This is a genomic window from Maribacter forsetii DSM 18668 (assembly GCF_000744105.1).
In the GTDB taxonomy this organism is placed as follows: domain Bacteria; phylum Bacteroidota; class Bacteroidia; order Flavobacteriales; family Flavobacteriaceae; genus Maribacter; species Maribacter forsetii.
Genome location: NZ_JQLH01000001.1, coordinates 2,479,722 through 2,537,392, shown reverse-complemented (window position 1 = coordinate 2,537,392; position 57,671 = coordinate 2,479,722). Strand labels below are relative to the sequence as shown.

The following is a 57,671-nucleotide window of genomic DNA, read 5'->3' as shown; positions in this document are numbered from 1 at the left end:
AAGAAAATTTGAGTCCGGTTTTGGGCTTAAACGGTTACTTGACCATATTGGAAGAACTGAAAGCAGAAATACCTGTAATTGCCATAGGTGGCATTGTTATGGACGATGTTACAGAAATAATGAAAACCTGTGTTCATGGTATAGCCGTATCGGGTGAAATAACACGGAATTTCAATACAATATCAGAATTTAAAAAATTGATTAATGGAGGTCCACTTGACGAGCAGCGTTGGATATCCGAAGAAAAAAGAAAATAATATGTTTCAGATAGCGGACAAAAAGTTTAACTCCAGATTGTTTACGGGAACGGGAAAATTCAGTTCATCTATCGTAATGAAAGAAGCTATATTGGCTTCTGAGAGCGAGTTGGTCACCGTTGCCCTTAAACGTGTAGATGTTGAAGATAGTCAAGATGATATTTTACGGCATTTAGATCATTCACATATCAATTTACTACCGAATACATCGGGAGTACGTACAGCAAAAGAAGCGGTATTTGCTGCACAGTTATCTCGTGAGGCTTTAGAGACCAACTGGGTGAAATTAGAAATTCATCCGGATCCAAAATACCTACTCCCCGACCCTATTGAGACACTAAAAGCTGCTGAGGAACTTGTGAAATTAGGATTCGTAGTCATGCCCTACATACATGCAGATCCCGTGTTGTGCAAACGTCTTGAAGAAGTAGGAACACAATGTGTAATGCCATTGGGTGCCCCTATCGGAAGTAACAAGGGCTTAAAAACACAAGAGTTTTTGGAGATCATCATTGACCAAACCAATGTTCCCGTAATTGTAGATGCCGGTATAGGAGCGCCTTCACATGCTGCATATGCGATGGAATTAGGTGCAGATGCAGTGTTGGTCAACACGGCGATAGCTGTTTCCCAGAATCCCGTTGAAATGGGTAAAGCGTTTAAAATGGCGGTAGCTGCCGGCAGAATGGCGTATGAAGCAAAGTTGGCTCCGGTAGTCCACAAAAAAGCGGAAGCCAGTAGTCCGTTAACCAGTTTTTTGAATTAAAGTAATATGGGCAGTTTTAAAGACATTTTCGACACCTATAATTGGGACCAAACCTTAGAGAGTATTTTCTCTAAAACCGAGCACGATGTATTACGGGCTTTGGGCAATACGAAAAGAGACCTTGAGGATTTTAAAGCATTGATTTCACCTGCCGCCAAACCGTATTTGGAGCAAATGGCACAGCTAAGCCGTCAATTGACAAAAAAGAGATTTGGGAATACCATACAAATGTATTCGCCCATGTACTTGAGCAATGAGTGCCAGAATATTTGTACCTATTGCGGCTTTAGTATGACGAACAAAATTCCAAGAAAAACCCTAACGAATTCCGAAATCTTAAAAGAAGTAGCTTATATAAAATCTAAAGGCTATGACCATATTCTATTGGTAACTGGTGAGGCTAATAGAACAGTTGGCGTTGATTATATCGATAATGCCTTACAATTGATTCGTTCGCAGTTTGCTAATATTACCATAGAGGTACAACCATTGTTACAAGATGAATATGAGCAATTGATAGAAAGCGGACTCTATGCGGTTTTAGTATATCAAGAAACCTATCATAGAGATGAATATAAAAAACACCATCCGAAGGGTAAGAAATCCAATTTTGATTTTAGACTGGATACTCCCGATCGCTTAGGCAAAGCAGGTATTCATAAAATTGGATTAGGAGCTTTATTTGGGTTGGAAGATTGGCGAGCCGATAGCTTTTTTACAGCCTTGCACTTAAAGTATTTACAGAAGACCTATTGGAAAACGAAGTACTCCATTTCTTTCCCAAGATTACGACCACATTCAGGCGGATTGGAACCGAAGGTTGAAATGACCGATCCTGATCTGGTGCAACTAATCTGTGCCTTCAGATTATTGGATGAAGATGTTGAATTATCCATTTCTACCCGTGAAAGCGAAATCTTTAGAAATAACATTGTCAATTTAGGTATCACCTCAATAAGTGCAGAATCCAAAACTAATCCTGGTGGGTATGCAGTTGCGCCCGAATCTTTAGAACAGTTTGAAATATCTGATGAAAGACCCACGGAAGAAATCACCGCTATGCTAAAATCGCAAGGACTTGATGTGGTTTGGAAAGATTGGGCTAATAATTGGGAATAACTACTATAGTATTAAGTAAGCGGAACTTGGTGCTATAACTTATTTAAACAAACCTTCTAAGTTTTCCAACACTCCTAGCGCAGCACTTTCGCCCGCTAGCATTGCGGCATTTAAAGAGCCGTTTATCTGTTGATCCCCGGCTAAATAAATTGTTTCGGTCAAGCGTGTTTCAGAAGGCGGTACCTCGTATTGCAGTTGGCTCAAGTTTGGTAAAGACATGGGAATATGGTAATGTTTTATAAATGTACGGGAGGTAATGCCACAGTATTCACTTAATTCTTTTTGAACGCTTTTTACAAGCTCTTTTCCAGTTAACCCTTTATTGTTAACTACCGTTACGGAAAGTAATTCCTTACCGCCGCTTACCATGGTTTCAAGACTTGTGGGGTAAAAAATGTTATTGATTAACGAATTGGTTTCTGGAAGAAGTCCGATTAATTTTTTATTGATTTTTCTGTTTTCGGTTTCAAAATATAAGGTGTCGCAACTATGCCATTCCGTAGCTTGATTCTTTAGATTTCGTATTAGTTGACTAGGTTCAGTAGCAACGATCGTAAAATCACTTTCTAATGTAGTTCCATTAGCAAGCAAAATTTCTTTTTCGCTTATGGAAGCTACTGCGGTATTGTAGTGTATAGAAGTGTTTTGTAGCTGACGGATTAATTGCTTTGGAATTTCTTCCATCCCTCCTTTTGGTACTGCCGCATCACCTTCGCCGAACATTTTATAAACAAACTCGAACATTCTACTAGATGTTTGTAGTTGGTCTTCAAGAAAAATTCCACTGAAGAAAGGTTTAAAAAAGTCATTTATCATATCAGCTGAAAAGCCAAAATTCGTTAAGTAAGAAATGGTGGATTGCTCCTTGGTGGTAAAAATATCTGAAAGGGATTTATTTTTAAGTTTTGTATTTAATCGTAAAATTTTCAATTTATCAGCAACGGTACCAATATTTGCGAATAGTGTTGAGAATACGAGGCTTATATCTCTAAGCGGGTCGCCTATAACGTGTTGTTTTGTATGCTTTAAAATTGCCGCACCAGGTAAAAAGCGTTGTAGCTCCAAAGATTGGAAATTTAGATATTTTTGAGCGGCAGGATAAGCCGTAAGTAGCACTTGAAACCCTTGGTCTAATTGATAACCGTTTATAATATCCGTTTTTACCCTACCTCCTGCTCTTTCTGTTGCTTCAAGAATTATGGGAGAAAATCCGTTTTTTTCTAAAACAGTCGCAGCTATTAATCCGCTAACACCGGCACCAACAATATGTATTTTATAATCCTGTATATTCATAATTACCTTCTACGCTTTAATACTATTCCTAATTACAAAAGGTGAAATTAAGGAAGCATTTCAATTTTTTTCATTATTTCATCAGCTTCAAAAGCTTTTTGATCACTCATTTTTCTGTTTGTCGTAGACAATGTATGAGCTTCTTTCAGCAGCTTTTCATATTGAGATTGTAATTTTTCTTTTTCCGACTTCTTTTTAAATAATCCGAACATAGTTAAGCTTTTTTGATGAATATATCTGTATTATGATACATATCAAAACTACAAAATGTTTAATTAATTTTTAAAATAATTAAACAAAAAAAACATGAAGTCTATATTTTATATAAGAATTGAGTATAAACTAAGTAATAGTAATAGTAAAAAAATACCACTTAAAGCTAGCCGTATAATTTGTACGTCTAAGTTTTTAAGCGGTATTAGATATTCTTATAAGGCAGAACTAGTGCTGCTTATAACTATTCTTGAAATTAGTTTTTAATAAGTCCTTGACCTTCAATCCATGGAGCTCCAGATTTTTTCAATTCACTTTCAAGCGCAGGCAATTCGGTTTCTATTACCGGTTGAAGCTTAGACTTTACTTTCTTAAGTTGACTTTGTACACGACTTAAAAAAGCTTGGTGTTCACCTGTTGGTCCGTAGGTGTTTCCTAAGGCTCTCCAACCAATTGAATTTCCTTCGCTTGCCGTAGGGTTAGAACGTTCACCTATTTCTTCCTTTATCTGATTACCATTTAACTCCTTATCGATAGCTAATAAGGTATTTTTAGTATCGTATAATTTTTTATACAAATCACCAGAAGGGTTTGATGCTTTATTCAAGGCACGTAACATGGCATCAACAGTTTTTTGACTTGTAGATAACGCAATATTTGTAGCCGTTAAGTCTTGTTGAAATGCAAAAGCAGCTTCTCTAAAAGTGTCGATTTCATCATTTGACTTTCTTGGTAAAGCACTTTCAAAAACAGGTGTTACACTAAATGATTCCGGACCTTGTAATACGGTGTTCACTCCATCTACACGCTTCATTAAGGTTACCAAATATTCACCCGGTGTAACCATAATGCCACCTCTACGGCGACCACGTCTTCCTTTTGGAGCTTCTAAGCGCTCTCCGTTTTTATTCGGATAGCTCAAATTCCAGCTAACGCGATTAAAGCCTTCTTTGTTGGTACCCTTTACGCTGTTTATCACATTTCCGCTAGCGTCTTTGATTACCAATACGATTGATGGTCCGTCTTGTAGACTTTCTGCTTCAAGAGCATCCCAACCAGGAAATTTGCCTGTACCTTTTTTCTCCGCAGCTTTACGCATGTCTTTTTTAGACTTTAACTTATCGGACATAAAATACGTGAAAGTTGCACCAAAAGCAGGATTTTTACCTTTCCATTCTGCATCACCTTGACTACCTACTCTACTCGATTGTTTATACCATGGTACGGTTTTAACAGGGAAAAGTTTAGCCGTAGCACTAGCGTCATACTCACGTAATGGTGAAATATCATCTAAAATGTAAATACCTCTGGCAAAGGATCCAGCTACCAAATCATTCTCACGACGTTGAATAGTAATGTCCCTTATCGGAATGGTTGGCATACCAGCTTCAAGCTTTGTCCATTTTCCACCTCCATCAAGCGTTGTGTACACTCCGAATTCTGTTGCGGCAAACAATAAATCTTTTTTTACATGATCTTGTACCAATCTCCAAATCAATAGCTTGTTAGGTAAGTTTCCATTGATAATAGACCAAGATTTTCCTTTGTCGCTACTTTTAAGAATATACGGTTTGTAATCTCCGTATTTATGATTGTCTAATGCTGCATAAACAATGTTAGCATCAAAAAGGTCTGCTCTAACATCATTTACAAAAGGAGTTTCAGGCACACCTTTTATCGTATTTAAACTAAACTTCCTCCATGTTGTTCCGCCATCTTCTGTAACCTGAATCAATCCGTCATCCGTACCAGCATAAATCAATCCCTCTTGTTTAGGAGACTCAGCTAATGACGTAATGGTATTGTAGTTGGACATTGCTTTAATATCCCAAGCGTTATCCCAACTTTGTGAAGTTCCATAATACGGGAATGTCATTCGTTCTTGGTTTAAGGTAAGATCACCAGAAATAGGATCCCAAGCATCTCCCCTGTTTTCTGATTTCCATACACGTTGCGATGCAAAATATAAACGAGTTGGGTTATGAGGACTCACAAGAATTGGAGCATCCCAATTAAAACGCTCAAACGGGTCTCCTTCCCTAGCTTGAGGTTGTATAAAAACACTTTCTAATGTTTTACTATCAATTCGCCATAAAGCCCCTTGTTGAAATTCGCCATAGGTAATATCAGGATTACCAGGTTCTGTTGCCGTTTGTGCACCATCTGCACCTAATGTTTTCCACCAGTCTTCACTAGCAATTCCGTCAGAACTTCTAGTTCTTGAAGGACCACCATGCGAGCCATTATCTTGCGTACCACCGTACACATTGTAAAAAGGTTTGGCATCATCTACGGCAATTTTAAAATATTGGGTAATAGGTAGATTTCGTACATATTTCCAGCTTTCGGTATTATCAAAACTTTCATATAAACCACCGTCTGTACCAATAAGCAAATAATTAGGATCGGATTTTTTAAAAACTAGCGCATGACTATCACTATGTTGGTTAGACCTGCTCATTTGCGTAAATGTCTTTCCGTGATCTTTGGTGACCAAAGCACTATTGTTCATAAAATAAACGGTACCTTCTTCATGTGGGGAAGCAATAATTTCTTGATAATAATGCGGACCGGTACCACCAGAAACAGCGTCGGATTGTTTTACCCAAGACTCACCACCATTGCTAGACATATAAAAACCACCTTTAGTTCTATCAAGCTCTAGCGCTGCATAAATAACTTCAGAATTAAAAGGCGACATGGCTAAGCCCGTTTTACCAAGATTAGATTTTGGTATACCGTTTTTCAAAGGTTTCCAAGTCTCTCCGCCATCTGTACTTTTATGAAGTCCTGATCCAGGACCACCACCAAGATAACCGGCAACCGTACGGTGTCTTTGCCATGTAGCAGCGTATAAAACATCAGGATTTGTTGGGTCTATCAACATATCTGTTGCCCCAACCCATTCGGCATCGCCCAAGGTACGTTTCCAAGTTTTACCGCCATCTGTAGTTTTATAAACACCACGATCACCGCCTTTGCTCCATAATGGACCTTGTGAAGCTACCCATAGGGTATTGGAATCTGTAGGGTGTACAATGATTTTTGATAGGTGTTCAGAATTTTCTAAACCCATATTTTTCCAAGTCTTACCATCGTCATGGCTAACGTAAATTCCGTCACCAAAAGCGGCATGGCGACCACCTACATTTTCACCTGTACCTACCCAAATTGTATGTGGATTACTAGGGTCTATGGTTACACAACCCATGGAGTATACATCTTGTTTCTCAAAAATAGGTTTCCAGGTAGTACCAGAATTCATTGTTTTCCACATACCGCCAGAACCAACGGCAACATACCAGATGTTTTCATTTTCTGGGTGAATGGCAATATCGGCAATACGACCAGAGGTCATTGCCGGACCAATATTCCTGAATTCTAGCCCAGCAAAGGGGTTTTTACTTTTTTCTTGCGCACGCAAAGTGTGGCCTAAACTACTAATGCATAGCAATAGTAGAAAGGACTTGATAATAGTCTTCATAGTTTGATTGGTTTGAGATAATGTTAATTTATAAATAACTATAAAACAATAGATTGGAAGGTAAAATATTAGTGCGATACTAAAGGGTATATCCGATAGATTTATAACCAAAATCCATTCATTTTATATGCTTGAATTTAGTGAAATGAGATAGTTATTTGGCAGTATTTAATATGGTTTTAACGTACAATTACAAATTTGATAATTGCAATGAGAATATTTCATAATTGAACACAAAACAATAATGTTTTTTAATGAAATACAACTAAAAATGTTAAAGGAAAAATTGGTTTTTCATTGGCAATTAAAACTAATCCTCTCTTAACTTGGAAATTACCAGACCTACATTTTTTTCTTCAAACTTGCCTAAAAACTTTAGGGCGTAAGTAACAATTTTAGATTTTGGAGCTTTTATAAATTCGCCAAGTCTTAAAACGGTGTTGTCCATTTGATGAATAGCGGCATCTTGGTGACCATCTCCTAATCCCCAAAGTAGATTTGCATTAACCCATGATAATTCGCGAGCTTTAGCCAAGCTAAAGTTTATAATTTGTTCATCAGTATTCTTTCCGGCGAGGTCTAGTAAAAATAATAGTGGAGATACCCTACTTAATCTGTCTTGCATTTCATTGACAATATTGCCAAGAATGGTATTTACTGCATTAAAATCATTTTCTATATTAATTATTTCTTTGCCTTGCATTACAGCGTTTGCTGCTAAACCCAAATCTAGATTAATGTGGGTATTGATGCCTAACATGATATGTTGTAGAATGGTTAGTGGGTCGTTTTTGGAATCAAATGCAAACTGCCAAGATTTACTGATTGGTTGGTTTGTTATATAACCGTTGTATGCATCTATATAGTAGTTGGCAAAGGCAACATCAAAAGTTTCCATTCGGGCATTATCCTCAAAATTCCCTAATTGTACCTCATTCAGAATTTCAGCAGTAACCCTTCTATATAAAAAAGCAAAATATCCTATGCGGTCATTGTTTACTATAGCATTATCAATGATGTTGTCTAATTGATTTAGAACTTCCTGTATGGTGGTTGGTCGGCTGATGGTAGTAATTGTTTAATTAATTAAAACTTATTTGTTGGTTAGAAATTTCAAGTTAAGCAAATGATTAGAAGTACTTCATTAAAATTTTAAAATCATTTTAAATGGTTGTTTTATAACTAAAACTGGTCTCTTAAATGATTTCAACCACATAAAATTTCAGTAGTCTATCTCCTTCACGCTAATAAAATAATGGTATGAACTAATGATTTAATGCAACTAAAAATATCTTGCGTGCTGTTAATCAGCTTTATATTAGAAATAAATAGGTCTGTATGAGTAGTAATATATATAGACTATAAAATTATCAAAAAGCAAAAAAGTATATAAATGAAAAATGAATTACCAAAATTGGTATTAGCAGGTATTTTAGGAACAGTGGTAATGACCATAATAATGTTGGTAGCACCACATATGGGCATGCCAGAAATGGCACCATGGAAATTATTGGCAGGCGCTATGAACTTACCCATAGCAGTAGGTTGGATTTTACATTTTCTTATGGGAATTCTATTTGCTTTAGGGTATGGTTATGTATTTGCTCCTAAAGTCAACATCTCTAATCTTTTCTTGAAAGGAATTGCCTTTGGTATCGTAGCACTTATTATGGCACAGATTGGTATGAAGGTAATGGGAGTGCTATTTGAAATGCCACCAATGGATGGTTCTATGCCAATGCGATTAGTGGCGATGTTAATTGGTCACATAGTATTTGGTGTGGTTACTGTAAAAACTATAGGAAAATAAGAACAATATGAAAAAGACAGATTTTAGTACGTTAAGAGCAATATTCATCAATTGTACCTTAAAAAAATCACCATCTAAAAGTCACACACGTAATTTAATCGATGTGTCGGCTAAGATTATGAAATCGGAAGGAGTTGATGTAGAGGTTTTAAGACTTGCAGATTTTGACATACCGGTTGGTGTACAGCCAGATATGACCAAAGAAGGATATGATAAAGATGATTGGCCAGAAATTTATAAAAAGGTAATGGCAGCTGATATATTGGTGATAGGTACGCCTATTTGGTTAGGTGAACGTTCATCGGTAGCTACAAAACTTATTGAACGATTATACGCTATGAGCGGATACCAAAATGATAAGGGGCAATACGTGTATTATGGCAAAGCCGGTGGATGTATTATTACCGGAAATGAAGATGGAGTAAAACATTGTTCTATGGGGCTATTATATGCACTTCAACATATAGGCTATAGTATACCACCACAGGCAGATGCTGGTTGGATAGGTAAAGTTGGACCCGGACCCAGTTATGGAGATACGGAATGGGATGGCGAAAAAATTGAGCCACCAGTAGGTTTTGATTCTGAATTTACGAATCGTAACACCACTTTTATGTCATACAATCTAATGCATTTGGCTAAAATGTTGAAGGATAACGAAGGATATCCGTCTTACGGAAATTCAAGAAAAGATTGGGATGACGGTACACGTTGGAATTTCGAAAATCCGGAGTATAGATAACTAACGGATGCTTTTTTCATCCTAATTATAAAATTTAAAGAAAATTATCATGAGTAAAAATGTATCAGAACAACTACTAGATATTTTACAAAGTGTTGGAGTAGACAAAGTATATGGAGTAACGGGTGATGCCTTAAACTTTTTTGTTAAAGCAATAGAAGAACGAGACACTGTTGATTGGATCGGTATGAAACACGAGGGCAATGCTTCTTTTGCCGCCTTTGGGCATAGTCAAACCAGTAACAATTTATCGGTCTGTGCAGGTACCGTTGGTCCTGGAGCTTTACACTTGATTAATGGATTATACAATGCTAAAAAAGAACGCACGCCTGTAATTGCCATTACAGGTCAAATTAATCAGAAACAACAGGGTACCAACTTTTTTCAAGAAGTAGATTTAAAAAAGGTATTTGATGATGTTTGTGATTATCAGGCGGTTATAGAAACACCAGAACAGGCACCCATGGTTATACAACGAGCCATTAAAATTGCCATGGCTAATAATGCTGTTTGTAGAATAGAGTTACCTGCAAACGTTGCAGAAATGAAGGCAAAAAATGAACAGTTTATTCATCCAATTAAAAAATACACATCTCGTTTAGTACCTGATGACACCAGCATTTTAGAAGCTGCTAAATTATTAAATGGAGCGAAAACAGTTGGTATTTTAGCAGGTGACGGTTGTCGTGAGAGTCGTAGTGCAGTATTGGAGTTGGCTAAAAAACTACAAGCACCTATAACCCATAGTTTACGTGCTAGCGATATTTTTGATCATGATACTGATAATGTTGTAGGGCTTACTGGCTTAATAGGAAATCCTTCAGGTTATAATGCCGTTATGAATTGTGATTTATTACTGATGCTAGGTACTGATTTTCCATATATAGACTTTCTTCCACATCAAACAAAAACGATACAGGTAGATATTAGACAAGAAAATATAGGAAATAGAACCTCAGTATCACTAGGTGTATGGAGCGATATATCATCATTTTTAGAATTGTTGAATCCGAAAGTTGATCAGAAAAGCGATACAGCGTTTTTAGATAAATTAAGAGGTAATTTTATAGATTGGAGAGCGAATATGAAAAAACAAGCCTCTCCTACCCGTGATCATGAACCATTGCATCCACAAATATTTGCAGACTTGGTAAACGAGCATGCAGCAAACGATGCCATTTTCACCGTAGAAACTGGTACCTCTGCTATATGGGCGGCACACCATATATCTTTTCATAGTCAAAGAAGAGTTATTGGTTCTTTTAATCATGGTTCTATGGCTGTAGGGTTACCTTCTGCCATTGGCGCTCAATTTGCAAATAAGAATAAAGAAATATGGGCATTTTGTGGAGACGGAGCCTTTAATATGTCTATGCAAGATTTTATAACAGCTGTTAAATATGAACTGCCAATTAAAGTCTTGATATTCAATAATTCAGAACTAAGCTTTGTTAAGTTAGAAATGGAAGAAGCAGGTTTGGCAGCAAGCCTAGACGCTTTACATGAAACCAATGTCAATTTTGCTGAATATGCTAAACTTTGTGGTGGTGATGGTGTTAGGGTCGAGCATGCAGAAGATATCGATGCAGCCATTATACAAGCTAAAGCAAGTAAAAAACCATTTATTATTGATGCTGTAGTTAATAGTGGAGCATTGTCCTTACCGCCTCATATTGGCATTAAAGAAGCTATTGGCTTTGGTACCTCTAAAGTAAAAGAAGTAGGTCAAATAATTAGTGGAGATAAGGGACAATGGGAAAACTTAAAAAAAGAGTTGTATTCTTATTTTGATTAATATTTAGGAAGGTTTGGTATTATGAGTATACCAGCTTTTTAAAGTGATTCTTTATATCTAAAATATGAGATATGGAGAATCACTTATATTTACAGTAACTTTTTTTGCCTTGCATTACACTTGCTATTAAATTCAAATTTATATTTACGGTATTTGTAATAGAAGTTATTATTTATTACAATTCCCTAATTTTTATATTTCGAAACCAAGACTCAAAATACCAATTTTGAAATGCAATTTTACCTTGGGTTGCTTTACCGAAGCCAGGTGCGTTTTTAAATTTTGAGTTGGCAACTTTATTTTTCCAAGCGGCGGAATTTATTTCTTCTTGGGCCGTAAGTACGCCGTTAAGATAAAACTGAATTTTTCCGTTTTGTTGAATAATTCGTGTGGTATTCCATTGCCCAACCGGATTTGCTTCAACGGTATTTAGTTGTGGAGCTAAGCCCCATATAGTACCTGGTCTTTTTAAAGGAGTTTTAGTATCCATATGTTCTGGTTCCAATAACTGGTACTCAACACCAGTATTGTATGTTGCTTTGTATTCAGGAGTTTCTTGCACATTGATAAATGCACCACCGTTTCCTCTAAGTGCCATTTGCCAATCAAATTGCAACTCATAGTTTTCGTAAGCCTTATTGGTTACTAAATCCCCAAATATTTTACTTTCATCCGTAGCATTACAAAAAATCATACCATCTCTTACTTCCCAAGCAGAAAATTTGGTGGAATCTGGTTTATTGAAAAGATGCCAGCCTTCTAATGATTTACCATTAAAAAGTAAGTTCCAACCCTGTTCTTTTTCAATATCCAACAATTCATTGTGAGCCTTGTTTTTAGCTGCTATATCTTTAGAACGTTCAATTGTAAAATCTTTTTTCTTTTCAGTTTTACAAGAGGTGATGATAAATAAGATTAATACTAGAATGCAAAAGGAGGATTTGGTCATTGATGTAATTTATTATAGTAAAATGATGAATTCGGTCAGGTAATATCAGAAATAAAGTGGTGATTTCAAATAGAAATCACCACTTGATCTAGAAAGAAGCAATTTTACTACGTTCTATTTCTTACAAAAGAGAATAAAATATGTATTTACTAAATAAATATGACAAAATCGTAGTAGTAAATCTCGCTTATCTAATATCTTACTCGATAACAATATCGAATTCGATATATTGAAATGCACTTTTTAAGTATGTGAAATTATAATATACAACCCCATAATAGTAAGTACCGCTCTCCCAAGCTATATCTTCTGTAATGGGGGTGGCTTCTGGAAAATTGTTGTCTTCCGAAGCACCAATTTTAAGAGGTACCCCATACATATAATGGTTATTAAAGTTTGTATTATAACTATTGGCAAAAGTTCTAACCTCTTCAAAACCTGAGTGTTCTTTAACCTCTGTAACGATAACTTTAGAAAAATCAATGGCTTCTAAGGTTTCAGGCTTGTGGTTGTGACTTTTCTTGATTAATAGACCATACATAATACCATCTCCCTTTATCTCTCCTATTTGTATGGATGACCATATTGACTCGTTTGTGCTAAAAAATGCTTCATCAGGATTTCTGAATTCGCCATTATTGTAAAAATTGTTAAATCCTCCCGTGCCCTCAACATTTATCTTGTCTACTCCAAATACATCTACATGCGGATTAACTTCTGGAAAATCTGCAGCATCAATCAATTCAATGTTTCTGACTTCTTCTGAAGATGTTCCGTTTTGGTCTGTAACAGTTATTATAAAATCAAAAATTCCTTTAGGTGCTTCTGCAGGTATATCAAAATGCTGATGCATAGTAGCATTTTTTAAACCTTGATATTTATCCCAAACCATTTCAAAAGACCAATCTGTTGAATACGTTTCTCCTTCTCTTTGCTCAATATTTATAGTAACCAGATCTAATAAGTCACCTGCTAAAAACTCTGCATTAAAGTGAAAATCTTCTCCTACCACTCCAAGTTCATTATTAAATAATCCTACCTCAACTTCTGATACCGTAGGGGATATTAAATTAATTTCTTCGTCGTCATTACTGTCACAAGAATGAAGTAAAAGCATTAGGGGAATTATTGGAAGTAGTAAAAATTGTAATGTCTTGTTAATTTTAAAATTCATTCTATAATTAATTTTATGTATCAAAACCATTTGATTATAATGTTAAACACCGCAACCAATAGAGTTAAAAACAAAGTATATTTTTCTATGCTGTTTATTCTACTATTTTAATATCAATAGATGTTCTACTTTGCCAGCCGGTGGCATCTGTAACCGAATAGGCACAGTGGTAATCGCCCGTATCAATATCAGTTGGGATGGTTACGGGAATATTAATTTCATAGCTGGTCAAGGATCCTTCAATTGTAAAGTTTTCTACATAAATCAAAGGATTAACAGGGCTTTGAATTTCGCCTAATTCGCATTCCGTTACTTGGTCATCATGGGTATGATGGTCAAAATTATGATGGATATCAATGCTGTATGCAGCAAGTTCGCTGTTGTCGGTCACCATAGCCCTAAAATTATAAGTTTCTCCTCTGGAAAGTAAAGCACAGCCTTGAGGAAAACCAGCAGTATAATTAACACTGATAGTTGGTTTATCTTCGTCTATTTCAGTGCTGTCATCACTGGAACACGCCGCAGCTAGCAGTATGATGAATAAAAAATAAAAATGTTTGAATGTAGATTTCATAAGATTAGTTTTAAAACCGCACAGCACGCTTTTGTGCTATGCGGTTTTGTTTTATTAATTAAGCAGTAACATCTATATGCGTTTCATATTCAATAGTGTCACCATCTTCATCTTCAACAGTAAATATGATATGATATTCTCCTGCAGGAGCAGTAGCAGGTACATCTATATGCTCATGGAATTCTGCTTCGGTTTCTTCGTGATAACCTTCTAAAAATTCTTCTTCATAATCCCATTCTACTTCTCCTTCACCAGGTGTAACACCGTCTGCATGTATATCTACAGCAATACTATGTATGCCATGTGCAGCAAGTATCATAAACTCAATATGAAAGTCATCTCCTCTTGCAACCGTTTCATCCATTTCAAAGCCACTAATAGTAATGGTGTCCATGATTTCAAGGTGACCATCTACTTCTGTGCTATTCCCCAATTCGTCGGTTACCAAAAGTTCAATATGGTACTCCCCTGAAGGAATATTGCTAGGAACATCTACATGCTCATGAAATTCAGGATTAATTACCAAGTATTTAGCATCTGTAAATACTTGTTCAAACTCCCAATCTACTTCGCCTTCTCCAGCAGTTACCTCGTCTGAATGAATAGAAAGCGTTATGCTGCTAACTGTAGCTTCTGCGTTGATTTCTGCAGCTAAATGAATGTCTGCACCTTTGAAGGCATATGCTTCTTCTGATTCATGGTCATGGTCATGATCGTCATCCCCATCTTCGTCATGGTGCCCTTCACCATATTCAAAACTGATAATTTCGGGAGCGCTTAACTCAATACTGTCATCATCATCGCTACTACATGATTGTAAAAAGAGTCCTGGAGCCGCAATGAGTGCTAAAAATTTTAAATTCTGTTTCATAATGGTTGTTTTCATTGTACTAATTTTTAATTTGATTACTGATTACTGATTACTGATTACTGATTATTGAAAGGGTACCGTTAGTGATAATGAGATATTTCTACCGGCTTCTGGCACATCTATGAGCCTATAAAAACTAGTATGATTAAAATATTTGGTGTCGAATACGTTATTCAGTTTTACGCGCATTTCTAGTGGTAAGCTGTTTTTAAACACATCCAATTCTGATAAGAAAGACATGTTCAATACTTGATAGCCGTCTGTTTTTTCTTCTGGTGGCACAATTTCTTCTTGTGCTGCGGTAATTCTATAATCCGCAATCAATTGTGGTTTGTTAAAAATCAAAAGCTTTTCAAATTGATATCGGGCAGATAACAATCCAGATAAAGGCGGAGAAAACGGTAATGTAAATCCTTTTTTAGGACCACTGGTTTGCTCTGAATACACATACTCTACAGATGCATCTAACTGCAAGTTTTTAGTAATAGTAGCACTTGCGTTGAATTCACCACCTATTCTAAATACTTCAGCCTGCGTGTACTCGTAAATTTGTATGGTTTCGTAATAACTTGAAGTTGGATTCAGGTAAATATAATTTTGAAAAATATTTACGAACGGACTAACGCCAACACTGAAAGAGTTTTCAGTATGTTCTACGGATAAGTCTAGCTGATACGAAACTTCGGGGTCTAAATCTAGATTACCTCTTTCGTAGCGATACATGTGATAGTTAACTCCGTCAGACGCCAATTCGTTAGCCAATGGCATTCTAAAACTTCTACCTACATTTATTTTGTAACTGGTTTTATCTTGAATATAACTTAACCCTAAAGAAGCACTAAGACTCCCAAAATCTAAGGTTTTGTCTTTAGACCTTTGTTGGTGAATATATGATGTGGAACCATCGGCATTATTTACAGTTGAAGGATACCAATCATAATATGCCTTGGTATCTACCCTACCGACATCATAACGCAATCCGCCTAAGACATGAAAATTAGAATTAATCTCAAACTGATCATACGCAAAAACACCCGCTGTAAAACGGTTGTATTCTGGTATTAGAAATCCCCAACCACCAATATTATTATTTTGATATTCCGTGTTTAGACCAACCACCATATCATGTTTATCGGTAGGGTTAAAGTCGTCTCTAAAATTTAAGGAGTAGGTGTTTTTAATGAACAACCTTTCTTTAGTGTCCGGTGGTGTAGGCATATACCCGTGCGGTACAGGTTCTGAATGTTCTTCTCTATTATTGTTTTGATAACCAAGATCTATATGTAATAAATGTTCCCCGGCACTGATTGAAGTATTGTTCGTTATTTTAAAGTGATTTACTTTGTGATATGGAAGGTCAACATCTCTGTTAGAGCTATCATAATCTATACTAGAAGTTCGTACTTCCAAGCCATGTGCATTGGCAAAGAATCCATTTTTTGCATTTACATTACTAAAAACGGTTTCAGATTTGAATCCCTCAGTTACATAACCAATACCTAAACTGGCATCTGCTTCGTTACCTGCAGTGTTCCTTAAATTATTATCATCTAGTTCAAAAACATAGTTTTCATAATTGATTCTATCTGCGGGAACTTTATAATCTGCATAATCCCTATAGGTTAATCTACCTCTATAGAACCATTTATCTTTTCTAGATGTTATACCAGCTGAAACACCCAACAGATCATTATTACTTTCTCCAAGGATATTGACTTCACCACCAAAAGAATTGGGTAACGGAGTTTGGTTAGGTTGAATATCTACCACACCGGCAATAGCATCAGAACCATATAATAAAGAAGCCGGACCTTTAATGATTTGAATGTTTTCAATACCGTGTTGGTCAATTTCTAGACCGTGGTCATTGCCCCATTGCTGTGCTTCGTGTTTAATACCATTTTGTACCACGGCAACCCTATTAAAACCCAAACCTCTAATAACCGGTTTTGACTGCCCAGAACCAATATTGATCGTACTCACTCCGGCAATTTTACTCAAAGTTTGCATTAAGGTGTTTTCTCTATTCTGTTCAAGAAATTCTTTGGAAACCGTTTGGGTAACAATAGGAACTTCTTTTGCTTCCCTTCTTTTAGTTTTTCCGTTGACTTTGACCTCTTCAAGAACCGTTGCGGATTCAACCAAATAAACCTTTAATTCGTCCATATTTTGCTGTACGTCAACACTTAGGGTTGTAGGTTCGCAACCAATATGAGATAAGGTAAAAGTGTAGGTGCCTTTAGTCACATTGTTGATGGTAAAAGCACCATTTTCTGATGAAACTGCATAAATTTTTTTACCTATAATTGTTGCACCTTGGGCAGGTGTAAAGTCTTTTGCGTGTTGCACAACCCCTTTTATTTGAAAAGAATCTTGTGCAAACGCTGTTGAGCAAAGACTAAAAATTAGCCAAATACCCAGTATTTTCTGAAACATAATAGTGTACTATAAGAATTGAATAGTTGTCCTTCAAAAAGGACCAAGGCAAAATCAAGACATATAGCTTATTGAAAATAATAGAGTTGTAAATAACGGTTACCCATTGTAGGAACGTTGTAAACTCAATTTCTAAGCGAATATGTAAAGAATACTTATAGTTTTATTGGTGGTGGTCTTGAAAAAAGAGCTCTTGTAATAAGGCTGCTAGTGGTAGAGTAACTATAGTTGTTAGTTACTTCAATCGGTATTAAAAATATAATATGTTCTAATTGGATATCATTGGAATCTGGAGCAATACTTGGGGTCAGATTATGAGTAATGGCATGGTCACATATGGCACATGTATCATCAGCATCATCAATATGAGACATCGCATGAAGACCTGTCAATTTCATGGCTAGAAAAAGAACGAGGAGCAAGCTGGTGATATTTATTTTATATCGACTAAGTTTCATTAAAATGAAAACAGTTTTGAGCGATGGTGTAACAATGTGTTAAAAAATATCTGACAAATATATCAATTTTTATTGTAACGCAACTAAGTTGCATTAGTAATTTTAATTGGAAGTATATAATTTTAATTACGCAATTTCTATTTCAATTTGTAACCAGAACAGTCGGTTAGTATATAATTAAAATGTTCTATATCATCTTTGTTAAGTTTTAAAGTGCCTGTAATTACAACGAGATCATCGGTTTTAAAGCTGGGTTTGGATTTAAATTGAATTTCTACTGCCGTCTCCGGTCCGCCATTACCACAAAAGAAACACGATGCTAACGGGTTTTTAGATAACACAATTAGCTCTCCGGTTGGTGAAATATCTAAATAATAGCCTGATAAGGAAACCTGTTTACCCACAAGGTCGGACATCTCTTTACTAAATTCTGGATATAAGAAATTAGAATCATAGGAAACAAAATACTTTTCAGTGTATGAAATATCTGCCAAGTCTTTCCATGTAAGTTCTACTTGGCCTACGGCGCTTATGGAAATTAGCATTATTAGTATATGGAGGAATCTATTTTTCATCACTTATAATTTTTGAAATATTCATTTTTAATATAGGTAGTATGGCTAAAACAATTGAAACCATAGCTATGACTATAATGATACACAATGTTTGTACCATATCAGGAGTTGAAAATGTAAGTACAATATCTTGCTGAAACTGAGATTTGAACATACTTATAATAAACTGCAAGCCTACCTGCGAAAATATGAAACCTAAAATCAATGAAACAGTTAACATGATAATACCTTCAGCGGCTACAATACAAAACAACTGAAAATTACTTGCACCATAGGTACGCATTAGGGCAAGATCAAAAGCACGTTCTTTGACCATTTTATAAAGGCTAATGAAAATGGTTATGCATGAAATGAGCAATATGACATATGCGATCCAAGAAATGGCTTTGACCCCAACACCGGTAAATTGAAATAACCGTTCTAATTCATATTTAGGCAATGCAGCTTGCATATTGGTTTGGGCATTAATATTTCTAGGCATTGTCATTAATCCCATAGGGCTTTTGAACGAAACTAGAATAGAGGTTACTTCACGTTCATCAGCTTCATGTGTATCATGTTCATGATTTTCTTCATGTTCATGTGTATCATGAATTTCCTCTTTTTCTTCCTCATGATGGTGTACATCCCAAATACTAGCAAGGTTGGTGATGATCAGTCTGTCAATTACTTTATAAGTAGGCTTATAGATACCAACAACTGTAAAAGATTGATCATGTTCTTCAATCGTATTTTCTGTTAGTCCATGAGAACTCAGAAACGTATCGCCTAATTTTAGTCCTAATTTGTTAGCGACGTCATTACCTAAAACGACCTCTAGGGACTGACTCACTTCCTTTCCCTCTAATAGCTCTGCCTCATATATATTCACAAAACCTAGAGTAGAACCTACAATACGATAACCTTTATAATTGTCACCATAGGATATAGGAACAGCGTCTTTGATCATAGGGTTTTTAGACAGCTTTTGTACTTCGGTATACGAAATATTTCCCGTAGGATTATCAATATGTAACACAGAGGAAAGTACCAATTGCAACGGACTCCCCTTGGCTCCTACTACCATTTCTATGTTACCTAATCCGTTTTCGAACTGATTCTGTATAGAAGTGTCAAATTGCTGAATGCCAAGTAATAACGCAACACTAATGGAAAGCGAGAAAATGCTAAGAAACGCATAAAGCGGTTTATGAAATAGGTTTTTAAGACTAATGATTAAGTTGTTCATAACGTCATCACATTTTTAAATGATGATTTAATTCGTGCGTCATGGGTGATGACCACTAAATTTGCTTGATGTTGTTTGGCTTGTTGTTGTAATAAATTCATCACAATTTCGCAATTTTCATCGTCTAAACTAGACGTTGGTTCATCGGCAAGAATCAGTTTTGGCTGGTGTATTACTGCCATGGCAATACCTAAACGTTGCAATTGCCCTACACTAAGTTCATTTACTTTGCTTTTCTTGTTTTCAATTAAATCTAATTGCTTCAATAAAGCATCTATATTTTTTTCATCGATAGCTTTTTTACTAATAAAAAGTCGTGCCTTTAAATTATCATACACATTTAAAGATGTAATAGCATGACTTTTTTGAAAGACAAGCCCAATGTGTTGCCCTCTAAATGTATCTAATTGCGAATGGGATAAGGAGTTGATAAGTACTTCATCAATTTTAATAGAACCAGCAGTTGATTTTTGTAAACCGGCTAATAAATGAAGCAAGGTAGTTTTGCCAATCCCAGATTTACCAAGAATAACTAAATGTTCTTGCTCCTTTAGAGTAATATTAGGAAAGCGAAAAAGCTGTTCCTTATTCTTATATTGAAATTCAAGTTGATCTGTTTGTACCATATAATTTTACGGCGTTTTTATGCTATGGGCCATCGATCTTGTTGTGGAAATAGTTGTTCTTTCCATAAGTCTATCTCTGGTTCAGTTAGAACACACTTTTCTAATTCAGTAATCATTTCTTTTTTATCCACATGCTGCCCTATGAACACCAATTCTATTTTTCTATCTCCAAAAAGCACATCCCAGTCAGACTCGATATCACTTTGGTTTTCAGCAAAAGCACCATAGCTAACGCGTTCTGCCAAAGGCATTGAAGCCCACCAAACCCCAGCGGAATCAGCTTTGCAAGAGCCTCCTGCAGAGCTCCATAGTAATGCTTGGTCTGAACGTGAAGCTAACCAGAATAAACCTTTACTTCTAATTATATTCTGTGGAAATCGTTGATTTAAGTAATTTAAAAAACGTTCTGGGTGAAATGGTTTTTTACTTCTAAAAACAAAAGAACTTATACCGTATTCTTCGGTTTCTGGAACATGTTCATTTTCTAACTCTTGTAACCACCCTGCTGATGCTTCGGCTTTTTCATAATCGAATAAACCGGTATTGATTACATTTTCTAGCTCAACATTAGAATTTTCAGCATTTATAATACGCGCCTCTGGATTTAGTTTTTTAATTATAGCCCTAAGTTCATCAAGTTCATTTTCTGTCACCAAATCAACTTTATTTAATATGATGACATTGGCAAATTCAATTTGATCGGTCAATAGATTCACAATAGTTCTATTATCCCCTTCAATATTGGTTAAATCTCTGCTGGTCAAATAGTCTGAGCTTGAAAAATCTTTCAAAAAATTAAAAGCATCAACAACGGTTAGCATGTTATCTATGTAGCTAAAACGACTTAAATCAATATTACCATCTTCGCTTTCAAAAGTAAAGGTCTGCGCAACAGGAATGGGCTCACTTATACCGGTACTTTCAATTAACAAATAGTCAAACCTATTTTGGGTAGCTAATTTTTCAACTTCAATCATTAAATCTTCTCGCAGCGTACAGCAAATACAGCCGTTAGACATTTCTACAAGTTTCTCCTCGGTTCTAGAAAGCGTATTTTCATTTTCTATGAACTGGGCGTCTATATTTACCTCGCTCATATCATTAACGATTACGGCAACTTTTAAGCCTTTTTTGTTATGTAGTACATGGTTGAGCAAGGTTGTTTTTCCAGCTCCTAAGAATCCGCTTAAAACGGTAACAGGCAATTTTTTCATTTGTTGATAATTTTGTTTGTGCCTAAGCTTAAATTAATAGCATTTTCTAAAGTTTGAGGCGCACTACCCGGTCCAATGGTTAATAGTTTTGAACCTGTAACGGGAATACCGTTAAACGGTCTTACAAAAATTTCACCATCAGGATTTCTCTCAAAATAGATGTAGTTTTTTTCTCCCTTTATTTTAGTACATCCCTTTACCCTTAAAATGCTTTTAGGTAAAGCTTTGCAAATAGTATAAATAACTTTTTGATCGGGAATTTCAGGTAAGTCGGTCGAACAAGAAGACCAATGTGCTTTTTGATGTTCAAGCTTTTTTATTGAGTTTGTAGATGGTTCTAATTCTGGAAGTAGACTAACATCTAACTCGTCCAAAGTCACAATTTTAGCAAATGAATTGATGACTTTTATTTCTTTTCTAACAATGTCTTCCCTGTCTTTTGAAACCTTTTCAAGATGCGTAAGTATAATGAGCGAAGACACTTGTATTTGATTAGACTCTAGTTCATTATGTTCTCCCCTTAGCTGCCAGTTTTTAGTATCTACTACTGATATTTGTATAGGAGGCAAATACCTTTCATTTAGCCCTACTCCTAAAAATTCAAGTAGCGAACACGCGTCAGAAGTTCCGTTTGCTTCAATTAGTGTGATTCCGTTTTTTCGTTTGGGAATTCTATTTACTGAATCTCTAAGTTCCATAATGCCGCTACAGCAAATACAGCTACCGCTTAGTGCTTTAATAGATTTTAAATCTAACTTTTTGGTCAACTGTTGGGCATCCATATGGGCATTCTCATAATCGTTAAGAACAATGAAAGGATCCCAACCTTTGTCAATATAGCTATTGACCAAGAATTTTAATAAGGTCGTTTTTCCGGCACCTAAAAAACCAACTACGGTAATAATAGCTTCCATTGTACAATTGGTTTTTTGCGGAATTATATTTCAATTCGGTTTAGCAAATTCATTTTTTCAATTAAATCTCCAGTAATAGCAACTACAGCAGGCTTAGGAATATTGTCATCATCAAAAGGCCATGTACTGGTAGGATTATTTTTGTCTACGGTTTGCTCACCTGGGTGTTGAACACTTAAAAACAAGGTTTTTCCATCAGGAGAAAACCAAGGACCTGTAAGTTCAGCATCATTTGGAGCAGATGCAACACGAATTACTTTACCGGCATCGGGTCCAAATCTTGGTATTACAAATAGGCTATTGTTTTTAAAAGCCATGTATGGCTTATCTGCTTTGTTCATGGAACTGCCAGACATATCTGTAGTGATCCAAAGATTGCCCGACATATCAAAAGCTAAATTATCTGGGCATGAAAATCCGTTTTCATCGCCTCCCGCCAAATACGTTTCGGCTTTAAAACTCAAAGCATCAAAAGCTCCGTTGTTTTCTTCGATTTTCAAAATAGAACCGTGAAAATCTCCTTTGGGTTTATTATTGGTGAGTGTAATAAAAATGTTGCCGGTTACAGGGTCTATTTCTATATCTTCAGGTCTGTTCAAAGCTGTGGCACCAAGAAGCTTGGCTGCTTCTCTTGCCCTGATCAATACCTCGGTCTGATCTTTGAAATTACTTTTTAATACAGCTTGAGTTTCCCAATCTAGTGCCAGCCAAATACCATTGATAGTATCGGCTACATATAAGGTTCCTTTTTTTAAGGAACCTGGCTCAGATGAAATAAACTTGTATAAATGTTCATCATTTTTATCATCTGCCGTATAGGCTACTACCCTTTTATCGTCTAATTCATATAAGGTGCAGCATTCGTGGGCAAATCTGCCTAAGGCAATATGTTTTTGTGCTGTGCCATCTTTTGGGTTTACTTCAACCACCCAACCATAATGCTCTGGTGGGTAGTTATAAAAATTTTCCCAACCGTAATAACTATTTCTATGTGTGGCTACTTTAGCTTCGTCATATTCCGTTTCTCCAAAAAAACCATCATAGTTTTCTTCACAGGTAAGAAATGTTTTCCATGGTGTTATACCGCCTGAGCAGTTGCTATTTGTGCCAATAATAGTTGATTTGCCTTTTATGGGGCTGTCCCAATTAACGCTTATTGGTGTTTTACCATTAATTCGGCGATTATGAGGGTCGTTTTCAACCACTTTCCATGCGCCATTTTCTTCTTTGATCCTTACAATAGTACCACCAACATCATACATCTCTTTATCAACTTGCTCTTTGGTTCTATGTTCAGAAGGGTTTTCATATTTTTTGGCATCAAAATCAGATACATAAAGCGGATTTACATACTCGTGGTTTACCCATAATAATCCGTCTTTTGGATTATTGTCATCGAAAGGAATAAAACAGGTAAAATCATTATTAAAACCAAAAGTGTCAGTATCACTAATTTTATCGCCCCATTTAATGACGGTATGGTAATCAAGTCCGTTAGCCAAAACCAAATCATCTTTATTAGTTGCGGATAAACCCATTAAATCAAAAGCTTTTAATGTACTAATCTTTTCTTTTGAGATTTGTCCAAACCCATTAGTTGGTGTTGCCGTGCTACCACAACTAATTAAAAACTGTGGCATAACTACAGTACCTAGCCCTGCTTTCCCCATAAAGGAAATAAATTTTCTACGGTTGTATGACATAACATTTTTAATTAAAATGGAATTTTTCTTGACAAATTAAATTTGAATAAATAGGATAAAACTTATGTTCCTGTTCGTTGTAAATTTTTCCTTTTATAGTAACGGATGGTAATAACATAGAGCTTAAATCGTTGCTGAGTTCTTTAATTTTAAAATTCAAATAATATGAAAGCAGTAGATTTTCAAATTGGTTATTGTTCCAAAATTTTGAATATCTCTTTTGTTCTTCAATTTTTTTATAAAGATGTTCTAACCCAGTTATATTTTTAAAGATTTGAGTCTCTAGCGCATCTAAAATAATTTTATTTTTACTGGAGAGTATAAAAAATATAGTTCCAATATTTTTTGTTTTTATTAATGTTTTAAGGCATTCTACTGTTTTTATATCCTTTGAAAATGTATTCCCTAACGAGGTGTAAAAATAATTTTCGTAACTATACATCGCGTTGATTACCGGCTCTAAATTATCTGTTGGACATAAAAGAAATAGGTTGTTTTGCATTAAGAAAAATATGATATAATGATAATGGTAAAAAAATTATAAGTTTTTAAAGGCTTCTGTTTCCATAATGGATATCGATTCAAAATTGTTTGGCTCTTCCGTGTTTATAACATCAAAGTTTCTAACATCTACATAGTCATTAAATTCTTCACTTGTGTTTATGATTACACCACCAAGCAGAAAAATTCTTTTACAAGAGAATTCACTTAAACTCATTTTTACCAATTGTTTTATTTGTTTATCAATGGCAATATAAGTGTAGTCCGTTATGGCTTTTTTTGGATTGTCAGAATTGATGATATCATGTTTAAAAGGCATTAATGACTGTTCCAATTGAATTTGTTGATGATCGTAGTACACGTTTTGAGGAACATAAATTGGTTCTTCACTTTTTTCGCTAAACCGTTCCAAAGCAAGCATTAGAGCGCCACAACTGTTTGTTAGCCTAGATTGACCAATTCTGCGCATACGGCCAAGTTCACCTTCATCTGTAATGCCAATATGTGGACCATAAAAGATAAATGCATCTCCATCATCTGGAATATGGTGAGAAAAAGCGACCATGCCTGTGAATCCAGAAAAGGGTAATCCACCTAGTCCGCCCATGGTAAATGGTCTACTTAATACTTTACGGAAATCTGTAGAAACATTTACATCATCAGAACAGACTGATGTAGCAAAAAGCATTTTTTTGAGGTCTGATTTATATTCCGTTTCCAGAAGAGATAAATAACTATCGGTTATTTCAGCTCCAGTTTTTGCGGTAGGATAATGTTTGTTTACAGTTTCTTTAATTTCCATGATTGTGTCGTTTAGATGATTTTATAAATTGTCTCCTTTCTGTAATGCATTGAAAAATTCTGATCTTATTTCAGTTTTATTGAATTCGCCATCATATTCAATAGTAGTAGTAAAACTATCTTTATCCTTAATGCCCCTAGAAGACACACAAAGGTGTTTGGCGGTAATCATAACAATAACATCTTTGGTATTTAATATCCCTTGTAAATCTTTTAAAATTTGTAAAGACAATCGTTCTTGTACCTGTGGGCGATGTGAGTAATAATCCACTAAGCGGTTAATTTTTGATAAACCAATAACTTTATCTTTTGGAATGTATGCAATATGTGCGTGCCCGGTAATAGGTAAAAAATGATGCTCACAAGATGAATCTATTGTGATATTTTGTTCAATAAGCATTTTCTTATATTCATACTTATTCTCAAAAACCGAAAGCTTAGGTTTGTTTTTTGGGTTTAAACCGTAAAACAACTCTTTGACATACATTTTTGCGAAACGGTATGGCGTACCAGATAAACTATCATCGGTTAAATCTAGACCTAGCTCTTCCATTATTTTGGAAAAATGATGCTGAATACTTTCTATTTTTGCATCGTCACTTTTTAAAAAGGCATCTGCCCTTAACGGGGTTTCTACGTTTGAGGAAATATGATTGTCCCCTACTATCTCTATGTGTTCTTTATCCTTCATTTACACAACAATTATCTGTAGCACATTTACAGTGTTTTCTATTATATAAGTGTAACATTACTAAAGCAATGGCGGGTATATATATTGCAAATTCAGGTATTGGGAAAAGTTCTAATTTTTCATTTAGAATTATTGTTGCCAAAACAGACCAACTTAACCAAAGCATAGGTTTCATCCATTTAAGAGTTGTAGTTTTGGTTGACCAGAAAATGGCAAAAAATGAAATTGCCAAGAATAGGTAATCCATAAATTTCCACCACGTTGGCGGACCGTCACAACAGGTTGCTGCACCAGCTTGGGCTAGAAATAAAAATGGAGTAGCAATGCAATGAACAAGACATAACGAACTAGCGAAAGTGCCCAGAATGTCAGATTTTTGTTTAATTAATATCATTGAAATTTATGTTAATACAACTGAGTTGCAAATGTAGATATAATATTTGTTAATGCAACAAGGTTGCGTTATATTTGTTTTATGGGAGTAATTAGAAAAACTAAGGCCGTAGAGGTTTTGCTTAATGAGTTTAATACTAGCTCGGTAGCTATTTCTGCAAAAGCATTAATTGAACAGTTGGGCGATACATTTAATAAAACCACCATTTATCGTGTGTTGGATAAGTTAGAAGATGATGGTGTTCTACACTCCTTTTTAGGGAAAGAAGGCTTAAAATGGTATGCAAAATGTAATGGTTGTACTTCCACTGAACATAAAGATGTGCATCCCCATTTTCAATGTCTTAGCTGTGGTCGTGTAGATTGTTTAACCTTTACCGTACCACTACCACAGATACCAAATAGAAAAATTGAAGTTTCGCAGTTATTGATTCAGGGCAGATGTGAAGAGTGTTTCGCATAACATTTTCTAGAATTAGTATAAAATAAATGTCTATAGTTTTAGTATAACTATTGTTGAAACAAAAGACTAATCTTTCATAAAAAAGGTTTTTAAAAATAAATTCTCAATTAAATTATAATTGTTTTTATTTTTGCCGCTTGCAAATGAAAAACGCCAAGCATCTTATTGCTCTGTTTTATATTACCTTGATGTTAATTTTCAAGGTAGCGGGTATACATGCACTTTCTCATCATGCAGATGAAACAGATATTCAGCATTGCGAGGTATGTCATATTACTACAGCCGTTAATTTTACGCCCTTAGTAGAGGTTGAAACTTCAGCCATACCAAAAGTGGTTTTCTATATAGTGCCGGCTAAAGTCAGTACTGTAACCCTTATTGAAGCCTATAATGATAGGTTTTTATCTAGTTATCTCTTTACTAGACCACCTCCACAATCAGTATAATCCAAATGTAATTTTGCTTGTTTCATTTTTGAGATAAGTATTCGGTTTTCAATCATTTACTAGTTTTTGTAACCTCTTATTCCTGGGAGGTTGTAGTGATTGTTACTGATTTATTATATACGGATTCCATACAGATTCTAGCTATTTCTCCTAGAGCTTAAATACTTGAACGCTCTGTTTATCATTGCGCTGCACGGTATTTACATCATATACATTCAATTTTAATACATATTATTTATATGCTAAAAGCAGTAAACATTACTAAGTCCTACAGCGGGAAAATGGCTTTGAAAGACGTTTTTTTTGAGGTTTCAAAAGGTGAAATATTTTGTCTTCTAGGACAAAATGGAGCGGGTAAAACAACGACCATCAATATCTTTTTAGGGTTTATTAAAAAAGATGGGGGTCAAGCATTTGTTGGTGATAAAGAAGTTGGTGTAGATGACACTAATCAGCTAACAGCCTACATTCCGGAAACCGTTCAATTGTATGGAAATCTAAGTGGTATTGAGAACCTAAATTTCTTTAGTCGCTTGGCAGGTTTTTCCTATTCCACATCAGAATTAGAAGCGTTCTTAACAAAAACAGGATTACAAGCAGATGCTCAACATCAAAGGCTATCTGGTTATTCTAAAGGAATGCGCCAAAAAGTGGGAATTGCCGTTGCGCTTGCCAAGAATGCAGAAGTAATTTTTATGGACGAACCTACTTCTGGTCTAGACCCTAAGGCAACAGCAGAATTCACTGAAATTTGTAAAGAACTCGCAAAAATGGGCAAGGTTATTTTTATGGCTACCCATGATATTTTTAATGCGGTAGAATTAGGTACCACCATCGGTATTATGAAAGAAGGTGTTTTAGCACAACAACTAAAAGCTAGCGAGATTAACGCAAATGAATTAAATCAACTTTACTTAGAAACTATATAACTAAAACATGAAACACTATATAACCATACTAGCTTTACTTGTTTGTAACATTACATTAGCACAAATTGCTGTAAGCGGAAAAATTTTGGATAATGACGGATCTCCCATTTTTGGAGCTACTATTTCATATAATCTTGAGAATACTTCTAAAAAAGGAGGTACTGTAACTGGAGACGATGGTAAATTTAACTTTGACCTTTCCGAAACCGGAAACTATCAGATTTCGGTAAGCTACATAGGTATGCAAAGCCAAAGTTTTAATAAATCATTCAACCAATTTACCGATTATGATTTGGGCACCATCAACCTTCAAGAGAGTGTAGAGCAATTACAGTCTGTAGAAGTCATTGGTAGAGCAAGAACAGATTATAATAGCGATTATTCATTTTCGGCTACCAAAGTGGCAATTGCCAATAAAGAATTGCCGCAAGCGATAACGTCGGTAACAAAGGAGTTAATTGCAGACCGACTTGCTTTTCAAGTTCCTGATGCCGTAAAAACGGTAAGTAATGTATCGGTAACGGGTTTATACAATCATTATAACATTCGTGGTATTACGCAGGCAGATGATGGGCAGGTATTGAACGGAATGCGTACTCGCCAATATTACTTTCTACAGCCTATTACCTCCCACTTAGAACGAGTTGAAGTTATAAAGGGCCCATCATCGGTAACGTTCTCAAGTGCTGATCCAGGTGGTACGGTAAACATGGTAACTAAAAAACCATTAACAGAAAAACGTAGTGAAGTTTCTTTGACCACAGGTAGTTTTGGAACCATAAGAGCTACAGCAGATTTTACCGGTCCTTTAAACGAATCTAAAACGCTTTTATATCGTTTTAATGCCGCAATACAAGAGGCAGATTCATTTAGAGATGTCGTAAACAACAATGCCATTTTGTTTTCGCCTTCCTTAAGCTATATTCCAAATGAAACCACATCTTTAAACGTAGAATTAATCTACAGTGATGCCGTGGGTAATTTAGATAGAGGTCAGCCTATTTTTGGAGCTATTAATGGTGATTACGATATTAATAGTACGCCAATTACCATGAATGTAGGTGCTTCAAGCGATCATTACAAAAACAAAGAGTTCATTTTTATGACTAATTTCAGTAAAAAGTTAACCGATAACTTAGGTTTCAATGCCCAGTTCATGAAACAAACTTGGGATGAGGATTTAGCCGAACATAGAGTTGATGGTACAGCTGTGGATATCGATGGAAATGTGATTCCTACCTTGGCTAGAATGCGATATGATGAAAGACAACAATATTGGGAAACCGATAACTTTAGCACTTACTTTACGTACGACATAGAAACGGAGAAGATTACCAACAAAATTTTAGTTGGTTATGATGCTACACGTTGGGAAAGAAAAATTGGAGCCGGATTTCTTCGTGCCAGAAGGTACTTGACAGTAGATGGTGGTCAGTCTAACTATGACCCTGCAAATGCAGCCAATTTTCAGCAAATGGTGGTAGATGGTGTAACTATGCCTGTACCCGCAGTACCTCATTTTAACTTAGCAGACCCATTTAATGGTGCTAGAAATACAAATGCATATAATCTGGCAGAATTGAGTATTCCTGCTAACCTGAATACCTCAAATGGTTTTTATATTCAAAACCAGTTTAAAGTAGGTAAGTTTTCAGCTTTGGTAAACTTACGATATGAGCGTTTTACTGATATTTTTGATTATGAAGGCGATGAGCAAGAGTTTACAAATGATGCTATTGTACCTAGGTTTGGTCTTACCTATGAAGTTACCAACACGGTTAGTGCATACGCTACGTATTTAGAAGGTTTTCAGCCACACACTAATACTGTTTCATTATCGCCAACGGCAGAAGGTTTCTTTTGGTCCACATCACCAAGCAGATTTGATCCCCTTGAAAGTAGTTTAACAGAGTTTGGAGCAAAAGGAGAATTTTTGAACGGGAAAATATTTGCCAACCTAGCTATCTTTAACATTACTCAAAAAAATATCCTTTTAGGTGACACCTATGATTTGGACAATTTAACTACAAGAGGTGAACAAAGAAGTAGAGGTTTTGAGATGGATGTATCTGGGTATATATCATCTAACTTTCAGCTTACCGCATCTTACGGTTTTGCAGATGCTGAAATTGTAGAAGATGCCATAGAAGAGTTTATTGGTGAACCTATAGGAGGCGCTCCAAAACACAATGCGAATATTTGGGGGAGATATGATTTTACAAATGAAACCTTAAAAGGTATCGGCTTCGGTTTGGGTGCTCAATTTATGGATGAACGATATACGTGGTACAACCCTACGTACGACACAGATAGACTATTATTACCTTCCTATACCGTATTTGATGCAGCGGTATATTACAAGCCTAATAATACCGGTATGTAATTAACCCTTAAGCTAAATAATTTATTTGATGAAACGTATTGGTTAGGAGGTCTAAACCCATCAAGATTAGGACCTGGCGCACCAAGAAATGTATTGTTGAACGCAACGTATAAGTTTTAAGAATGAGGAAAAATGTAATTCAATTATTGGCTCGTCAATTATGGCAAGATGCCTTTAGATCCAAGGTCATGTTGATTGCTTCTGCCTTAATGCTATGCCTACTTCTTTTTTCCGCGTATAGTGGTTGGGAGAATTACCATGACCAGAATTTTACGCGAGATGAAATTCAAGATGAAGTAGAAGAAAGTTGGGAGAACAATCCAGATAAACATCCGCACCGTATGGCGCACTATGGCTCTTTTGCCCTAAGATTAAAACACGTGTTAAGTGTGTTTGATATGGGAATGGAAAACTTTGTGGGCAATGCCGTTTTCTTGGAAGCTCACAAACAAAATACCGTCAATTTTTCAGAAGCCAGTATGTCTACCGGTTTGTTACGTTTTGGCGAAGTGAGTCTGGCAATGTTATTAAAAGTAATCGTACCACTTTTAATATTCTATTTAGGATTTGCTACCATTGCCAGAGAGCGTGAAAATGGCACCTTAAAGCTGTTGATTGGGCAAGGTATAACGCGTAAAGAAATTGTATTCGGAAAATGGCTGGGCTTATGGAGTCTATCGCTTGTTTTTCTAAGCGCTATATTTCTGGTACTTCTGTTTTTTGTTTTGATTGAGTCGCACGATAGCATGCATACCGATAGTCTATTAAGATATGTTGTACTGTTAGTAGCTTATCTACTGTTTTTCGGTATTTTGAGTGCAATTACCATTCTGGTTTCGGCTTTTAGTGCTACAGCCAAAGGAGCACTGGTAAAACTATTGGGCATCTGGTTGCTTTTTGTGATCATTGTTCCAAAATCATTACAAGCAATGGGGTTCTACCTTTACCCTACTCCTTCTAAAATAGAAATGGAAACAGCAGTGGAACACGATTTGGCTGAGATTGGAGATAGTCATGACCCTAATGATCCGCATTTCAAAGCCATGAGAGATTCCGTATTACGTGTCCATAACGTAGAAAATGTTGAAGACCTTCCTTTTAATTATGGTGGTTTTGTGATGTCTCAAGGTGAAGCAATGAGCACTAAAATATATTTAAAGCATCAGGAGGATTTGTATGAAGTGTATGGAAAGCAGAATAACCTAGAGCGCTATTCTGCATTTGTAAATCCGTATACGGCAATCAAGAACTTATCAATGGCTTTCTCGGGTACAGATTTTCAATCTTTCCTTCATTTTAAGGATAAGGCAGAAGCGTATCGTTTTAAGCTGGCGCAAGAAATGAACCAATTGCAGGTGGATTTAATTCCGAATAAAGGAAAAGAAGGACCAAATACTATATCCAGTGATTATTGGAAAGAATTTCCTCCGTTTGAGTATCATTTTTTAAACATTTCAGATGTCTTTAAAAATGAGCTTATATCCTTATTGGCATTAGTGCTTTGGGGCGTTCTCTCCATTTTCGGACTATTAAGATTATCCACTAACCTAAAAGCCATATAGATGTATAGTTTATTATTTAAATCATTTTTTAGGACGAAAATTTTCTTGGTTAGTCTGATATTGTTGTTAACCGTTGGGGTGATAAGCATCTTGATCGGAAAGCAATATTTGGTAAAGCAGGAAAAGACAATTGCTGCAGCACAGGTATTTCAAGAAGAAAGCATTAAAAAGAACGTGGAATACCATAGTGAAGACTTAAGCTTGCTTTTATATTACCTACGTTTTACGCTCATTAAGAAACCTCAAAATATAAACGCAATTTCCATAGGGCAGAGTGATGTAAATCCGCTATTGCAAGCGGTGACCATTAGAGGCTTGGAAGCACAAAAATATGACACCGATTTTGAGAACCCGTCATTACTAATGTCCGGCAACCTTGATCTAGGCTTTGTTATCATTTATTTGTTTCCGTTGGTATTGATAGCCATGACTTTCAATTTGTATTCAGAAGAAAAAGAATTGGGAACATGGCGAATATTGGCTGCTCAAACCTCTGGAAAAGCAAAGTTTTTATTCAAAAAACTACTGGTGAGAATACTCTTTGTATTCGCTGTTTTAATTTTTTTGATGTTTTTGGCAAGTGCTATGCTACAAATTCCGGTGAACGCCAATTTCTGGGCAATTTTTATTCAGAGCGTTTTGTATGTGATGTTCTGGAGTGCCTTATGTTTTTGGATCGTATCCTTTTTAAAGAATTCAAGTTTTAATGCTTTGGCATTAATTTCCATTTGGGTGGTACTGACCATATTGATTCCGGCGTTGGTCAACAACTATGTTATAAATGCCTACCAAGTGCCCGAAGCTTTAGACGCCATGGTAGAGCAAAGAGATGGTTACCATGAAAAATGGGATATGGAAAAGGATGTTACCATGAATGGATTTATAGGAGCCTACCCGCAATATGTAAATTATGAAGTACCACAAGATAGATTTAGCTGGATCTGGTATTATGGCATGCAACATATGGGAGATATGGCTGCAAAAAAAACAAGTAAAGAAATGAAAGATAAAATTATACAGCGCAATATGGTGAGTGAAAAAGTAGCACTTTTTATACCAACTATGCATGCACAATTAAGTATGAACAACCTGGCTGGCACAGATATGATAAGCCATTTAGGTTTTTTAGATGCATTGACTAAATTTCATGAAAATCTAAGATTGGGCTTCTATGACAAAATTTTCAGTGAAAAATCAGAGAGTTCAGTAGACTGGACAAAGCACGATGTTAAATTTTATCATGTAAATCGTGAATTTAGTTGGTTAAAGTTATTATTGCCAACATTTTTAATAACTCTTGTTATTGGATTAATAGGAATTTTTAATCTTAGAAAACTATGATGGTGACTGCGTATAATTATAATTCTCGCTTGTTTTAAAATTGATGACCTTGTAAAGAAATTTACTTTTTAATTTTTCCCTTTGCCCCTACTTTTCAACGATACTGAATTTTAATAAATACAATTTGTATGAATTTACCTACAATTAATGATGTTTTGCAACATTAATATTTTTATGTAATTAATGTGTAGTATCTTTTTTGAAAAATAAATAATGAAAAAGGTATTTTATACAACTAGCCATTTCTATGTTTCAGTTTTTTTGATGCTTTTCAGTATTGTCTCAATATTGGCTCAATCAGAGCAAAATACCTTAAGAAAAATTGAAGAATTAAAATCTTCTACGGGTTTTAACGAACAGAATGAAGAATATATCGACTTAGTTTTAGAATTAGCAAAATTAAAAATTAGATCAAATGCTGACAGTGCTTCTATTTTGCTTAAAGAAGGATATGATCTAAGCTTAGAAATGCAATATAAAGCAGGTGAAAGTACCGCGCTATCTACCTATGGGTATTTATATTTTGAAGAGGGCAAAATAGAAAAAGCTCATGAGTATAATACTAAGGCCTTAGATTTAGCTAATTCCTATTATCTTAATAAGCCAAAGTTAAAAGCTTTGAATAATATGGGTCTAGATTATTGGTTACAAGGAGAAGAAGATAAAGCCCTAACTAAATTTCTAGAAGCATTAGCTGTTGCCACAGAAATTAATGATGTGGATAGAATAATCGGTATCAATGTCAATATAGCCAATTTGTATAGTTCTAATGGTGATAATGAAACTGCCTTAACATTTCTGGGAAAAGCAAAAAATCTTAGTACAGAATTGGCAAATGAAGAAGTACTGGCTTATACCCTAATTAATATGGCAACTATATATGCTGATGCAGGTGATTTTGAAGAGGCTGAAAGAATGGTAAATCAGAGTTTAGAATTTTTTAAAAAACAAAAAAGTATAGATTGGATGTCCCATGCTTTTGAACAAAAAGGGTCTATTGCATTGGAACAAGAAAAATATAAAGAAGCCCTGGGTTATTATTTAGAATCAGAAAAATTATGTGATGAAATAGATTTTAGTTTCGGGTATACACTTGTATACAATGGTCTGGCAGAGTGTTATTTAGAAATGAACAATATAGAGAAAGCAGAGGAGTATGGGTTAAAAGGTTTAGCTATTTCCACAGAGCAACAAATTGCAGGATCTATTAAAAAGTCAAATTTAATATTATCTAAAGTTTACCATCTTAAAGGTGAAGATGAATTAGCATATAAGTATCAATCTACTTATATGGATTTATACGAAAAAAGTTCAACAGAGAAGTTTAAAAAAGGACTTGGAATTTTACGTAGTAAAACAAAGTATGAGAATGAAAAGCGACAATTAATTGCGAATCAAGAAAAAGCTATTGCTGAACAAAAGAAATATGTCTACTTGGCAATTGCGGCACTTGCAATCGTTTCCTTATTTCTTGTTTTGTTATATAGAACAGGAAAACTCCAAAAAAAATACAATAAAAAGCTACAGGAAAAACAAGATGCTTTACTAATGCATGAGGCACAACTAGAAGAATCCAATAAAACAAAAGATAAACTATTCTCTATTATTGCCCATGATTTAAAGGGACCTATAAATTCTTTTTACACGCTTATGAAAATGACCTCTAATGAGACTATTAGCAAAGAAGATTATAATACTTTTTTTCCACAAGCTTTAAGGGATATTCAAGGAATTTCTGAAATGTTGAATAATTTATTAATATGGGCAAAAACACAAATGAAAGGCATCGTATTAGATCGTTCTAATATTAAGGTTTGTAAAATTGTAAAGAATACAGTTTCAATTTTAACTCCCTTGGCAGAAAAGAAAGAAATTGATATCTTAAATAATATTCCAGAGAAAACCATTAGTTATAGTGACGCCAACCATGTTATTATTATAGTCAGAAATTTAATTAGTAACGCTATAAAATATACAAATAAGCAGGGTAAGATAGTCATTAGCGTTACAGAGAAGGAAGATGAATTACAAATAGAAGTTGCAGATGATGGCGTTGGTATGGATAAAGAAACACAAGAAATGCTTTTTCAAAAAAAGCATATTAAATCAACTTTTGGTACTAATAATGAGAAAGGCACTGGTTTAGGATTGTCTATATGTAAAGATATGGTAGAAAGTAATGGTGGTAGATTATGGGTAGCAAGTGAACCAAATAAAGGAACTTCAATATTTTTTACCATATCAAAAAAAATGGATAATTTAAAAATAGCATCTTAACTATAGTTGCTATAGCGCTAAAATAAATGCACAAATTTAGAGAGCTTGGCTTTATAAATAGGGAAATATTTACTTTTAAAATTCCGAATTAAATTTAGTGTTTTAGATGGGAAATTAACATATAAAGACACTTTCTCACCTTTCAACAGAATTAATTTTTCATTTTCAGACAATGGGGTACTTTTCGTCTCTCAAACCTCAAACTCAGATTAATGAAACTCGAATTAGTAATTGTAGATGACTCTCACCTCTGGTTGTCATTAGCAGAAAAGCTTGCCAAAACGCATCCGTTGGTTGGTAAGGTAACAATCTTTGAAGACTCATATGATGCCTGGGTACATATACAGATAAACAAACCACAATTTGTTATTTCGGATATAGAAATGCCAGGAATGAACGGGCTTTCGTTCTTAGAAATGTTCAGTAATAGGTTGCCTTTTATTTCAACTTCTACTAAACAAGAATTTGAAGAAGTGGCAAGAGAGCTTGGCTGCATAGATTTTATTACCAAACCATTTACCAAAACAGATATACACCATGCTATAGATTCAGTTTACTATCACATGTATGGTAAAAAAGTAAGTTGAACTCATAATTTTCTTACCAATAATTAAGGATGGTAATAGCATCTTATTGGCATACATAATATTTAGATTGGTTATATTTACTTTTTTAGTAAATTCTTGTATCTCAAAACATACATATAACCATGACCCCCGATAAAGATATTTTTAGTACTAAACAAGGTAGATGGGACTTTGCAATTGCCATTGCCGTAATAGCCCTATTCTCTATTTTCATCTACATGTATATGTTTAATAATGAGAATGAAATAACAGAGGCTACTCCTGATTTGGAAACAACGGAAAAAGGACAATTACCCACTTCTTATCATTCAGAAGATCGAGAGTATGTATATACAAATTCAGAAACTTATGTGCCGGTGACAATACCTGCAAAAGATGCAATTGACCCTAATAAGAAAATTGCAATTATCATTTCTGATACGACACTTACTGAGGCTGATTTAGTAGATGATAAAATAGACTCGGTTGTTAAGCAAGAAATAGTAGATAAACCAGAAAATACATTGTCGACCGAATCTGTAAAATCAATGGTAGACACTGTAACTACAGGTGTTGAGTCAAAAGAAATTAAAGAACCAGTTGTAGAAAAAGAAGATGTATTAACAGAGAGTTCAAAAACAGCATCAGTAGCTAATACAACTTCAGAATTAAACTGTATGGCTATGGTAGGTGTTTTTAAAGATCAGAACAACATAGCTGCGATTATTAAAAAACTAAATGCCTTAGGATATACTCATGCACAAGGCGCATACCCTAAAGGTTTAACTTACATAAGCGTACCTGTTGATTGCGAGGATGAATCAAAAAAGAAGCAACTTATATCAGAATTAAATAAAGCATTCGGTATTGATTCATGGGTTAAAAGGAGATAAGTTCTTAAAACCTTAAGGTAATTCATAATCTAAGCCTGAATATATACTCAAGGCACCAATTACAATATCATTTGGCACCATGTTTACACCATTAGACAAATAGGTAAGGGTTACATCATCTGACGGAAAGTAGATACTTAAAGATTGATAACCGTCTACCCTGCCATCATGTCCAAATCCGCTTTTGTTATAAAACGGAATTGTGAATAGACCAAAGCCATAACCATCATTCATCGTTGTCATTTTATTAAGGGAGCTTTCAGAGACCAACCTTCCGTCAAACAAAGCATTATAAAATGCATTTACGCCTTTAGGTGTAGATACCAAAGAGCCGGTTCCTTGAAGAATGGTATAATGAGTTTCAACCAAAGCGACCCAATTTTCACTTTCTAATTGATAAGAATATGCCTCATTGTCTGTAGCATTGATTTCTTCTCCATTATAAGTATTTGTAAGTCCTAACGGTGTAGCCAATCTATCTTTAAATGAACTAGCATAAGTTTTCTCGTCAATATCTTCAATTATAAATGATAGCAAAAGGTAATTGGTATTGGAATATTCAAATTTCTCATTTGGACTAAAATTAGTACCGTTTTTAATGAAAATCTCTATAAGTTTCTGTCTAGAGGCGGGTTGTATTCGGTCTTCTGGGTCATATTCACCCTCAGTAAAATTGAAGAGTCCGCTTCTATGATTCAATAATTGTTCTATAGTAATAATTTTGGCATTAGGTATTTCTGGAAAGTAATTTTCTATTGTAGTTTCTAGAGTCAATTTGCTTTCTTCAACTAGCTGTATGATCATGGTGGCCGTAAATGCTTTTGAAACAGATGCTATTCTGTATTTAGAATTTTCGTTGGCCTCAATTGAATTTTCAACGTCAATAAAACCAAATGAATATTGATAATCTTCTTTACAATTTTTAAAAATGGATATACTGCCCATTCCTAAGTTTTGTTTTTCAATTCTTGAAAAAAACAAGTCCATTTTATCTCGGTCAAAATTTTCACCGAATTCTTCTATTTGGGTTGAACATGCTGTAGTAAAAACAACTAACAAACATGCGAAAATAACTTTAAAGTAATTTTTAATCATATGTAAATGGTTGAATTAGTTTGTGTTATGGAATCAAACTTCGACCATTAAATTGTACGGTGTTGTTAATTAAATAATAATTGACGTTAAAATTTATGTAATAATTCACGAGTGAATACCGCAATCTATTGTAAGAATAATTTGTAGATAAATTAACCTTATTTAAGATTTAGTCATCAGTTTTATACATTATTTTTGCGGCCTTAAAATAATTATCAAGAATCTCAAAAAAGGAGATAGCAACCTGCAATAACAAGCAAGGTGCTAAATAGATAAGCCAATTAATTGGAACAAATGTTAATTCATAATCCTTCTAATTTTTAGCTATTTCTTTTTTTGATTATGAAGAAAGAGAAATGGAAAGTACCAAAAAGATGACCCCCAAATTTTCTGCCTTAATACCTTTGTTGGTATTTGTATTTACCTTTTTAGGCGTAGGTATCTATCAAAATGATTTCTATGCCCTACCCGCACCTATTGCGGTAATTGTGGGTATTGTAGTTGCGTTCATACTATTTAGGCAATCGATATCAGATAAAATCAATACGCTTTTAAAAGGTTGTGGAGATGATAAGATATTGACGATGTGCCTTATCTATTTATTGGCAGGTGCTTTCGCTGCAATTACTAATGAAACAGGTAGTGTAGATGCCATTGTAAATCTTGGTTTAGACCTAATAGCCATACAATACATCTATGTGGGCATTTTTGTCATTGCCGGATTTCTATCTGTCTCAACAGGAACTTCTGTTGGCGCTATCGTAGCCTTGGCGCCAATAGTAGTAGGTTTTGCAGAAGAAAGCAATGCAGAGCTGGCAATATTATGCGGGGCGTTATTGGGCGGTAGTATGTTCGGTGATAACTTATCTGTCATTTCAGATACAACTATTGCGGCAACCCAATCTTTAGGTTGTAAAATGAGCGATAAGTTCAAACAAAACATTAAAATAGCTGTGCCAGCAGCGATATTTACCATTGCTATATTAATTTTTCAAGGCTTAGGGTTAGAATCCGTTGCACCTGAAAACACGATTTATAATTATGATATTGTAAAGATTTTACCGTATGTATTGGTGATTGCCCTGTCTATTGTTGGAGTCAATGTATTTGTGACGCTGTTACTAGGCGCTATAGCTGCAGTTGTATTAGGAATTGTTTATCAAGATTTTACTCTGATTGAATCCGCCAAAATTGCTTACACAGGATTTACCAACATGACAGAAATATTTCTTTTGTCTTTATTGACCGGAGGACTGGCGGCATTGGTAGAAAGAAATGGCGGAATAGAATTTATATTGGTCAATATTAGAAAGCTGATAAAAAATAAGAAATCGGCACAATTTGGTATAGCCACATTAGTGAGTACAATTAATATGGCAATAGCCAATAATACCGTTTCAATTATAATTGCCGGACCAATTGCAAAGACTATTAATGACGAGTATCATTTAGATAATAAAAAGACAGCGTCTATCTTAGATATTTTTGCCTGTATTTTTCAAGGTTTATTGCCTTATGGGGCACAAGTTTTAATGATTTTAAGCTTCTCTAAAGGGGAAATAGATTATTTGGATTTGGTAAGTAATACATGGTATCTAATGCTTTTATTTATGTATACGTTACTGTTTATTGGGGTAAGACCTTTACGTAAATAACAAGGTTTTATAATTGAGAACTTAATCTCAATAGTATTATAAACACATAACAATACTCCATAGATAAGATTTGAATACTTTGAGTATTATCTTGGGGTAGTTTACTTTAGAGTATCTTGCATTTAAAAGTTTCAATAACTAATATTGGGGTAATAGACCTTATAATTGGTCTTTTAGAATTTAATATTAAAGAATGGGGCAAGAACCATCGGTTTGCGAAGAGAGCGTTTATAATAACATTTATCGAACCCATGCAGAAGGTTTGCGAAATTACCTTTACTATAAGTTTGGCGATATGCAACGGGCAGAAGATATTGTACATGATTCTTTTGTTAAATTGTGGTCTATATGTAGTACCGTCGTTTATAAAAAGGTAGCCAGTTTTCTATATAGTATTTCAAGAAATCTAATGATCGATACGCTGCGTAATAAGAAAGTTGCTTTGAAATTTGAAAAAGGATTGGTTAAGGAACAAGACAATGAAGACCCTTATTTTAAATTAAGAACAAAAGAATTTCAGTTAAAACTAGAATCCGTTATTTCAGATTTACCAGAAAAGCAACGCGAGGCTTTTTTAATGAATAGAATAGATAAGCTGACATACAAAGAAATAGCGATTAGACTAGAGGTCAGCGAGACAGCTATTGAAAAACGTATTTCAAAAGCATTAATAAAATTGAACAGTATTACAGAAATTAAAGATTTTTCTATTTAGCAGGTTGGTTAAATAGTTATTTAAACGTATTACTAGTATGAGCAAGCATTTAGAAGATAAAAATTTAATTGCCCGTTGGATGGATGATCGTTTAAGTAACGAGGAGAAAGAACAACTGAAAGAATCGGGTGAACTAGATGCGCTTAAAACTGTAATTGATGATATAGATACCTGGAAGGTAAAACCATTTGATCTAGAGGCAGGTTTAGCCAAATTAAAAGAAGAGAATAAGACAGTTGTTCCATTAAAAAAGAGCAATAAAAACTGGCTGCGTATTGCCGCAAGTGTAGCTATATTACTGTCTTGTAGTCTGCTTTGGTATTTCACGTCAACTGGTTCCACTACTATTGCTACCAAAATTGCAGAGAGTAAAACAGTTGAACTGCCAACAGGTTCTTTGGTTGAATTAGATGCTGCATCAAGTATAACATATTATAAAGATAATTGGGAAGACAGTAGAATGCTTACTCTTTCAGGTCAAGCATTTTTTAATGTAACTAGCGGTGCTCCTTTTGTGGTGCAAACTCCCACGGCACAAGTTTCTGTGTTGGGTACACAGTTTAATATAAGTACACAAGAGGAAGAGTTTTCGGTATATTGCTATGAAGGTAAAATAGAAGTTTCGTATAAAAACAATTCAGAAATTATTACGAAAGGGCAAAGTGTATTTATAGTAAATGGCAAACTTAAAAAAGACAAACATCAATATTTGAGTCCGGAATGGATGAATGGTTTAAGTACCTATGATAGAACTCCGCTAAAAACAGTTATAGCTGATGTGAAACGCTATTACAATGTAGATGTAAATCTTCCGCAAAAGTATGATACACTTCAGTTTACGGGTACAATAGCGCATAAAGATTTGAAACAAACTTTAAATACCATTTTTACCACCATGGAAATAAAATACGAGCTTCAAGAGGGTAATACCGTTATTTTTGAATAGTATTGAACGTATAAAGCATAATATGATACCCATGTATAAGCATAAGAGAACATTACTTCAGTTTCTTGTTCTTAGTTGGTGTTGTATTTTATCTCCTTGTATATCATTTTCTCAAAACGGTCCTACTTTAAAATTAGTAGATTTTTTAGATGAATTAAAAGCCACTTACAATGTAGATTTTATCTATAACCATACCCTTTTAGATCAAGTTGTACTGCCCTCCTCTTCACATGATTGTGAATCGTTAGAAAATTGTTTAGCGAATATAAATGAAGAGGCTCCTGTCAAATTTGTTCAAGACGGAATCAACTCATATATGGTTGTGCCTATAAGAAATGATATTTCATTTAGTGTTATAGATGCAGAAAATAGTGAGGTCATTCCTAATATAACCATTCAAATTAATAAGGGAGAAGAGCGTTTTTTGTATCCTATTAATTCAAGGTATACAATCAAGAATATATTCGCATTAGATTCGGTTCATATACGTGCTTCCTTTTATTCCAAATTAGATATAATAGCTTCTGCGTTGGATGCATTAAAAACACCTGTGCGCTTAGAACATGCTATGATTCATTTGAATGAAGTTCAAATTACCGATTATTTGACAAGAGGTGTTAACGCTAAGATCAGTGATAATACCTTTCATATAGATATGCGGTCATTGGGTTTACTAGCAGGGGAAACTGATGGTGATGTTTTTAATGTAGTTAAAAATATACCGGGAGTACATACGCCAAGTGGTAAACCAGGAAGTTTAAATTTTAGAGGAAGTACATTTGATCAATCACTTATTGAAATTGACGATATCCCCATTTACCATAACGGGCATTTTTATGGCGCTATAGCACCCTATAATCCTACAATAGTTAACGAAATTGAAATTCAAAGAAATACCCTTTCTGCAAAATGGGGAGGTCGTGTTGGGGGGCTAATACATATTACCACAAGCAATACTGTACCGGACTCTACAGCATATAACGTTCAAGCAAATACTGTATATGCCGGTGCTACGGCAAAAATTCCTATTGTAAAAGATAAGCTTGCCTTATATGTAGCCGGTAGGTCTAATTACCCAAGTATTAATTCTCCAAAACTTACCGCCTTTTCTATTCTAAATTTTCAAGGTAGTCGTTTAGAAGATGTTGCGGATAAGGTCAATAGCGAAAATTTTAAAGTTGGATTCTATGATATTAATTCAAAATTGGTTTATGATATCAATGAGAACCATAAAGCCACGATCAGCTACATAAATATTCAAAATATTTTATCGGCAACCTTAGAAGATTCTGAGGATAAGGACAATAAAGATTTCAGGGATTTATCGTTGAATAACTGGGGAATGAATATGAAATGGGAAGGCACTTTGTCAGAGAAACTCAAAGTCCAAGCACGAATCAGTAAATCTATATTATACATCGATAACAAAAGTGAAGGCTTTTTAGCATCTGAACGTTCAAGTTTTGAAAAATACGCTAACACCATTGATGATACACGCCTTATAACAGAAGTTCAATTGCAGCTTAACGAAAATACCGAATTAGAAACTGGATATAGCTTAACTGATTATAGTTTAAGGTTTGATGAGCGTAATGATGAGAATAGTGTAAACAATCGTAGAGATCAAGATGCATTAACGCATAGTGCTTTCTTATCGATCAATAAAAATTGGAACGATAATATAACGGCTAGTTTTGGTATGCATACCGATTATTACGAACCTAATAAAAGGTTTTATGCAGACCCAAGAATTTCAGTTAATGTTAGGACAAGTGATGCCTTTTATTTGAAGACTTCGGTAGGTCGATCTCATCAATTTATTCAAAAAAAGATTCGAGACGATTTTGATGATTTTAATAATCAGACTCAGTTTTGGTATCTTCCTGATCAAACTACTTCGGTACTTGAGGGCTACCAGACTATGTTAGGTGCCTTATACAACAAATCTGGTTGGTTAATAGATTTTGAATTGTATAGTAAAAATACCAACAATGTAACTTTACAAACCAATACCAGCAACCTACAGAAAGGCAAGTTGAAAAGTATGGGTGCAGATTTGTTCGTAAAAAAGAGATGGAACAATTTTGAAACCTTGTTTAGTTATTCGTTAAGTGAAGTAAATACGGACTTTAATGAAACCTTGCCGATATTTTTTGACCAACGTCATATTTTACATGTTACAGCTTTATGGCATTTAGATCCTTTTAATTTGGCGGTAACTTGGGGCTATTTTACCGGTATGCCTGTAATAGTACCGAATTTCGATAGTAGTAGCTCAATTTCACAAAGCGATTTGGATATTGGCTATACCGATCGTTTTCCTAGTATGCATCAATTAGACGTATCAGCAACATATGAATTCACAAATGCTAAAAAAGGTTGGAAGGGCATTGTGGGGTTGTCATTTGTGAATCTTTATGACCAAGATAATATTGTAAACATATTTCAGAATGAGCCACCGGTAGATGACCCCTACCGTAAAACTATAGGCTTCGCTCCTAACCTACAACTTAGCATACAGTTTTAAGTGTTCTACTAAAACAAAACACCATTTAATCTTACCAATTTTAAAGTATTCTAAAACTAATTCTATTTTTTTTCAAATTAGGGGTTGGGTAAATCGAACTCTTAATCGTATTAAGGAAAAGGCATAAATAAGCCTTCAATTAAACAGTAACCTTAATACAAAAAATGTTATGCGAAATAATCAATTAAGATGGTTAATAATAATTCTAGCGGTGATTTTAGTACAAGCTTGTGCCAAAGATGAACTTGATGTGCTTGAACTAAGCGATGCTGAAGTAGAAGATCTTAATACGGTAGAACAAGATTCGTTGACTGCTAGAAGACAGAACAATAGAAACAACGGTTTAAATCCTTCAGAAGAGACAGTACAGCTTATATCGGATTGGAACGATCTGTGGTTAGTATTAGATCGTTACACCAACGGATTAAGACCTAACACTACGGCAAGAGCACTTGCTTATATTCATTTAGCTGGTTATGAAACAGCAGTAGCTGATATGGATGGTTACGGATCTACTAGAAATCAATTACAAGGTTTTAATCTAGACCAAGATGATAGACCTGCCAATGTAGATAGAAATTTAGCACTAAACACTTGTTATGCTTTGGTGTTCGATCATTTTATGTTCAGTGTATCCAACAATGCTAAATCTGGTATTGCCACTTTGGAAAATGAAATGGCAGAAGAATTATCCGAAAATTTATCTCAAGAAGAAATAGAAGATTCTGAAGAGTGGGGAGCATTGGTAGCGGAAATGGTCATTGCATATAGTCAAACGGACAATGCTGCGGAAACACAACAATTAGATCCTAATCCTGCCTCATACGTGGCACCTGTAGGAGTTGGTTTATGGGCTGCCTCTGAAGGTGAAAGTGCATGGTTTCCTTATTGGAATCAAGTTAGAACTTTTGTGATTTCTCCTGAACAAACCTCTAGTACTCCCCCGCCTTTTGATCATAATGAAAATAGAAATAGTGGTTATTATGAACAAATGGACGAAGTGGAGATCTCTGCTACAACTGCAAGATTATCGGATAATGAAGATTTATGGATTTCAGAATTCTGGTCAGATGATGTAGAAGGGTTGATGATGAGTCCGCCTGGACGTCAGTTTTCAATAGCAAATCAGCTTATTGAGCAAGAAGATTTAGATTTTGAAGAAACTTTAGAGCTATTATTAAAATTGGGTTTCGCCATGAACGATGCAGCAGTTTCGGCTTGGGATGATAAATATACTTACAACACGGAGCGTCCAAGTAGATATATTTTAGAATATATAAATGATGATTTTCAAACGAATTTAGCACGGTTTATTTCATCTCCAAATCCTGCATTTCCAGCCTACCCTTCAGGTCATGCAACCTTTGCAGCTGTTGCATCTGGAGTATTTATAGACATATTTGGTGGTGATGCAATTAATTTCACGGACAGAACCCACGCAGGTCGATCAGAATTTAGAAGCGACTCTAGAAGCTTCAATTCTTTTTCTGAAATGGCAGAAGAAAACGGATATTCTAGAATACCATTGGGAGTTCATATACAAGCAGATAGCGATGAAGGTGCTCGTTTAGGGTATGAAATTTCAGCAGCTATAAACAGTTTCAATCTTTCCCCAAATTTTTAAACTTAAACTCTTAATTGTAAAGGTTTCGCCATTTCTGGCGAAGCTTTTACAATTATATAACCTCTACCCTACCAAAATTTAAATGACCAGAATGCCAATAAACTACTTTTTAATTTTTATAAATCCCTTTAAAATCAATTTAATATGAAAAAGTATGTTGTCACTTTATGTCTAATGACATTTATAATCATTTCTTGTGCAAAAGATGAGTATATAGAAATTCCTGAAGATGAGGAAGAAGTAGTTTTGGTTGAAGATGAAAGTGAAAATGATACCACGGTAGAAGAAGAAACATTAGATATTGTGGAGATGGATGATTCCATTCTAAACCTACCTGATTCACCTTTTAATTATGCCAATATTCTTTTACCTGATTTTTTCTTTGACAATGATGTCAGAGATGAGGATAATACTCCTAATAATAATGCTACAACAGATAATGGAGCAACTTTAGGGAGAGTTCTGTTCTATGATAAGAACCTGTCAATGAACAACACCGTTTCTTGTGCTTCTTGCCATATACAAGAAAACGGATTTTCTGATCCCAATGCATTAAGTACAGGGTTTAATGGAGAGTTGACTTCAAGAAATTCTATGGGTTTGGCAAATGCCAGGTTTTATGAGAATGGAAGATTCTTTTGGGATGAAAGAGCCGCAACCCTAGAAGCACAAACCTTAGTACCTATACAGGACTTGGTTGAGATGGGGTTAACATTGCCTGAACTTGAAGATAAACTAACACAACAACCTTATTACGCAGCTTTATTTACAAATGCTTTTGGCGATGAAACAATAACAAGCAATCGCGTAGCATTGGCATTATCACAATTTATAAGATCAATGGTTTCCTACGAATCTAAATTTGATGAAGGACTTGCTCAGACACAAGATATAGATGACAATTTCCCCAATTTCACAACATCTGAAAATAGAGGTAAGCAATTGTTTATGAGTAATCAAACGCGATGTTTTGATTGTCATGCCACCAATGTATTTGTTGGGGATGATGCAAGAAACAATGGGTTGGATGCTACCATAACAGATCCGGGTGTAGGTGGTATAACAGGAAACAACAATGAGTTAGGTGAATTTAAAGTGCCATCATTAAGAAATATAGCCTTAACCGGACCGTTTATGCATGACGGTAGATTTGAAACTTTAGAAGATGTTATTGAACATTATAACAGTGGTGTCCAAAATAATCCTAATCTAGATAATAGATTAACCCAAGGTAATAATGTCCGTCGATTAAACTTGTCTGATACAGATAAACAAGCCTTGGTAGATTTTCTAAATACCTTAACGGATAATGAGTTTATAAACGATGAAAAATATGCCAGTCCGTTTATAGAATAAACCAATTTTAAAAACTGGATATTGATTTTTTGGAAGCGCTATTTTTAGTTAAAACACCTTAGTTATTATAAGGTGATTATCTTAATAGTTATTGATTAGGGATTGAGAGAATACGTGTTATTTCCTAAAAAATTATATATAAGATTGATTTAAGCTTATAAAATTGATTGATTAATAAAATATAGGGTGAATTAAGGTAGAGATTTTAATTTGAATGTTAAAGGATGTACTCCGATATGTAGGGGTTTCCTAAAAAAGTAATTTTGATAGACTAATTTAAAAGTGACATTTAGACTCTTAGTGATTCATTGATATTTTATAGTGTAAATCATTGTTAATGAAAGGGTTATGTGAGTTTTTTTTGCTTTGTTAAAAATTAGTTTAAACATATTTCAACTTATAAATCATTAATTATGAAACATTTAATCGCTGTGTGTGCAGCAATTTTATTAGGCTCTATATCTTACGGACAATGGCAGGTATCTGCAAGTTCTGGATATGCAATTGGTAGCGCAACCATGAAATTAGGAGAACGCATTAATGCTTCTTCAACGGAAAACTCTTATGGAAGTTATGGTGAGGGAACAAATTTTCAACTTAGAGGAACTTATTTCTTTGATGATTCTTTTGGTTTTGATTTAGGTGTGGGGTATTTAAATGGTACGGATCAAGATGTATCTGTGGTAGATTTACCAAGTACAGAAGTAAATGCAGTGGCAAGAGCACGTGCTTTTGGAGCTTCTGCATCTGTAGTATATAAGTTCACCAATAATATATATGGTCGTTTTGGAGCCTTATTAAAATTAGGTGGTAAAACTGAGGGGGTTATCTATCAAAAATCTGTTTTTTCAGAGCAAGAAGCTGAAGCTCTAGGTGTGCCTAATGGTTCTTATTCTGAAACAAACTACAAAGAAGACTTTCATGGACACTTTCCTTTAGGTTTCGTTGGTGCACTTGGATATAAGTATGATCTAGATTCTAATTTTAGTGTTTTTGCAGAAGTGGAGTATTACGGTATTAGTTTAAAGCGTAAAGATTCTGAAATTTCAGAGTTTAATACAGATGTTAAACTTCCTGATGGAACTGTTGCCGTTAGTGGTTTTTATTCTATTGATAATCTACCAGAAGGCATAAATAGAAATACCACCTATGTAGATGAGTTATCCAATACTAATACGGATACGTCAAAAGAATTATCTCAAAAAGTTCCTTATTCTTCATTTGGTTTAAATATTGGTGTTACTTATAAATTTGCAAAAGCAAGTAAGGAGTAATATTAAAGAGTTTATAATAAAAACCCCTATTGAAACAACAGTTTCAATAGGGGTTTTTATATGTTCCAATTAAGAAAGTATAGTATTTAATTCAGTTTTTTGAAGAACTTTGAAGGCGCTTGTTTGGCACTATTTTAAATAATCTGTAAACCAATATGATAAAATAATAGCGCTACAAATTAAATGTTCAGTTTTTAAAACGTACCTTCAACTATTATGCATGCATAGTAAATTAAGTTTAATTAGTAGTAAGATGACCAAGTACAAACATATTTTTGAGCCTTTAGATTTAGGATTTACCACCTTAAAGAATCGGATTTTAATGGGTTCTATGCACACCGGATTAGAAGAGGAAAAAAATGGAATAGAGAAAATAGCAGCGTACTACGCCGAACGGGCAAAAGGCGGAGTCGGGTTAATAGTAACCGGTGGTATAGCGCCCAATGTGCAGGGTTGGACAGGTCCTTTCTCTGCACGTATGAGTTCTAAAAAGCATGCTAAACATCATAAGGTCATTACTGATGCCGTACATAAAGAAGGTGGTAAAATTTGTATGCAAATACTGCATGCAGGCAGGTATGGGTATCATCCTTTTGCTGTGGCACCATCCGCTATAAAGTCCCCCATCTCCCCTTTTAAACCTTTTAAGCTCAATAAATCCGGTATTAATCGCACCATTCGTGATTTTGTAAATTCGGCTAAACTTTCAAAACTAGCGGGTTATGATGGCGTAGAAATTATGGGTTCTGAAGGTTATTTAATAAATCAATTCATTGCTGAAAGAACTAATAAACGTACCGATAATTATGGTGGCAGCTATGAAAATCGAATGCGTTTACCAATTGAATTAGTGAAGCAAACACGTGAAGCCGTTGGTCAAGATTTTATTATTATCTATCGCTTATCAATGCTAGATTTGGTAGAAAAAGGAAGCACTTGGCAAGAAGTGGTTGCCCTAGGTAAAGAAATAGAAAAAGCGGGAGCTACAATAATAAATACAGGAATTGGCTGGCATGAAGCCCGTATACCAACTATTGCAACATCGGTACCTAGAGCGGCATTTACTTGGGTGACCAAAAAGATGAAAGAAGAATTATCTATTCCGTTAGTTACGTCTAATAGAATAAATATGCCCGAAACTGCTGAGCAAGTTTTAGCAGAAGGTCATGCAGATATGATTTCAATGGCGCGACCTTTTTTAGCAGATCCAGAGTGGGTCAACAAAGCTAAAGCGAATAAGTCAGATGAGATAAACACCTGTATTGGTTGCAACCAAGCATGTTTAGACCATGTTTTTCAACGAAAAGTTGCTAGTTGCTTAGTAAACCCAAGAGCTTGTCATGAGACAGTTCTTAATTATAACCCAACAGAAACAAAGAAAAGAATAGCCGTTGTTGGTGCAGGACCGGCAGGATTGGCAGCATCTACAATAGCAGCACAACGTGGGCATGATGTTACACTTTTTGATGGCGAAAAAGAAATAGGCGGACAATTTAACCTGGCAAAGCAAATACCGGGTAAAGAAGAATTTTACGAGACCATTCGCTATTTTAATAAACAACTAGAGCTGCATAATGTAACTGTAAAATTGAATACCAGAGTTAGTGCAGAAGACTTGAAAAATGGCAATTTTGATGAAGTTATTGTAGCGACCGGAATAAAACCAAGAACTCCTAAAATTGAGGGTGTTGACCACCCCAAAGTCCTAAACTATATAGATGTATTAAAATTGAAAAAACCGGTAGGCAAGCGTGTTGCCGTTATTGGTGCAGGCGGAATCGGTTTTGACGTTTCTGAATATTTAGCCCATGAAGGGGAAAGTACAGCCTTAAATATCGATGCTTGGCTTAAAGAATGGGGAATTGATAAGACCTTAGAGGCTCGTAGTGGTATTGAGAACATACAGTCAGAAATATACCCATCACCAAGAGAAATTTTTATGTTTAAGCGTAGCAAAGGTAAGTTTGGTGGCAATCTTGGTAAAACCACAGGCTGGATACATCGTTCTACGTTGAAAAAGAAAAATGTACAATTTATTAATGAAGTGCAGTATACTAAGATTGATGATGAAGGTTTGCATTATACCCAAAATGAAGAGCAAAAAATACTAGAAGTAGATACAGTTGTTATCTGTGCAGGACAGTTACCATTTAAAGAACTTTTAGAACCATTGCAGGCAAGCGGTATAAAAGTACATGTAATAGGTGGTGCCGATGTTGCTGCAGAATTAGATGCTAAACGTGCAATAAATCAGGCGTGTAGATTAGCTGCCGAAATTTAATATTGTAAAAACAGGTAAAGTGGTTATTTGAAAATGAATTAATCTTCAAGAGGTATAAACGTACCGTTTTCATACTTCAGTTTTAGAATTTTACCGGTAGAATCCATGAATCCCGATGGGGAATCTAAGTCTCCATCAATATAACCCTCTACTAATTCATGGAATGCTATTTCTTCGGTTTTGGGGTTGTATTGAGGTATCAACTCATCTGAACCTCTAGTGATCTCATAGAAAAATTTATCATCACCATTAAAGCAGCCAGAACAATCTTTTAAAACACCGTCATTATAACTCAGTAATCTGAACATATAAAACTCTTTACCGCTACCGTGTGTTCCGTAAGCTTTTACTAGGTATTTGTCGTTGTCGATGAGATGTGTTTGATAGTGGTAAACTTCTGTATTATCTGTAATATAATGATCTTCGGTTTTGATTGTAAGAAAACCAACGGCTAATTCATTATTTACTTTATATTGATACATAGAGTTATAGACATGCCAGGTACCACCACTAAACTCATTCCAAGAAAAAATCTTTAGTTTATGATCTTCTGATGTAATTATCCTCATGTATTCAGATAACGAATCGTATTTGACATTTAAAAAAGATTCCTTTCTAAGTGTTTCAGCCAATGTGTTTTGAAATCGTATTAAAATAGTATCTCTAGCTTCCCCATATTTACCACCGTAGTCATGTCTATTATCACAAAACTTTTTATAAATGGAAGTCAAATGATTATCAATAGAATCTGAGTCAAAAGTATTCTGAGAAAAGAGTACATCATTATATCCAGTATATAGTGTGAAAATTAGTACAAAAAGTGTCTTGTTCATTTTAAAAATTAATTATCTGTAAATCTATACTTTTCATCTGTTTAACATCTTCTTAATTAAATATCAAAGTTTATAAAACGAGATTAAATTACTAAAAATCATGGTTTTAACAACTAAATCGGTATTTCTAAACGTACATAGAACAACCCCAAAATTAAAAGACTATGCTAAATTTTAAAACATACCTATTGTTATTTACTATAGGTTTTACAATGATAGCTTGTACAAATAATGAAGATATCGTATCTGTTGACGAAAATAATGATTCCGAAATTGAAGGCAATGAAGATGGGGCCGAACAAGAAGAACAAGAACCAGCAACTAATGAAAATACAACTTCCATAGTCATAGCCACAGAACTAACTGCGAACGACTTAGAGCCACACCCAATGCAAGATATTGCTAAACCAAACTATTTAGAAACGATTGTTGATCCTTCATTCGGGACCATTATCAGGCGAATATCCAATGCCGGAACAGGTGGAGTCATAAAACCAATGTACAGTACTATACAGGCATGGAATGCAGATGAAACTAGAATGATTTTGTATAATCAAACTAAAGGAGTACATCAATTACTTAATGGTATCACGTATGAGTTTATGCGGAATCTTGATGATGTACGACCAGACGACTTAGAACAGCTATTTTGGGATTTTAATAATCCTGATATTTTATATTATTTGGATGCCGTTACCGCTGAATTTATAAAATATACAGTATCATCAGGTACAAAAGATATTCTTGTGAATCTTAAAGATGTTTCTAACTGCTCAGGAAGTATTAGTATGGGTAATGATGTGCAAATGATGTCTTGGGATTCTGATGTTATAGGATTTAGATGCGATAATAGCGAGGCATATTCTTATAGAATATCTACACAAGAATTAGTTACCTTCAATTTAGATGATGTCAATTATACAGCGGCAATGCCAGCACCAAGCGGAAACCTTTTTTATCATAACGTTTCATCTTATGATGCTAATGGTAACTTTAAAGCTAGATTGAATATGAGTAAAGCAGAACATTCTTGTCTAGGAAAGATGGCAGATGGTACTGATACAAGTTTCTCTGTAAGTTTTAATGCCGGACCAAACGGCGGATGCCAAGGAAATATCATTGCTTATGATTTAAATACAGGTGATTGTCTACCTGTAATTTCTGAAGATTTAGGATATGACTATCCAAAAACAGGAACCCATATTTCTGCGGTAGCCCATAAAAATCAGGGATGGATTGCTGCATCCATGATTGGTTTTGAAGGAGATGGTCAGGCATTGTTAGATCAAGAGCTAGTGATTGCTCGTGTTGAGCCAGGTAATGTTCAAGTATACAGAATAGGACATCATAGAGCAGATGAAGATGAATTCGATTATTGGGGAGAACCGCATGCGGTTATTAGCCCCACAGGTACACGAGTACTTTTTGGTTCTGATTGGAGCGGTAGCGAAGACGGTACATCAGTAGAGTCATATGTAGTAGAGTTGCCTTCGTTTAATCCTTAGGTACTGAATACTTAGTGAGATGTTGTCTTGTTCTAGAATAGAAACTAAAAAAGGCGTATTCTAATGAATACGCCTTTTTTAATATCATCTTATATATTACTTCAACAAGGCAAGAATACCCTCTAATTCCGTAAGATTAAGACTTGAATTATTATCAGTATCCAAAGTACTGAAATTTTCAGAAACTTCACCAATAGCTTCAGAGGAGCTAATAGCTTGATCGTTGTTCGTATCTAAAAGGCTAAATAAGCTAGCTACTTGTTGAACTGTAGAATTCGAACTTAAAGAACCTAATAGTTGAGCAGCATTTGAAACCTTGGTGGTATCCATATTTTTAACGCTATTACAGCTAGTTATCGAAGCTACTAAAATGAATGTTGCAATTACTTTTTTCATGGTTATGTGTTTTTTATTTCAGTGCAAATGTAATCTTAACTATGTGTTATTAAAAAGATTATATACAAATAAGCTATATATACCTATTAACCGCCTTTATCTTTAGATGAAAACATGGGGCAATTTTAGAGCGTATTTTCAAGTAAAGCCAAAACCATTTGGGCTGAATTAACGGCAGCGATTTCAACAAATTTAAAATAATCTGTATGCGCGTTGGTATTTGCATTATCGCTACAACTACGTAATACAATATAAGGTAGATCCAACATTGTGCAAATCTGAGCTACTGCGGCTCCTTCCATTTCAGTGGCAAGCGCATTAAAATTAGAGTATAAAGCTTTAGCCTTCATAGCATCGCTTACAAAAGTATCACCCGTAGCAATAGTACCTACATAGAATTTAGGCACTCTACCTTTAAATGCTTTTAATTGAATTGTATTAGAGACTATTTTACTAATATGAAGTAATGTGCTATCTACAGAAAGAAGTAAAGGATTTTTAGTATTCTTAATAAGATTTCGTGTTGGCCAAGTTATAAACTCATTATCCTGTAATTGCCCAAAATCATATTGAACCAAACTATCGGCAATAACAATATCGCCTGGTTGTATATCTGGGTGCAATCCGCCTGCGACACCAGTAAAAATAAGCGCTTTAAGTTTAAAGTGAGTAGTAAGTATTGCCGTACTGTATGCTGCATTTACCTTACCAATACCAGCCTTTAACAGAACAACCTCCTTATTTTTAAGTTTACCGGTATGGAATATAATTCCGTTTTTCTCAATTTCTTCTCTACTTTCTAATTGCCCCTTTAGTAGTTCTATTTCTTCGTCCATAGCACCCATAATGGCAATACGTTGGGCTTTTACACCACATATAACAAATAGCATTAGAAAGAATAGATAATGTCTTATAACCATAGGTAAAGAATTGATAATGCATTTATAATTAACAACACTGGATTTATTTCCGATTTCTTGCCAGTAAAGAGTTTGAGTAAGGTATATGTTAGAAAGCCAAAAATGATTCCTGTGGTTATGCTGTACGTTAATGGCATTAGTATCATGGTAAAGAAAACCGGAATAGCTTCATCTGCCGTATTCCAATCAATTTTAGTTAACGGTTTCATCATAAAAGAACCTACTAAAACCAATGCAATAGAACTAGCTATGCTTGGAACTATGGATAACAATGGAGAGAAGAATAGAAACGGTAAGAAAAGAATGCCAGCAGTTATTGCTGTAAGTCCCGTTTTACCACCTTCTCGAATGCCTACGGCAGATTCTATATATGCAGTACCTGAGCTAGTGCCTACCAAACCTGAGAATATGGTGGTAACCGCGTCTACCATTAAAGATTTTTTAAGATTTTTTGGGTTTCCATCTTCATCTTTATAGCCAGATGCTTCTGATAAACCTACGAATGTAGAAAGACTATCGAATAAATCTGTAAAGGCAAATACAAAGATTACGGGTAAAAATGCATATTTAATTGATCCTAATAAGTCGGCTTTAAATAATAAGCTGAAGTCTGGCAAAGAGAAAACTCCTGAGTAATTTACGATAGTGGGTATACCATAGTTTACAAGAGAGGCATCTCCCCACCATCTACCAATGGGCCAAGCAAGAATAGTAGTTAATAGTATACCTATAATCATAGCTCCCGTAACCCTTTTAGCTATTAATATGGCAGTAATGAGTAGACCTACTAAAAAGGTGAGACACAAAGGATCTTTAAGTGAACCTAGACCAACCAAGGTAGCTTTATCATCAATAATAAAACCTGCATTTTGGAAACCTATAAAAGAAATAAAAAGTCCGATACCGGCGGCAATAGCAAATCTTAGCGAATGTGGTATGGCTAGTACGATTTTATCCCTGACTTTAAGAACACTTGAGATTAGAAATAAAATACCTGCCCAGAATACGGCACCCAAGGCAGCTTGATAACTTAAACCTAAACCTAGTACGGCAGTATAGGTAAAGAAAGCATTTAAACCCATACCAGGTGCAATTATAAATGGATTTTTAGCATATAACCCCATCATAATACTACCAAAGGCACAAACAAGAACCGTTGAGGTTACTGCTGCAGAAAAAGGCATTCCAGAAGCAGAAAGAATTGCTGGGTTTACAATGATGATATAAAATGTTGCTAGAAATGAACTGATACCTGCCAGTATTTCAGTTCGTATAAATGTACTTCTATCTACCATGAAGATTAAAATACTAAGAAAAGAAGCATTTTACACCTATCGTAGACGGAATCATAAAACATTTTTTGAATCAGCATTTATAACTGTATATTTTAGGGATTAAATCTAATGTAGGACCTATAATTATTGATTTTAAAATGTGAAGATATCCATTTAACCCATGTCTGCCTTAAACCAAATATCAACCGATAATTCTTCTGGTTTATCATTTTGCTGTGGTGGTCCACCTTGAGATCCGCCACGACCACCGCCGCCTTGACCTCCACCAGGTCCGCCCTGACCTCCTCTACCACCACCTCCACCGCCTTGGCCACCGCCACCAAAACTGATGTTAGTATCTTTGTCTTTAGATTCTTTTTCCCTTTTAGGCGTAACGATGCCAATGGATAGTTTAGAGAAGTGAGCATTGCTAATTTCCTGTTTCGGAATAATTAGTTCGTATTGAAGTTCTTTGCTGTCTTCATCATAATTATATGTAATGGAAACACCAAGCTTGTTTAAGTCCAAATGAAATTCCTGCACCAAATCTAGATTGGTAAATTCAGCCATTTTTGGCATCTCGGTAATCAACTTAACTATGTCAGGTCCTCTTCTTTCATCCTGGTCTAGTTCCTCTCTATTCCCATTTTCTCTATCGTTTCTATTTGGGCGTTCAGGGGGTGCAATATTAATTGGATATTGTACCGAGACATTCTTTTTTCGCTTGCCCTTAACATCAAAATATACGTAAAAGCCTTTATGTAGCATAGCAAGCATTGTTGCTTGGTCTACTGTACTTAATTGTACGTGAACATTTTCATCAGCAATAAAACTGCTGTAAGTGATGTTGTCTTCTGTATTTTGCGCTTGGCTTGTTGCTAATACTAAAAGTAATAGTAGTTGAATATATAATCTCATGATTTAAATGCTATTTGCTTTAATGGATTTCAAACTTAATTCATATAAAGGGGGCATAATTTTAATTTAAGCGAATGGCAGCTATTTTTTAGCGAAAGGATTCTTGTATTCAGTAGTACATAAACGTGGAACCAAATGTTTTGATAGTTTTAAATATGAAACAACTTGATCTTAGGTATAACAAAAAGAGTCCCAATATTTCTAAAGGAACCCTTTCTTACCAATCAATCAATTAAACCAAAAAACTATTTTTATAGACCTAGAGCTGATATTGCTTCATCATCTTTAGTAAATGCATAAGCTCGCCAAGGTCTACTGTAATTTGTATATCTCCATAAAACATCGCCACTACTATTTACTTCCCAAATTGCACCTGTACCCTCCGCAATTAGGGTATTCCCATTACTCATACGTACACCACTACCTAATCCGTTACTATATAAATCAGAATCTGTAAATTCCCAGGTAAGTTCAGGCTCATTATCTTGCCCAGCTATTAATTCAAAAGGAGGACTCAATTGATATTCGGCTACAGCAGACTGATTATCATATTTGTTGTTTACGAATAGCAACATTTTATTATCATCGAATAAGTTTGGATAGTGTACTCTATTTAAAGTGACCTCACCAATATTGTCATACGCCAACGGATTTCCAAAACGATAAACTAAATCACCTCCCAAACCATAGCTTCCCCCTGTACTAGAAGCTGCCTCTTCCGTTGAGGTACTATGATCAATTACCCATACCTCACTGTAAAAGTTAACGGTCATATAAAGCAAATCATTTTCTTCGTCTAATGTAATACCGTTTACATGTGTAATATCTCCATCAGTTTGGTCATTATTGTAATTGATATCAATCAGGTTTGGAACATCTGCCACTACCCCAAAGTTCTCTTTACT

General features: G+C 35.0%; 51 protein-coding genes and 1 riboswitch (2 of these 52 cut by a window edge). Of the genes, 24 read left to right on the top strand and 27 right to left on the bottom strand.

The annotated features are described in order from the left end of the window. The 3 genes in view from thiE to thiH are tightly spaced (at most 6 nt apart) and all read left to right on the top strand, a layout consistent with a single transcriptional unit that may run on beyond the window. Positions 1-257 carry the 3' end of a thiamine phosphate synthase gene (gene thiE, locus P177_RS10740; protein WP_036154642.1) on the top strand. Its footprint begins 397 nt before the window's first position, so the window shows 257 of its 654 coding nt (coding positions 398-654); its start codon lies off the left edge, out of view; its stop codon occupies positions 255-257. 1 nt (position 258) lies between these two features. Continuing rightward, on the top strand, positions 259-1,023 hold the full coding sequence (locus P177_RS10735; RefSeq protein ID WP_036154639.1) for a thiazole synthase: 765 nt from the start codon (positions 259-261) through the stop codon (positions 1,021-1,023). A gap of 6 nt (positions 1,024-1,029) precedes the next feature. After that, the gene (gene thiH, locus P177_RS10730; RefSeq protein WP_036154637.1) at positions 1,030-2,142 is read left to right on the top strand and encodes a 2-iminoacetate synthase ThiH; all 1,113 of its coding nucleotides are present in this window, start codon (positions 1,030-1,032) and stop codon (positions 2,140-2,142) included. Positions 2,143-2,181: 39 nt separating this feature from the next. Here thiH and P177_RS10725 read toward each other — a convergent pair whose 3' ends face one another. The 4 genes from P177_RS10725 to P177_RS10710 form a co-directional block, all read right to left on the bottom strand. Further along, complete coding sequence (locus P177_RS10725; protein ID WP_036154635.1) at positions 2,182-3,435, bottom strand: NAD(P)/FAD-dependent oxidoreductase; 1,254 nt, start codon at positions 3,433-3,435, stop codon at positions 2,182-2,184. Positions 3,436-3,482: 47 nt separating this feature from the next. Then, a complete protein-coding gene (locus tag P177_RS20085; protein WP_036154633.1) occupies positions 3,483-3,647 on the bottom strand; it encodes a Lacal_2735 family protein in 165 nt (54 codons plus the stop codon). 257 nt (positions 3,648-3,904) lie between these two features. Further along, positions 3,905-7,132 carry a WD40/YVTN/BNR-like repeat-containing protein gene (locus P177_RS10715; protein ID WP_036154632.1) on the bottom strand — a complete coding sequence of 1,076 codons (3,228 nt, stop codon included), beginning with the start codon at positions 7,130-7,132 and terminating at the stop codon, positions 3,905-3,907. 310 nt (positions 7,133-7,442) lie between these two features. After that, a complete protein-coding gene (locus P177_RS10710; protein ID WP_262493327.1) occupies positions 7,443-8,180 on the bottom strand; it encodes a DUF5995 family protein in 738 nt (245 codons plus the stop codon). A 345-nt stretch (positions 8,181-8,525) separates the two neighbouring features. Between P177_RS10710 and P177_RS10705 the strand changes: the two genes are divergently transcribed. The 3 genes from P177_RS10705 to P177_RS10695 are packed head-to-tail and all read left to right on the top strand — an operon-like array spanning position 8,526 to position 11,479. Beyond that, positions 8,526-8,942: a DUF6789 family protein gene (locus tag P177_RS10705; RefSeq protein ID WP_036154630.1), complete on the top strand. Its 417-nt coding sequence runs from the start codon at positions 8,526-8,528 to the stop codon at positions 8,940-8,942. Between the two features lie 7 nt (positions 8,943-8,949). Continuing rightward, entirely contained in the window at positions 8,950-9,684 is a 735-nt protein-coding gene (locus P177_RS10700) for a flavodoxin family protein (protein WP_036154628.1), read from the top strand. 49 nt (positions 9,685-9,733) lie between these two features. After that, positions 9,734-11,479 carry a thiamine pyrophosphate-dependent enzyme gene (locus P177_RS10695; RefSeq protein ID WP_051941804.1) on the top strand — a complete coding sequence of 582 codons (1,746 nt, stop codon included), beginning with the start codon at positions 9,734-9,736 and terminating at the stop codon, positions 11,477-11,479. Positions 11,480-11,654: 175 nt separating this feature from the next. On the opposite strand, the gene P177_RS10690 is transcribed toward P177_RS10695, so the two are convergent. The 16 genes from P177_RS10690 to P177_RS10615 form a co-directional block, all read right to left on the bottom strand. Then, on the bottom strand, positions 11,655-12,428 hold the full coding sequence (locus P177_RS10690) for a 3-keto-disaccharide hydrolase (RefSeq protein WP_036154626.1): 774 nt from the start codon (positions 12,426-12,428) through the stop codon (positions 11,655-11,657). A gap of 199 nt (positions 12,429-12,627) precedes the next feature. Then, positions 12,628-13,602, bottom strand: coding sequence for a DUF4625 domain-containing protein (locus tag P177_RS10685; RefSeq protein ID WP_167333108.1), 975 nt, complete (start codon positions 13,600-13,602; stop codon positions 12,628-12,630). Positions 13,603-13,696: 94 nt separating this feature from the next. Beyond that, positions 13,697-14,176: a DUF4625 domain-containing protein gene (locus P177_RS10680; RefSeq protein ID WP_036154621.1), complete on the bottom strand. Its 480-nt coding sequence runs from the start codon at positions 14,174-14,176 to the stop codon at positions 13,697-13,699. A gap of 58 nt (positions 14,177-14,234) precedes the next feature. Further along, complete coding sequence (locus tag P177_RS10675) at positions 14,235-15,062, bottom strand: DUF4625 domain-containing protein (RefSeq protein ID WP_084684669.1); 828 nt, start codon at positions 15,060-15,062, stop codon at positions 14,235-14,237. Positions 15,063-15,110: 48 nt separating this feature from the next. Next, positions 15,111-17,483 (bottom strand): TonB-dependent receptor, encoded by a 2,373-nt coding sequence (locus P177_RS10670; RefSeq protein ID WP_036154618.1) that lies wholly within the window; start codon positions 17,481-17,483, stop codon positions 15,111-15,113. A gap of 155 nt (positions 17,484-17,638) precedes the next feature. Beyond that, positions 17,639-17,881, bottom strand: a complete 243-nt coding sequence (locus P177_RS10665; protein WP_157486539.1) for a hypothetical protein — start codon at positions 17,879-17,881, stop codon at positions 17,639-17,641. A gap of 197 nt (positions 17,882-18,078) precedes the next feature. Then, on the bottom strand, positions 18,079-18,516 hold the full coding sequence (locus P177_RS10660; RefSeq protein WP_036154615.1) for a hypothetical protein: 438 nt from the start codon (positions 18,514-18,516) through the stop codon (positions 18,079-18,081). Further along, on the bottom strand, positions 18,506-19,744 hold the full coding sequence (locus tag P177_RS10655; protein WP_036154613.1) for an ABC transporter permease: 1,239 nt from the start codon (positions 19,742-19,744) through the stop codon (positions 18,506-18,508). The genes P177_RS10660 and P177_RS10655 overlap by 11 nt, the downstream gene beginning before the upstream one ends. Then, complete coding sequence (locus P177_RS10650) at positions 19,741-20,370, bottom strand: ABC transporter ATP-binding protein (RefSeq protein ID WP_036154611.1); 630 nt, start codon at positions 20,368-20,370, stop codon at positions 19,741-19,743. The genes P177_RS10655 and P177_RS10650 overlap by 4 nt, the downstream gene beginning before the upstream one ends. Positions 20,371-20,387: 17 nt before the next feature. Continuing rightward, positions 20,388-21,584, bottom strand: coding sequence for a GTP-binding protein (locus P177_RS10645; RefSeq protein ID WP_036154609.1), 1,197 nt, complete (start codon positions 21,582-21,584; stop codon positions 20,388-20,390). Then, the gene (locus P177_RS10640; RefSeq protein WP_036154607.1) at positions 21,581-22,498 is read right to left on the bottom strand and encodes a GTP-binding protein; all 918 of its coding nucleotides are present in this window, start codon (positions 22,496-22,498) and stop codon (positions 21,581-21,583) included. Before P177_RS10640 ends, P177_RS10645 begins: the two co-directional genes overlap by 4 nt. A 23-nt stretch (positions 22,499-22,521) precedes the next feature. Then, positions 22,522-24,201, bottom strand: a complete 1,680-nt coding sequence (locus P177_RS10635; protein WP_036154605.1) for a PhoX family protein — start codon at positions 24,199-24,201, stop codon at positions 22,522-22,524. Between the two features lie 7 nt (positions 24,202-24,208). Then, positions 24,209-24,703, bottom strand: a complete 495-nt coding sequence (locus tag P177_RS10630; protein WP_036154602.1) for a hypothetical protein — start codon at positions 24,701-24,703, stop codon at positions 24,209-24,211. A gap of 36 nt (positions 24,704-24,739) precedes the next feature. Continuing rightward, positions 24,740-25,504, bottom strand: a complete 765-nt coding sequence (locus P177_RS10625) for a hypothetical protein (RefSeq protein WP_036154600.1) — start codon at positions 25,502-25,504, stop codon at positions 24,740-24,742. A 21-nt stretch (positions 25,505-25,525) separates the two neighbouring features. Next, on the bottom strand, positions 25,526-26,194 hold the full coding sequence (gene folE / locus P177_RS10620) for a GTP cyclohydrolase I FolE (protein WP_036154598.1): 669 nt from the start codon (positions 26,192-26,194) through the stop codon (positions 25,526-25,528). Further along, positions 26,184-26,588: a MerC domain-containing protein gene (locus P177_RS10615; RefSeq protein ID WP_036154596.1), complete on the bottom strand. Its 405-nt coding sequence runs from the start codon at positions 26,586-26,588 to the stop codon at positions 26,184-26,186. Before P177_RS10615 ends, folE begins: the two co-directional genes overlap by 11 nt. Before the next feature lie 81 nt (positions 26,589-26,669). On the opposite strand from P177_RS10615, the gene P177_RS10610 reads away from it, so the two are divergent. From P177_RS10610 to P177_RS10570, 9 genes are all read left to right on the top strand, one after another. Then, positions 26,670-27,050: a Fur family transcriptional regulator gene (locus tag P177_RS10610; RefSeq protein WP_036154594.1), complete on the top strand. Its 381-nt coding sequence runs from the start codon at positions 26,670-26,672 to the stop codon at positions 27,048-27,050. Positions 27,051-27,238: 188 nt separating this feature from the next. Beyond that, complete coding sequence (locus P177_RS10605) at positions 27,239-27,496, top strand: hypothetical protein (RefSeq protein WP_157486537.1); 258 nt, start codon at positions 27,239-27,241, stop codon at positions 27,494-27,496. 239 nt (positions 27,497-27,735) lie between these two features. Next, positions 27,736-28,425 carry an ABC transporter ATP-binding protein gene (locus tag P177_RS10600; RefSeq protein WP_036154590.1) on the top strand — a complete coding sequence of 230 codons (690 nt, stop codon included), beginning with the start codon at positions 27,736-27,738 and terminating at the stop codon, positions 28,423-28,425. A gap of 7 nt (positions 28,426-28,432) precedes the next feature. Continuing rightward, complete coding sequence (locus P177_RS10595) at positions 28,433-30,808, top strand: TonB-dependent receptor domain-containing protein (RefSeq protein WP_245233026.1); 2,376 nt, start codon at positions 28,433-28,435, stop codon at positions 30,806-30,808. A 122-nt stretch (positions 30,809-30,930) separates the two neighbouring features. Further along, a complete protein-coding gene (locus tag P177_RS10590; protein WP_036154589.1) occupies positions 30,931-32,370 on the top strand; it encodes an ABC transporter permease in 1,440 nt (479 codons plus the stop codon). Further along, positions 32,371-33,711 carry a DUF3526 domain-containing protein gene (locus tag P177_RS10585; RefSeq protein ID WP_036154587.1) on the top strand — a complete coding sequence of 447 codons (1,341 nt, stop codon included), beginning with the start codon at positions 32,371-32,373 and terminating at the stop codon, positions 33,709-33,711. It begins immediately after the preceding gene. Positions 33,712-33,924: 213 nt separating this feature from the next. Continuing rightward, entirely contained in the window at positions 33,925-35,988 is a 2,064-nt protein-coding gene (locus P177_RS10580; RefSeq protein ID WP_036154585.1) for a tetratricopeptide repeat-containing sensor histidine kinase, read from the top strand. A 212-nt stretch (positions 35,989-36,200) separates the two neighbouring features. Beyond that, positions 36,201-36,575, top strand: a complete 375-nt coding sequence (locus P177_RS10575; protein WP_036154583.1) for a response regulator — start codon at positions 36,201-36,203, stop codon at positions 36,573-36,575. A 122-nt stretch (positions 36,576-36,697) separates the two neighbouring features. Then, positions 36,698-37,447: an SPOR domain-containing protein gene (locus tag P177_RS10570; RefSeq protein WP_036154581.1), complete on the top strand. Its 750-nt coding sequence runs from the start codon at positions 36,698-36,700 to the stop codon at positions 37,445-37,447. A 12-nt stretch (positions 37,448-37,459) separates the two neighbouring features. Here P177_RS10570 and P177_RS10565 read toward each other — a convergent pair whose 3' ends face one another. Next, on the bottom strand, positions 37,460-38,542 hold the full coding sequence (locus tag P177_RS10565) for a serine hydrolase domain-containing protein (RefSeq protein WP_051941803.1): 1,083 nt from the start codon (positions 38,540-38,542) through the stop codon (positions 37,460-37,462). 207 nt (positions 38,543-38,749) lie between these two features. Beyond that, a riboswitch (SAM-I-IV-variant riboswitch) is annotated at positions 38,750-38,847 on the top strand. A gap of 69 nt (positions 38,848-38,916) precedes the next feature. Between P177_RS10565 and P177_RS10560 the strand changes: the two genes are divergently transcribed. The 8 genes from P177_RS10560 to P177_RS10525 all read left to right on the top strand — a co-directional run bounded on the left by P177_RS10560 (position 38,917) and on the right by P177_RS10525 (position 50,920). Next, positions 38,917-40,197 carry a Na+/H+ antiporter NhaC family protein gene (locus P177_RS10560; protein WP_245233025.1) on the top strand — a complete coding sequence of 427 codons (1,281 nt, stop codon included), beginning with the start codon at positions 38,917-38,919 and terminating at the stop codon, positions 40,195-40,197. A gap of 193 nt (positions 40,198-40,390) precedes the next feature. Then, positions 40,391-40,912, top strand: coding sequence for an RNA polymerase sigma factor (locus tag P177_RS10555; protein ID WP_036154578.1), 522 nt, complete (start codon positions 40,391-40,393; stop codon positions 40,910-40,912). Between the two features lie 37 nt (positions 40,913-40,949). Further along, entirely contained in the window at positions 40,950-41,858 is a 909-nt protein-coding gene (locus tag P177_RS10550; RefSeq protein ID WP_036154576.1) for a FecR family protein, read from the top strand. A 31-nt stretch (positions 41,859-41,889) separates the two neighbouring features. Continuing rightward, positions 41,890-44,385, top strand: coding sequence for a TonB-dependent receptor plug domain-containing protein (locus tag P177_RS10545; protein ID WP_036154574.1), 2,496 nt, complete (start codon positions 41,890-41,892; stop codon positions 44,383-44,385). 169 nt (positions 44,386-44,554) lie between these two features. Continuing rightward, positions 44,555-46,009: a vanadium-dependent haloperoxidase gene (locus P177_RS10540; protein WP_036154572.1), complete on the top strand. Its 1,455-nt coding sequence runs from the start codon at positions 44,555-44,557 to the stop codon at positions 46,007-46,009. A 144-nt stretch (positions 46,010-46,153) separates the two neighbouring features. Continuing rightward, on the top strand, positions 46,154-47,365 hold the full coding sequence (locus P177_RS10535) for a cytochrome-c peroxidase (protein WP_036154570.1): 1,212 nt from the start codon (positions 46,154-46,156) through the stop codon (positions 47,363-47,365). Positions 47,366-47,778: 413 nt separating this feature from the next. Further along, the gene (locus tag P177_RS19435) at positions 47,779-48,639 is read left to right on the top strand and encodes an outer membrane beta-barrel protein (RefSeq protein WP_051941802.1); all 861 of its coding nucleotides are present in this window, start codon (positions 47,779-47,781) and stop codon (positions 48,637-48,639) included. Positions 48,640-48,892: 253 nt separating this feature from the next. Further along, the gene (locus P177_RS10525) at positions 48,893-50,920 is read left to right on the top strand and encodes an NADPH-dependent 2,4-dienoyl-CoA reductase (RefSeq protein ID WP_036158207.1); all 2,028 of its coding nucleotides are present in this window, start codon (positions 48,893-48,895) and stop codon (positions 50,918-50,920) included. A gap of 38 nt (positions 50,921-50,958) precedes the next feature. On the opposite strand, the gene P177_RS10520 is transcribed toward P177_RS10525, so the two are convergent. Beyond that, positions 50,959-51,753, bottom strand: a complete 795-nt coding sequence (locus tag P177_RS10520) for a hypothetical protein (RefSeq protein WP_036154568.1) — start codon at positions 51,751-51,753, stop codon at positions 50,959-50,961. A gap of 164 nt (positions 51,754-51,917) precedes the next feature. On the opposite strand from P177_RS10520, the gene P177_RS10515 reads away from it, so the two are divergent. Next, complete coding sequence (locus tag P177_RS10515) at positions 51,918-53,258, top strand: hypothetical protein (protein ID WP_157486533.1); 1,341 nt, start codon at positions 51,918-51,920, stop codon at positions 53,256-53,258. 96 nt (positions 53,259-53,354) lie between these two features. Here P177_RS10515 and P177_RS10510 read toward each other — a convergent pair whose 3' ends face one another. The 5 genes from P177_RS10510 to P177_RS10490 all read right to left on the bottom strand — a co-directional run. Next, positions 53,355-53,654 (bottom strand): EF-hand domain-containing protein, encoded by a 300-nt coding sequence (locus P177_RS10510; protein WP_036154564.1) that lies wholly within the window; start codon positions 53,652-53,654, stop codon positions 53,355-53,357. A 125-nt stretch (positions 53,655-53,779) separates the two neighbouring features. Next, positions 53,780-54,574, bottom strand: a complete 795-nt coding sequence (locus P177_RS10505) for a 5'-methylthioadenosine/adenosylhomocysteine nucleosidase (RefSeq protein WP_036154562.1) — start codon at positions 54,572-54,574, stop codon at positions 53,780-53,782. Further along, entirely contained in the window at positions 54,565-55,869 is a 1,305-nt protein-coding gene (locus P177_RS10500; protein ID WP_036154560.1) for an NCS2 family permease, read from the bottom strand. Before P177_RS10500 ends, P177_RS10505 begins: the two co-directional genes overlap by 10 nt. 153 nt (positions 55,870-56,022) lie before the next feature. After that, positions 56,023-56,766, bottom strand: coding sequence for a hypothetical protein (locus P177_RS10495; RefSeq protein ID WP_036154558.1), 744 nt, complete (start codon positions 56,764-56,766; stop codon positions 56,023-56,025). 251 nt (positions 56,767-57,017) lie between these two features. Beyond that, positions 57,018-57,671, bottom strand: partial view of an arylsulfotransferase family protein gene (locus P177_RS10490; RefSeq protein WP_036154556.1) — the 3' portion only. The gene runs 621 nt beyond the window's last position; the window shows 654 of its 1,275 coding nt (coding positions 622-1,275); its start codon lies beyond the right edge, outside the window; the stop codon is at positions 57,018-57,020.

What these genes read in the sequence shown, in the direction of transcription:
- P177_RS10735 (WP_036154639.1), top strand. Translation starts at nt 259, where the DNA reads ATGTTTCAGATAGCGGACAAAAAGTTTAACTCCAGATTGTTTACGGGA.
- thiH (WP_036154637.1), top strand. Translation starts at nt 1,030, where the DNA reads ATGGGCAGTTTTAAAGACATTTTCGACACCTATAATTGGGACCAAACC.
- P177_RS10725 (WP_036154635.1), bottom strand. Translation starts at nt 3,435, where the DNA reads ATGAATATACAGGATTATAAAATACATATTGTTGGTGCCGGTGTTAGC.
- P177_RS20085 (WP_036154633.1), bottom strand. Translation starts at nt 3,647, where the DNA reads ATGTTCGGATTATTTAAAAAGAAGTCGGAAAAAGAAAAATTACAATCT.
- P177_RS10715 (WP_036154632.1), bottom strand. Translation starts at nt 7,132, where the DNA reads ATGAAGACTATTATCAAGTCCTTTCTACTATTGCTATGCATTAGTAGT.
- P177_RS10705 (WP_036154630.1), top strand. Translation starts at nt 8,526, where the DNA reads ATGAAAAATGAATTACCAAAATTGGTATTAGCAGGTATTTTAGGAACA.
- P177_RS10700 (WP_036154628.1), top strand. Translation starts at nt 8,950, where the DNA reads ATGAAAAAGACAGATTTTAGTACGTTAAGAGCAATATTCATCAATTGT.
- P177_RS10695 (WP_051941804.1), top strand. Translation starts at nt 9,734, where the DNA reads ATGAGTAAAAATGTATCAGAACAACTACTAGATATTTTACAAAGTGTT.
- P177_RS10690 (WP_036154626.1), bottom strand. Translation starts at nt 12,428, where the DNA reads ATGACCAAATCCTCCTTTTGCATTCTAGTATTAATCTTATTTATCATC.
- P177_RS10685 (WP_167333108.1), bottom strand. Translation starts at nt 13,602, where the DNA reads ATGAATTTTAAAATTAACAAGACATTACAATTTTTACTACTTCCAATA.
- P177_RS10680 (WP_036154621.1), bottom strand. Translation starts at nt 14,176, where the DNA reads ATGAAATCTACATTCAAACATTTTTATTTTTTATTCATCATACTGCTA.
- P177_RS10675 (WP_084684669.1), bottom strand. Translation starts at nt 15,062, where the DNA reads ATGAAAACAACCATTATGAAACAGAATTTAAAATTTTTAGCACTCATT.
- P177_RS10670 (WP_036154618.1), bottom strand. Translation starts at nt 17,483, where the DNA reads ATGTTTCAGAAAATACTGGGTATTTGGCTAATTTTTAGTCTTTGCTCA.
- P177_RS10665 (WP_157486539.1), bottom strand. Translation starts at nt 17,881, where the DNA reads ATGAAATTGACAGGTCTTCATGCGATGTCTCATATTGATGATGCTGAT.
- P177_RS10660 (WP_036154615.1), bottom strand. Translation starts at nt 18,516, where the DNA reads ATGAAAAATAGATTCCTCCATATACTAATAATGCTAATTTCCATAAGC.
- P177_RS10655 (WP_036154613.1), bottom strand. Translation starts at nt 19,744, where the DNA reads ATGAACAACTTAATCATTAGTCTTAAAAACCTATTTCATAAACCGCTT.
- P177_RS10650 (WP_036154611.1), bottom strand. Translation starts at nt 20,370, where the DNA reads ATGGTACAAACAGATCAACTTGAATTTCAATATAAGAATAAGGAACAG.
- P177_RS10645 (WP_036154609.1), bottom strand. Translation starts at nt 21,584, where the DNA reads ATGAAAAAATTGCCTGTTACCGTTTTAAGCGGATTCTTAGGAGCTGGA.
- P177_RS10640 (WP_036154607.1), bottom strand. Translation starts at nt 22,498, where the DNA reads ATGGAAGCTATTATTACCGTAGTTGGTTTTTTAGGTGCCGGAAAAACG.
- P177_RS10635 (WP_036154605.1), bottom strand. Translation starts at nt 24,201, where the DNA reads ATGTCATACAACCGTAGAAAATTTATTTCCTTTATGGGGAAAGCAGGG.
- P177_RS10630 (WP_036154602.1), bottom strand. Translation starts at nt 24,703, where the DNA reads ATGCAAAACAACCTATTTCTTTTATGTCCAACAGATAATTTAGAGCCG.
- P177_RS10625 (WP_036154600.1), bottom strand. Translation starts at nt 25,504, where the DNA reads ATGGAAATTAAAGAAACTGTAAACAAACATTATCCTACCGCAAAAACT.
- folE (WP_036154598.1), bottom strand. Translation starts at nt 26,194, where the DNA reads ATGAAGGATAAAGAACACATAGAGATAGTAGGGGACAATCATATTTCC.
- P177_RS10615 (WP_036154596.1), bottom strand. Translation starts at nt 26,588, where the DNA reads ATGATATTAATTAAACAAAAATCTGACATTCTGGGCACTTTCGCTAGT.
- P177_RS10610 (WP_036154594.1), top strand. Translation starts at nt 26,670, where the DNA reads ATGGGAGTAATTAGAAAAACTAAGGCCGTAGAGGTTTTGCTTAATGAG.
- P177_RS10605 (WP_157486537.1), top strand. Translation starts at nt 27,239, where the DNA reads ATGTTAATTTTCAAGGTAGCGGGTATACATGCACTTTCTCATCATGCA.
- P177_RS10600 (WP_036154590.1), top strand. Translation starts at nt 27,736, where the DNA reads ATGCTAAAAGCAGTAAACATTACTAAGTCCTACAGCGGGAAAATGGCT.
- P177_RS10595 (WP_245233026.1), top strand. Translation starts at nt 28,433, where the DNA reads ATGAAACACTATATAACCATACTAGCTTTACTTGTTTGTAACATTACA.
- P177_RS10590 (WP_036154589.1), top strand. Translation starts at nt 30,931, where the DNA reads ATGAGGAAAAATGTAATTCAATTATTGGCTCGTCAATTATGGCAAGAT.
- P177_RS10585 (WP_036154587.1), top strand. Translation starts at nt 32,371, where the DNA reads ATGTATAGTTTATTATTTAAATCATTTTTTAGGACGAAAATTTTCTTG.
- P177_RS10580 (WP_036154585.1), top strand. Translation starts at nt 33,925, where the DNA reads ATGAAAAAGGTATTTTATACAACTAGCCATTTCTATGTTTCAGTTTTT.
- P177_RS10575 (WP_036154583.1), top strand. Translation starts at nt 36,201, where the DNA reads ATGAAACTCGAATTAGTAATTGTAGATGACTCTCACCTCTGGTTGTCA.
- P177_RS10570 (WP_036154581.1), top strand. Translation starts at nt 36,698, where the DNA reads ATGACCCCCGATAAAGATATTTTTAGTACTAAACAAGGTAGATGGGAC.
- P177_RS10565 (WP_051941803.1), bottom strand. Translation starts at nt 38,542, where the DNA reads ATGATTAAAAATTACTTTAAAGTTATTTTCGCATGTTTGTTAGTTGTT.
- P177_RS10560 (WP_245233025.1), top strand. Translation starts at nt 38,917, where the DNA reads ATGACCCCCAAATTTTCTGCCTTAATACCTTTGTTGGTATTTGTATTT.
- P177_RS10555 (WP_036154578.1), top strand. Translation starts at nt 40,391, where the DNA reads ATGGGGCAAGAACCATCGGTTTGCGAAGAGAGCGTTTATAATAACATT.
- P177_RS10550 (WP_036154576.1), top strand. Translation starts at nt 40,950, where the DNA reads ATGAGCAAGCATTTAGAAGATAAAAATTTAATTGCCCGTTGGATGGAT.
- P177_RS10545 (WP_036154574.1), top strand. Translation starts at nt 41,890, where the DNA reads ATGTATAAGCATAAGAGAACATTACTTCAGTTTCTTGTTCTTAGTTGG.
- P177_RS10540 (WP_036154572.1), top strand. Translation starts at nt 44,555, where the DNA reads ATGCGAAATAATCAATTAAGATGGTTAATAATAATTCTAGCGGTGATT.
- P177_RS10535 (WP_036154570.1), top strand. Translation starts at nt 46,154, where the DNA reads ATGAAAAAGTATGTTGTCACTTTATGTCTAATGACATTTATAATCATT.
- P177_RS19435 (WP_051941802.1), top strand. Translation starts at nt 47,779, where the DNA reads ATGAAACATTTAATCGCTGTGTGTGCAGCAATTTTATTAGGCTCTATA.
- P177_RS10525 (WP_036158207.1), top strand. Translation starts at nt 48,893, where the DNA reads ATGACCAAGTACAAACATATTTTTGAGCCTTTAGATTTAGGATTTACC.
- P177_RS10520 (WP_036154568.1), bottom strand. Translation starts at nt 51,753, where the DNA reads ATGAACAAGACACTTTTTGTACTAATTTTCACACTATATACTGGATAT.
- P177_RS10515 (WP_157486533.1), top strand. Translation starts at nt 51,918, where the DNA reads ATGCTAAATTTTAAAACATACCTATTGTTATTTACTATAGGTTTTACA.
- P177_RS10510 (WP_036154564.1), bottom strand. Translation starts at nt 53,654, where the DNA reads ATGAAAAAAGTAATTGCAACATTCATTTTAGTAGCTTCGATAACTAGC.
- P177_RS10505 (WP_036154562.1), bottom strand. Translation starts at nt 54,574, where the DNA reads ATGGTTATAAGACATTATCTATTCTTTCTAATGCTATTTGTTATATGT.
- P177_RS10500 (WP_036154560.1), bottom strand. Translation starts at nt 55,869, where the DNA reads ATGGTAGATAGAAGTACATTTATACGAACTGAAATACTGGCAGGTATC.
- P177_RS10495 (WP_036154558.1), bottom strand. Translation starts at nt 56,766, where the DNA reads ATGAGATTATATATTCAACTACTATTACTTTTAGTATTAGCAACAAGC.